This window comes from Variovorax terrae (assembly GCF_022809125.1).
Classification (GTDB): Bacteria; Pseudomonadota; Gammaproteobacteria; order Burkholderiales; family Burkholderiaceae_C; genus Variovorax_A; species Variovorax_A terrae.
In genome coordinates this window covers 3,193,153-3,250,823 of record NZ_JALGBI010000001.1, presented here as the reverse complement: position 1 = coordinate 3,250,823, position 57,671 = coordinate 3,193,153, and the positions used below count along the sequence as shown (strand labels likewise).

The window sequence follows — 57,671 nt, the reverse complement described above, 5'->3', positions numbered from 1 at the left end:
CTGCACTTCCTGGCCAAGGTCACCTGTGGTCGCCACCACGATCACCTTACGGTGGTCCTTGTACTCGGGCGGCACGTGGCTGGCGAGCCAGACATCGATGATCTCGTCCATGCTCTCCCGCACGGCGTTAGGATCCCCGGTCCAAGTGCGTCGGCCGATGTCGCCTTGCTTGATGACGAACAGCAGAAGCTCGTCGACGCCATCCGCCGGAGATCGGCCTGCCGCCGGGAAGTCGACGCCGAACTGGCGCACGCCGGCCTTGGGTTTGACCAATGGCACGTAGCCCATCTGCGTTAACAACTCGGGCAGCAGCCGGTCGAACTCGTCGCGCTCGCGCAGCGTGCGCAGGTAGTGCGAGAGCGCCAGGCGCATTGGATTACTGGCATTCATGTGAGATCCCGCTTGGTCGTGCGCAGTTGCAGTCTCCGGTAGGCATTGCCAACGGGATCAAGCACCTCGCGCCGGGGCATCTCGAACGACACTGAGTGAGATGCAAAGTGCATGGGCTCGGTCCACGATTCGCCATGGTGCTGAAAGCTGGTCTCGCCGGCCTTGATATGCACCTGCGTGACGAGTCGCGCAAAGACTGATTGCTTCTGCGCCTCACGAATCGAACTCTGCATCGCCTTGGCACGAGCTTTAGCGAGATCGCGGCGCAGGGCCATCGGCACTTGGAGTTCGCGCAGGCGCGGTAGCGCCTCCAGCGCCGACATGTCAGCCTCCAACTGCGCTGCGATGCTGCCCAGCAGTTCTCTCACGTCAGCGTCCATCTCCTGTGCGGCCCGTTTATTTAGTGCGTCGCGAGTGGTTCCTGGGTAGTCATAGCCGATTTCTTCATGCAGCATCCACCGCAGAAAGGGTAATACGCGCCCCTTCGCGTTGCGCAAATCCAGCAAGGACAGAGCTAGCGAGAGCATTTGCTTGGGCTCAAGCAGGAAGCCAAGCATCCGCTTGACCAAGTACAACAGATCGGCCTCCGTGGCAGAGTCGAGCACTCCTCGATCAAACCCGATCGCCATGTCGCCATCAGTGCGCATGTCCGCGATCATGCCCGCCGCAGCACTCGCAGTAGCTTGGCCATCAGCAAGCATCCAGCGGGTGAACACGCGGGACAGCAGCGGGGGATGGGACCGCAGCGCCTGCGTGCAGGCGTCGAAACGTTCCGCGAACTCGCGCTTGCCTGCCGTCGAGCCAAGGTGGGCACGGACCCAGGCTTCGAGGAACTTGAGCGCTGGTTCGACGTGCGCCGACTCGGGGCGCAATAGCTGAGAGAGACTGTAGTCCAGCCCGTCTAATGCCCGGTTGAACCCATCGTCTAGTCCGACACACAGCGGGAGCCACTCGAAGTAGATGCCCGCCTGCAGCAGATCCCCGTCGTTGTGTGACAAGGCCTGCGCAACGCTCCCGACCGCGTCTTGGTCGCCTGCGGCGAGGCGTGCACGCAAGGCCGCATCGAAGGTACGTCGCAGGTGGAGGATGGAGCTGGCGGCGCGTATTCCGGCCCGGCGCGGCACGACATCCTCGCCAGTGATCCGGAGCAGGATCGGTGCTTCCAAATCGGGCGCCAGCTCGGGCACAAGGCTAGGCTCTGCAAGCATGCGGCCGGCAATCCAGCAGGTGACCTCGTGAAGCTCGGTCAGTTCGGAGCGCTTGTCTACTTCCAGGAGACGTGAGACGGAGGCCTGCTGGTCCGACGCGAACCACGCCATCCAGGCCGCGCCCAGCAGGTCGCCTCGAGTCTTGAGCGGCTGTGTTAGCAACATCTCAACCATGTCACGTGCGGCCACTGGCCTACGAACAAACCAACGCGACAAAGCGTGATAAAAAGCTCCGCCGGCGAGGTCGTTTGCTGTGTGCGGCCGCTCGGCATCGCAAAGCGCAATCACGTCAGACAGCTCGACCGTCTCCAGATAGGGCAGGGAGGCCTGAACGAGGTGCAGGGCGGCGAAGACATCGGTCGGGCGAGTGATGCGAGTCGTCGCCAGGCGCAGGACGCTGGCCCATGGGTAGACGGCCGCCAGGAACCTTCCGCTAGCCATGTCGGCGCTGCCAATTTCGCGGCGCCACAGGTCATAGGCCGCATCCCACACCGCCTGCTCGTCGAAGGGAGGATCGCCCAACTCTGCCAGAACATCCGCCGCCGCCGCCGTGTTCCTATCTTCGAGGCGCGCGAAACGCAACTTGCCGGCATCGACCGACGCGCCGGGAACGATGGGATCGACCTGCGCTCCAGCGGGGATCTCTATCTCGAGCCTTCCGCGATCAGCGGCGTGCAATTGGCGGGCAAGGCGGCCGGCGGCCACGGGACGTTCCGTTGGGATCATTAGGTTGGATTGCGAGGTCATGGCGACGAGAATCGTAGCGCGCCGCGCGCTGCACTTCAAAGCTGATGCGTCACCCTGCCGGGATTGATTGTCCTTGAGCCGAATTGGCTATGGAATGGGATCGTCAGTGCTGTTGTCTCTACTTGTGGCGAGTTGCGGTGACTCCTGCTGATGACAAGATTGGTTTCGGCTCTTCGATAAGAAGGCGATGGGCATTTGCCCGCCCAGGTATTGACGTTAGGGATGTGCTTCGAACGGCCGCAGGCTTGAATTTCCGGTCATTTGAGGCTGTCGGTTCGGCGGACCACCACGACCGCACTTTCTCTCATGGGCATAGCCGCTCCAGACTGGTCGTCGACGTTCAGTGGAAAACTCAGACGGCGACTTTGCGCCCGAAGCGGCCACGTTTGAAGCCAGCGCAATCCAGGGGCCAGCCTCAATGTCTGGCTTCGGTGCCGTCAATGCCATATAAGCGGCTGCCCTCAACAACAGAACGCCAAGCGGCACGCTCGGGATACTGGAGAAATTCATCTTGAAGCCGCGCTGTCGCATGAGACTTGAAGTCAACGAGAGGGCAATACACCTCATGCAGAGATGCGTCCCGCGGCAGGCTGTATGAGTTCCCCTTCGTCGAGTCCCAGCTTCCTCCAAGGTAGTACAGGGCAAACTGGTCCAAGGTGGGGTCCGATGCTTTGAGAACACTGAAGAGCGCCGGACACTCTTGGGGGGCTACCCTCGCCATCGTCCACAAGATGAATCCTGCGTGATTCATCTTCAACAGGTTCTCAAGTCTTGCCGCTTCCATGACGTTCTCAGAAAAGGTCCGAAGGATTTTTCCTTTGTCTTTCGCTAGAAGCCCAATGCCATCGGAGTATCGATCTCGGTCAGGGACATAGCTCCGGGTCACGACTTCTGCAGCGCACGAAAGCGCTACAGAGTCGATGGCTATCAATTTCGAGATTGCCGGAATACGCTCCTTGTCCGTCGCCCTGGCCAGAAGACTCACTGCACGCAACGCCATGTCTTCAATCCGAAGTCGAAGTACACGCCTATTGGACATGGCGCGCGATACGAACAACGGCTTCTCCACCAATCGAGCAATTGACACACATAGTTCATCGAGATCAGCGATCCCTTCTCCCCTCAGCGATTCACCGACCTCTCCAAGTAGATCGATAAATTCATTACAGTTCTCGCTTGTGAGACCGGCCGCCACGGACTCCCGCTGATTGGTGTCTTGAAGATACTGACGGGCAGCTTTGATGCTGACATCTCCATCCGTCACGCTAAGCTGCAGCGCGATGGCCAACTTTGCGGGATGAGAAATGTTGCCCTCGACATAAGTGCCCTTCCCGAGCGAGAAGCTGCCATCGGCATTGGCTACTCGGGGGAAGAGAAAATGCACAACCCTTTTTGCGGCGCTCGCTGCCCTTGAGCTTTCAAAGGCCATTTGTCTCTCTTCCGCCCCCTCTTTGATCACCTCTTCTGGCTTCTTCAAGATAGTGACGTCATCAGGCAACGGGCCCACGAAAAGACGAGGCTTCTTCCGGAGCAGGTCGAACACGGCCGGGGTTTTCACAGATAGAGCCGCCAGTCCAAGAATGTCGGCAAAGACGATCTCGTCTCGCAGCAACGGCTCCATCATTCGAACTGCGTTGAAAACACGGGCAACGTCCCGTGGCTGCTCCAGGAGATCACGCAAGCCCGAGTGGTACAGGGATCCCAGGCGATCGTCTTGATTGCGAAAGCGCTGGCGCAGTGCTTCCGGATCGAGTCCGTCTAAAGCGTCCTCGATCAGCTTTCTTCGCGCGACCAATGAAAGACTCGGAAGCGGCATCCTCACTTGAACGATCTTGTCCAGATAGCTCGCGGCCTGAGGAACGCCCAGCTTCTCAAGGGCGCCGCTAACATACACCGAATCCCATGCCACAACATAGCCTAGACGAGGCAATCCGCCCACAGCCTTGATGATTCGAACCATCTCGAACACTTCCAGCGGGAACAGCCGGTCTATGTCATCAATGAAGACGATGATCGGGCGACCGAAATTCCGAAGCGCTTCCTCCACCCTCAGCTTGTAAGCCTCGATATCTGGGGTTTTGTACTCGGAGACAGCACCAGTTGCCTCGCCAGCAGCCTCGACGACAGACTTGATCATGGAAGCCCAAGGTTCCGCGCCCGGGATCAGTTTGACCAAGTCGAAAACTTTGGCGTAGGCCTTGATCTCCTTCGCGACCTTCTTGCCATCACGGCTGTGATCATTCAATTTGACGGCACTGGCGATTCTGGAGAGGAAATGGCGTAGCAACGCATCCTTGTCGCCGACAAGCCACGGATTGAAGTGGACGATCAGCGGTGAAGCTAATTCTTCGTCCTCTAGCAGCAGTGCCTCGATCATTGCCAGCGCGGATGTTTTTCCACTCCCCCATGCTCCTTCAATGGAGACAACCAGACCCGCAGACGAAGGCACCTTGCGCAAGGCCGCCGCGGCAATCTCTGCATATCCTTTGCGCGACAACTTGTCCCGCTGGAGGGCAGAGTCGACTTTCAGCGGAATGTCATAGTCGATATCTGAAGCGCGATGCGTGATTGCGTGCTCACTCTGTGAAGTCTTCTTACCCATCAATGCTCCTCGTCTGATAGTCGGGACATTGTTGCCGATTGATCTCAATGGCTCGAGTCCTCGATCATTGTGCAGAAAGGCTTTGCGCGAGTAGAGCCTTTAACAAATTGGCTGCGACCATGGCCGCCTCAGCAGGCAGGATTCGGACCGGCACCGAACCTATCACAAGCTTGAACGCCTCTTTCGGCCTGGACTCACTGAGGGCCGCAGTCGGGCAGGGAGAGCTTCAGGCAGCCTAAAGTGGTCATCTTCGGTTCTGAAATATGCGTCCGCTTCTGGCCCCGCAGTTGCTATTGAAGCCTCGTCCGCAATCGGCAGCAATCGCTGCGGAGCTGCCCTCGCCGATGCGAGGGCGGCTTCAGGCTGGTTGCGGTCGCTCAGGTTCGAACCGTCGAATGGCAGCGTTCGCCGAATGCCGTCACTCGAATGCAGTCTGCAGCACTTATGCGATCTGCTGGATGGGCGCGGTGGCAAGTAAGCGAACCTGTTGCGCGCAAAAAGGCATGGAGCACTCAGATCCAGCTGACTCGATGCCTTGTTGACGGACGGGGAAGCCTATACGGTCTCGAAGCCGCCGGAACAAAACCAATCAGAATCGGCCAACGCGTCAAACGTCGCCCGCTGCCAGGAATTCTCGTAGACTTCGGCGCAGCTCTCGGCCCGTTCGCGCAGGTGCTGCCTGATCCGCTCGGCAAAACCTGGTGTGGCGGCCATCTTCTTTAGGGCGTGCCTCATGTTGCTGATCTCAACCGCAGCATGCGTCGCATACAGCGTGCCGAGCCTGTAGATACGGAAATGGGTCTTTAGACGCTCGACCTGAACTGCATCCCAGTGATCGGGCGGGTTCACCGCGAACCTCACGGCGGCCGGCGTGCTTTCCACGACTTCGCCGAACAGCCATTGCTCGTCGTCGACCTTATCGAAGTAGGGATGGATGGTCTGCTCGCCTGCACTCGCAGGGACATGGATGAGCTTGTACTTGTTGCAGTCGCTGCAGGCCGGGACCAAATTAATGGCCGTTACGCCATAGACCGGAAAGATGGTGATTGGAAGATAGTGGTCAAGCTGGTGAACCGTTCCCTGACCGCATAGCGGGCATATGTCGTTGACGCAGGCCCTCTTGAGCTTCGCATATGTGCCGCGCGTCCTGCTGCTCTTCACGAACGTGCCGTTGTAGACTCGCTCCATTTCCTTGCGGGTGACGAAGCCCCCAACGGTTCTTGCTTCCCTGATGGCATGCAGTTCGCCGCCTTCCCCGTGTTCCCGGTATAGCTCTTCGGCGGCTTCAACGACGGCTTCGGCCTGCATCAGGCGTTCCTTCAGATCGGAATCTCTGATGCTGGCAGCACAGAGCCGCAGCACCTCCGCACCGGTCACGTCAGGCTTTGGCAGGCTACGCATCAGCATCCTCGTCACGTTCTGCGATGAGCCCCTGAACGATGGCCTTCGCTTCGTCGCCCAGCTCTCCGTCGAACTTGTTCAAGACCATTCGATAGGACGAGCCGTCAGCGACGGCATCTCGCAGGAGCTTATGAAACCCCGACTGCGTGACCTGCAGACCAAAGACATCGCGTGTCAGGACGCCGATGTTCTCCCCGAAAGTCTTCACAGTCGGACGTGCAACGATCGCGGCATGCCCGCTTCGTCGCAGCTTCCAGGCGCAGGATTGAGGCACCTCCTGAAGAACAACCGGCGAGTGCGTAGCCACAATGGCGACCCCGTTCCGTCGCACTAGCAGGTCGGACAGGCAGCGCACAAAGGAAGCGAGGAGCGGCGGATGAAGATGCCCTTCCGGTTCGTCGAGCAGTACTAGCGTTCGCTCATCGACCAGTTCGACGAGGCGAGTCACGGTCAGCAGAACGATGGCATGCCCCGAACTCAGCTTCTTGAAGAGGCGTCGCGCACGCGTCTTGAGACTCACGGCGCTCTTTTCGTCCAGCAGCGACGTGACATCTGCCTCTGCAAAGAGATCGTCTTCTTCAAGGCTCCGGACAGCCGTGCGCCAGCGTTCCGCTAGCACGCCCGACTGGCACCGTGTCAGGCTGTTTGCGAAATCACTCCCCAGATCGTCAAAGCTCTTCGCTGTTGAGCCGCGCTTGGATGACTCCGGATGCCTGAGACCGACCTGGTGGCAACGCATGGCGTCCGCCTCTGCGGGCTCCAGCTCAAACTCGTCGAAAGCGCTGAACGAGACGAGGACGAGGCCAGAGAAGGCAACGGCACCGCCTGTATCTTCGGCCTGCATTTCGATCGTGCCAGCGGAATGCCTGTCGTCGGTCTCGCGGCCAAGCAGGGCAAGGGCCAACAACCGCATGCACCGCGTTTTACCCACGCCGTTGCGGCCGATCAGAACATGCACGTTCGTCGGGGGTTGAGACTCCGGAATGACATCGAAGGTCATCGATACCGGGGGCTTTCGCCCCCGTGCCGGAAAGCTGTACGCGAACGAAAACCTTGTGAGCTTTGCATCGCCGCGGGACAGGCGATTCAGCCGTCCTGCGACGGTCGATTCGACAACGTCGCGAAGGAGCGACTCTCGCATCACCTCTTCAGCGCGGTAGGTCTCGAAAATGCCCAGGTCGGCAGCACAGTCGCGCAGGCCCTTTAGAACGCGCGCTCGAAGCGCGTCGCTAAGCTCGTTCAGCGACTCGTAGTAGCTCTCACTCTGGCCGAGCGAAAAGTAGCTTTCATCCAGAGCGTCGAACGTTTCATCCAACGCCGGTGCTCGATGACCTTTCGAGACTCTGCCTGAGGGCTGGAGGCCCTTTTGGCCGATCTTGACCGAGCCGATGTGATGAGCTTCTCCGGTTTCGTCGGCGACATGAAGCGAAAACTGCGTCCGATACTTGCCCCAATCGTCCCAGTTGTCGACGAACAGAAATGCCTGGTTCTTTGATCCGCCGGGCACACGGCCACGGCCATCAATTACGGTGAAGAAAATGGTTGCTCTCCTTCGTTCGCGAGCTACGCGCTCCGACCAACATCACTGCTACGGTCAGTAGCCGTACACCTCCTGCCGGCGCTTGAAGGCCTTCTGGCTGCCTTCAAGAATCGTGCAGACGATGTCTTTGGTATCGGTGGTGTCGATCGACCCACGGTCCCTGATCACGGATACCTCGCTGGCACCGCGCAGCGGGATGATCAGCTCGGCGTCTCCCAGGACGGCGATGTTGGGGTTGTGCGTGACGATAATGACCTGCCGGTGCTCCTTGATGCTGCGCAGCGAACGAACGACAGTCTTGTAGATGAACTCGCCATCGAGATTGTCTTCTGGTTGATCGATGATCAGCGGCACGCGGCTCTTCGAGAACAGCAGCACCGTCAAAAGGATGGCCTGCTGTTGGCCGAGCGAGAGCTTGGCGAAATCGCGGACGCGATAGCCTTTGGTGCCATCCGAATTCTCGACAACCTGCGTCACCTTGATCTCGGGCCTGTCTTCGAAAGCGATGCGTTCCAGCGCACACTTGGCCTGCCACTCCGAAAGCTTGGCGATGATGTCGGCGGCGTCGGCCTTGGAGAACACACGATTGCCGTCGGCATCGTTCAGCTGTTCGAGTGCCGACGCATCTTTCGCATTCACGGCAGCAAGGAGTTGAGCTGGTGAAAGTGTGGCGGCAATGAGCGCCGCCCGTGGAACCTGGGAGGTACGCCAGCTCATGGTGCTCTTGACCAGCTCTTCCATCTCGGGCGCCAGCAAGCCTTCGTAGAACTGAAACTTGACCCAATAGTCCACAACGGCAGCGGCAAGGTTGCCGTTCATCGTCGTCGCAAATGCGTGGCGGGCGTTGAAAATCTTCACGCGGAGACCAGCCCGTTCCTGAATCAGGCGCTTGCGCTCCTTGAATGCTTCCTGCTGTTTCGGCTGGCTCTTCTTCAGCTCGGTCAGCCGCGCCTGCAAATCGGCAGCGTCCTTCGTTACCTTGCGGATAAACGCCATGTCGAGCTTGATGTTCTGGTTTTCCAGTTCGCGCCGAATCTCCTCGATTTTGCCCTGCGTCTCCTTCTCGCGCGCGATCCAGACCTGAAGCTGCGCCGCGATCTTGTCGTTCGCGGCGATGAACTTCTGTTTGAGCTGACCGGATAGCATCTCGATCTCTGTCGCAAGACTATCTACGAGCCCCTTGACGACCTCAAACTCCGCCTTGCCGACCGCGAGGCCGTTGCCATCAACGTCGGCAGTCAACTTGCGCAGCTCGCCCCCCGTCAGGCTGCTGGTGATGGACGTGAGAAGCTCACCAAGGTTGCGCTTCAGACCATCACGAAAACGCCGCTCCTTGGCCAGCTTTTCCTCCAGCTCGACGACTTGGCTCGCGTTCTGCTTCTTCAGTACTGCGACCTGTGTGTCGGCGATTCCCTTGGCCTTCTCCGTTGGCCCGATCTGGTTGATGCTCTGCTGCAGCGTCTCGATATCTGTCTGATTTGCGAGAATCGCATCGCGCAAGGCTTCGTCCTGCTTGCGCAGTTCGCCAAAGTCGATGAAGCCGTCCAGGAACCGCAGCAGGATCGAGGGGTCGGTGTCGCAGTGCTGGATCGTGTCAGCCGTTTCGCCTTGCCCATAGCTTTCGATTGCAACAGCCGTCGGCCCTTCCGGATCGGCGTTCATTACATCGCAGAGCTTGCTGCGAGTCAGCGTGTGGCGTTCCCCCACTTCGTCTTCGTAGACAAGCGAGATGGCGTCCGGCCACACCTCCGAGTCGATGATCGTGCTTTCGGCGGCATTGCCCGAAGCCGCGCGGAGCGACTCCAGCAGCGTTGATTTTCCGGCACCGCGCCCGCCGATGATGCAGGTCAGGTTAGGACTGAAGTGGACGACTTGGTTTTTGAGGAATCCGCCTTCCAGCTTGATCCCTACGAACCTCGGGACCGACGCGGGGACAAGGTCCTCGAGGCGCACGCGCGCCGCGGCATCCTTCAGCGCGATCCGCAGCGACGCGAACGTCAAGGCCTCCATCTTGAGCCGGGTCAGCTTTCTGTTGCCGCTGGCGTTGCGGCCCAAGGCGTTGAGGGTGTGTGCGTCCGAGGACATCACCTTCGCAAGATCGACGCCGTTTTCAAGACCAAGCGTCGCACATCGGGTCACAATACAGTTGCGGCGATTGACATCAGTGTCGTCGTGAGCGAACCAAGCGCCGTTCGCGGCATTGGTGATCTCAAGGCCTAACAGGTTGGAGCAGTTGAAGACCTCCTGTTTGAACGCGTCAAATTTCGGGTGCGCCTTCTCCAGGCCACTGTCCAGCTCGATGTGTGCGCAGATGCCGAAGCCGTTGAACTCTTCGGCGAAGCGGAGGCATTGAGGGATGGTGTTGTGGCAGGCCTTCCGGTCATCCGAAATGGTCAGCTTGCCGAAAAAACGCTGCAGCTGGTCAGCCGTCTCGAAGTACACCAGCAGATGCCCCTGCGGCGTTGAAAGCTCCACACCAGGGACAACAAGCAGGCCTTTGCCGTCCGCATACTTCAGCGCCCGGCGGACGTTCGCGATGTTGTTGTGATCGGTGATCGCGATGAGGTCGAGCCGCTCAGTGATCGCCGTATCGACGATGCTCTCAGGGGTCATCGACGCGTCCGTCACGTCGTATGAGCCACCCTCGCCAAATGAGTGGATGTGCAGATCCGCACGCCGAAACAGCGCGCCGTTGGATTCGTTCTGAATTTCTTGTAGTAGGGACACGTTGTCCTCCCTGTCGTTAATGCCTCATAGTTCCTAGAGTAGCAAACGCGAAAGACGGCGCACTAGATCTGAGTCCGTGTCGGTCCGCGAGCGAGGTGTCGCTGGCAGCCAATCGCAGTTGAACTGAACGGACCGCGAACGTCGCGTTTGTGGCCCTCATCGATCATTCAATGCTCAAGGCCGAACGTCCGCTTGCGCTGCGAAGCCGTCATCAACCCCTGCTAGCCGCCCGATTGCTACGAGTCGATTCCTGCCCTCCATATCAAACAACAATCCGAGCCAAGACCCCTGCATGCTCTCTCAGCAGGTAAAGCAGCCCACCCCCATCAATCAACTCAATCGGCTTGTCCTTGGAGAAGCTATAAGCATCCGGTCCATACCCACTGGTACAGACCAGAATGCCTTTGTTCGCCCCTTCGTTGAGCATCGTCCCGTAGAGATCCCGCACCGCACTCACACCCACCGTATCACGGTAACGCTTGGCCTGGATCACCACCTTGCCACCAAGCACCGGCCGGGTATCGAACGCAACCGCGTCCACCCCACCATCCCGTGAACTGCGCGTGAGCTTGGTGTCCAGCCCCATCTGACCAAAAAGGTTGGAGACAAGCACCTCGAACTCGGCCGGCGTCAGATCGAGCAGATTGGGGCGGGCTTCGAGCCCTGCAAGCGCATCGCCCTGCTCGATGAAACGCTTGTCGACCATGTCGAACTCCACGATCGGCTTGACCGCCTGCAACTCATCAGGGCGATTGGAGACCTGCGCCCCCAGGTTGCGCAAGCAGGCGATCTTGTCCACCTTCTCCAGCCGCAACTCCAGGAACTCGGCCTTCGGGGCCCGTACGGACACGACCGCCACACGCACCTCACGACCGCTGGCTGGATCATGGGCATCCACCATCCCATTGAGCGTGACCAGCGCCAGCGAATCGACCTGATCGGCCTCAAACAGCTCATGCAAGGTACGCAGCGTGATAGACGCCACGACATCCTGGTAGAGCTGCTTGATCTCCGCCGGCTTTCTGGCCTTGGACTCGATCGAGTCCTTGGTCTTCACATACCGATACTCCAACTCCTGGGGCACGACCTGCACCTGCGGCAAGTCGTACTCCACGACCAGCTCGGCGGAGTCGGGGAGGTAGGCGACACGGAACTTCTGCGGAAACCCCTCGGTGGGATACTCCGAGCGGGCCAGGACCATCTCGTTGTAGGCCACGACGGCCCCCGGCTCCTTTGAACGGTAGGCCGTCTGGAACTCGTCGACCTCGGCATTGCGGCGCTGGATGTCCGCATCGAACAGCTGTTTGCGCTGATCGTAGTCCGCCTTCAGCTTGGCGAACTGCGCGCGTTTGGCTGTCTCGGCCTGGTTGAAGCGCGAGACGCAGGCTTGATGCTCCGTGGCGGCTTTCTCCACCGCGGCTTCATGTCTCTTGGCCGCGCCCGGAATCAGCTTGCCCAGACCGGAGGGGGGCGGAATGTGCGGAGGACGCGGCGCCTGCCCCGGGGCGAGCTCAGGAGGTGGCTGGAACGCCTCGAAGACCTCCGAGGGCCTCAAGGCAGCGAAGTCGATTCGGTCGTCCCGGGACAGGGTATGCGCCAGGATGCCCTGCAACTCCTCGATCCGCTCCTGCAGATCGGCATTCAAGTCATCCGTTTCTTCTTGCCGGCTTGCCAGGTACTCTGCCTTGGCTTGCTTTTCGGCGGCGCGTGTATCGCGTTGCAACTGAGCCAGCGTCATGCGCTGCTGCCGCTCGGCTTGCCGCATACGTGTTTGTTGCGTGCGGATCTCGCGTTGCCGCTCACGCTCTGCCGCGGCCATCGCGCGGGCCGTGGCACGTATGAATCCCTCAAAACCGCTTCGTCGTCCCACCTTTCCTCCTTTGTTTGCTGCGCGTGCACCCTTTTACGCGGAGAACACCGGTTCAGCCGGTCAACGTCGCCTGTACAGGTCTCCGGGAGATGAATCTCTGGGGACATCGGCCAGCTCAAACAAGCACTGCATATAGGGCTGAACATCAGCCCAGCCGGCACGGTCTTCGTACAACTGAACGAGGTTGCGAGTTGCTTCGACCGCATCCGGCCAGTGGCTGGCAATGCTCACCTGCGTCATGGCTTCACGGCTGTCCTGTGCGTCGTGCAGGGCACCGTCCTGGGCACCGTAGGTATGGAACTCCATGATCCGGCGCGGTTGTTCGTACACCGTGTTGGAGCAGATCCTGCCAGGAGGCTGCGCTTCGCGGGAGACATGAGCCGCGGCAAAGGAGTCCTGGACGGTGTGCAGCACGGAACCAAAGGCGATTTGGTGCAGGTAGCGCTCCAGGATGTCCTGGCGCCCCAGGATGTAGAGGTCGACCACCCGCCATTCCGTGCAGCCAAAGTGCTCCTGCACGCTCGCGATCGGGATGTCGCGCAGGAAGGTGCCGGGCTTGAACTCGCGGGAAGAGACCTTCCAGGCAAACTCCAGCCAATCCAGCACCTTGGCGCGGGTCGTGCCCGGCGGAACTCTCTCTTGGCTCGCCATGGCATGCAGGAACTGCAGGTCACCAAAGTGTGAACGGGTCATCACATTTCCGCGAATGGTTCCCTTGTCTTTGCTGCAACCGACGATGGATTGGGTCTGGGCTTTCTTCTCTGCGTCCTTGAACAGGCAGTACCAGCACAGAGGTTGTGTTGAGAAGCGAATGGTCTGGGCCACGTTGCACGACTTGCCCAGATAGGTGCAGTTGCCTTCCTCCGGGGATAGCCGGAAGGGAGGCAGATCGTTCCAGCGAACGCCATAGATCACATACGGCGTGGCAAACGGGCGATCCCGGTCGCTGCAGGTGGTGTCCTTGAACAAGCTGGACGGTTCGACCGGGCAGCCCATGCCCAACTGGGTGATTTCTTCGTGGACCCGGCCTTTGATCAGGATGCCAAGGCTTCCAGCGGTTCGAGCCAGGGAATCTTCGGTTTCGTTGGTCAGCTTGGACTCGAAGGCAGAGCCCATGGGGGCAATCTGGAACGCTGCAGCGGCGCTTGCCAGCAGTAGCGCGCCAACTGGCACGGCCAGCCACTGGATGTACCGGATACCGGGCAGGGCTTTGCCGTGCGTGTGGGCGTTCGTACTCAGACTTTGACTGGGCATCGCTCCTCCTCGCCTTGCTTTTGTTTTCTCTGTTGCAAGTCAACCGCTGGGGCTCTGTCTCGCGTCTCACTCCCTCCGGGCAAGACCGAGCATTTCAGGGATGGGAGAGCCGCCAGATCTGACGCCTCGTTGTGCCGTGCGCCGCTGGCGGAAGGGGGCCTCCGACCCTGTAAACATTCTGCAACAATTTGACGCTGGCGTGTTGGTCCATTCAGGGACTGTGCTGTGATGTATTCACAGATGGCCGACTGGGGAGGAAGCTGCGGCTTACGTTGCCGGGACGAGGAGCGGTTTTTTTATCCGGGTTCACCCTAGGGTTTGAGTTCTTTCGTATGTCTTCCGAGCTCGACTCTTGAACGGCCGTGCGGCGGTTTCTCCATCCCGTGAGAAACCTCACTGCAAAGCTGACACCGATTCCTTAGGATGAGACGGTCATCTTTCGGATGACTCAACGATACCGGGATCCGTGCCTTCATGCAGTACTCTGCCGCTCCTCGCCAGCCGACCAAGCCCGTGATGCCACAGGCCAAGCCGCCGCTCGTGCGTCGAAGTGCGAGTTGGCCTTTCTCCGTGGCGTGGGCGCGCCCCGAGGCGCTCGATGTCCGGGAGAATGCACACCGCGTGATCGCAAAAAGCGCGCGATTGTACGGGCTGGCGTAGCTGTCAACCAGCTGCCCTTTCCCTGTGTATTCGGGCGTTACCTCTATGCAGGCTTGTGCTGTTTGGCAGGATTGCGCCTCGTTATACCAGCCAGCCCTCATTCACTGCAACGACTGCCTTGGGCTGCCACGCGCCCAGCCAGCGCGGAAAAGACAGGATAGCTGTGAGTATCAGGAGGATCGTAAAGGCCTGCATGGCGCTGGGCACCCCCTCAACCGGTTGGACGCTCGAAGCCGGCATCCACGGAACATCCCAAGGCGGCAGCCCCCCAAACACGGCACCCACAGCAATGCCGATCAGGTTCGCTCCGGCTTGGAGCAAGGATGCCAGGCCGAGTGCGCACAACAGCAGGCTCACCAGCTGCCGAGCGGTCGAGCGGGGCGCATGCCTCAGCGCCCGCGGCGCAACCATCACGATGGCTGTCGCAAAAAAACAGTACATACCTGCCAGCAACAGACCCGTCAAGAATGACGTGTCCAACGCATTCGACATCGTCCACGGCTGCGATACATTCGCGAGGCGAGCCAGCTCCCCCCAAGCACTGATCTCCCCCAGAAAAGCCCCAATGAATACCACCAGCGTCGCTGAGAACAGGAAGGAGAGCCGGTACAGTAGGCCAGCCCCTAGGCGAGCCTGGGTCGCCGCCATGCGCAAGGTGTGCAGCGCAACGATGAACGCCATCACTACTTCGAACGAGATGCTGGCGGCCAGCGGCCACCCTCCGGCTTGAAGTAAGTCACCCAGCCTCGACAGCAACTCCGACAGGGTCAGAGCGGCCGAAGGCAGATCGCCCGAATTGCCGCTCGGTATCTCGCTTCCCAATCGGGCAACGATGAAACCCATACCCGCAAGAAAATAGACATCGAGCCGCCCCCAAGCCTGCTCCGATGACAATCGGTCGATGCGCCGCACCGATGCTGGGTGCATCGTGAGCAATGCCCGCCAGGGCGATAGCGACCGTATTGCCGACGGATTGCTGAACATCTCAACCAATGCCCCCCGAAACCCCGCTTGCGCCGCACGCTCATCGGCCCGGAATTCCCGCAATTGAAAGAAATACCGCTGCAGCAACCAGACACCGAGCACCGCGATCAGACCACTGAAGCCGGCGGAGAAGATATAACGGGCGTTCACCTCCAGCAGGCCGACAAGACCGCCGGCCTGGTCGTATGCGGGCAACACCGAGGGAACACGCAGCCAGAAGTAGCCCTGGCTTACCACGAGATTCACAACGGCCAACAGTGCGTAGGCGCACAGCAGGTACCAAGCGATCACCACATAGCCTACGTCGCCGCTGTCAAGATGCGCGCATTCATGTGCCAGGACCGCGCGGGCCCGTTCACGTTGCTTGCGAAACAGCACACGAAGTCCCGCGCCCAGGACGACCCAGCTCGTACGGCCTCCTGCAAAGCAAAAGGCGTTCATGTCGCTGAAGTTCGACGTGACCAAGAAGCTGCCTCGCCCTCGGGCGATGTGCCGGGCGAGGTAGGCGGCATCCTCTGCCAGCGCGGGATCCGCCTCCTCCAGCCGTTGTGCGCCAAGGCTGCGCAAGATGCTCCTACGTCGCCACACCACCAAGCCTACAGAAATCACGGCCAGCAGGATCAGCTGCAACACACCAGCCGTGCGCGCATTGGGCTCGAGCCCCAGCATCTCGGCCATTTGCCAACCCCCGAAGGTGAGCGACTGCGTGACGTCGAAGAGGAGGTAGACGATCACCAGTCCCAGTCCCAGCTTGGTTTCGTCTGGCAGCTTGAGCTGGTTCAGCCGTTCGGGAGACATTCAGTTTGCCTTGTCGATGGCCAGTTGGGCGATCACGGCATTGGCGATGATGTCGGCGGTACCGAGGGCCAGCCGGCGCTCCAGCACGGCGGTCCGGATCAACTCCCTGAGGCGGACGACTTCTTCGGCTTTCGGTGACGGTGCGGTCGCTGCAGGCTTCGTTGCCAGTCGCCGCTCGATCAGCTTCTTGACCGAATCCTTGCCGATGTCGATAACGGTCTCGAAGAGCTTGGGCGCTGCGAAGTTCATGCCGGCCAGCACGAGGGGAAACAAGGTCGTGGCCAGGGTCTGGGCCGTAGCCAAATCGAAGTCGAAAGCGCCCGGCATGCCCTGGATGCGTCCTGGGGAGCGCGTGGTGGATTCGGCGATTTCGGGGAGCAGTTCCAGCTCTGCTGGTTCAACTTGCTCCAGTACTCGAGCAGTTGCTGCCCAGGCAGCTAGGTAACCCTCGGTGATATCCATGGTGGCACTCCCTCTGGTTGATGGGCGGAGTTTCTGGGTGCGCTTCGCCGCTGTCAATTGGGAGCCGCACCGGGTCTGGAGTAGCTGAGGTACTGGGGAGAGATGCCCGCTCCCGATGATCAAGCTGTCAGCAGGACATCGGCTGAGGATCGTCATCTGCCAGTGTCCAATGAACCGAGGCAGGAGAGCCCGAACCGTACTTTTGACCCGCTACTATTCCACCCATGCTCAGCCGCGACCTCGTGATCCAAGCCCTCAAGGCCTACCGTGACCGCCTCAAGCAACGCGGAGAAGTAGCCAAGGCAGATGCCGTGGAGCGCTGCATCGCCATCGTGCGCAAGCTCTAGACCTCAGGCCTGTTGTTAGTTCGAGTCAATCTTGAAGGGCTGCCTGTAAAGCTTCTGTGCTGCAAATCCTTTGAAGGATAGATGTCCATCATTGCATGGATACAGGCGCTTTGCTCAACACTGTGCGTTTGCGCGTGTAGCTCCCATGTCTGATGGTCCTTCCCATCTTTGTGTGCTTGTTCCCCACATCGGCACATGCCCACGTTACGAAGAAACAACGACTGAAACCCAGCGAAGCTGTCGTAGTTGCTGATCTTCTCTTTGCACTGGAACGTCTGGAAGAGATAAGAAAAATCTTCTACAGATGTCCTGATGATGTGAGTTGAGTGGATCGTATATCAATGGTCGTTGAAGCGAAGACGAAGCAAATGGGGCGCATGAGGATGCGCACTTACCGTTTCTAGATGCTTCTCTGAAATCAACCGATCAAGAGCCACTCCTCAGGTCAGCCAGCGGTGATCACCGCTGGCCTTTTTTACTTGAAAGGATGACGACAATGGCAAGCTTTCATCACAGTGTCAAGAGTGGAAAAAGGGGCGCGGCGGCAGAACACGCCAGGTACATCACAAGACAAGGAAAACACAGCAGTCACGTGGATGAACTGGTTGACACCGGCCATGGAAATCTGCCCGAATGGGCATCTGATGATCCGTCGAAGTTCTGGCGAGCGGCCGACAAGTACGAGCGAAAGAACGGTACTGCATACCGTGAACACGAGATTGCACTGCCGAATGAACTCACACTTGAGCAGCAGCAGGAACTGGTACAGACGATCGTCGGGGAGTTCATAGGCAGGAAACCCTTCCAATTTGCAGTGCATTCAACCGCCTCTGCATTGGCGGGTGAGGCGAATACACACGTGCACCTCATGTTCAGCGATCGACTGGACGATGGAATCGATCGCGATCCTAAAAAAACATTCAAGCGCTTCAACGCGAAGCAACCTCATGGAGGAGGTCGTCGCAAAGACAGTGGAGGAAAGAATCGTCTCGAGCTTCGAGACAACTTGATGGCACTCAGAGAAAGGTGCGCAGAGATGCAGAATGGGGCACTCGCCAGAAGCGGCCACGCCGCACGAGTCGATCATCGAAGCTTGCAGGCGCAAGGCATAGAACGAAGTCCTGAGTGGCATCTTGGCCCCGCGCAGATTCGCAGCATGAGCGATGCAGAGAAAGAGCGCTACCTTTCGGCCCGGCAACCATCCGAATCTGCATCAGCGGATGCTTAACCGAGCGCGCTGGGCTGCGAAGGTCCGAAGCTCAGGAGACGTTCCTGCGATGTCGGCTCCCTCCGCCGGGGTGGTCGCTGCTATATCCCGCCTTGAGATGGGCAACGAGAGCGGGACCAGTTGGGGGTAAGTCGAATTCCGCGCGATTCTGCGATTAATCGCATGGAATCGCATTGTTTTTCAGCGCGGGTGTTGTCTGCTGGGCCGGGCGCTCCCGGGTCGACCCTGTCGCCGATTTGGTGTATCCATGAAAAAATCGGCCAGCCGAGAGGGCTGGCCGATGTTCCGGCTACATCACCGGCAGACTGTTGAAGAAGGCAGGCTCCAGGTTGAGGAACCGCTTCTTCGCCGGACCGAGGGTGGTCCAGATTTTCCGCTCGTACGCAAGTGCGTCGAGGGCGGTGTGCAAGCGCCCCTTGTCGCGCACGGGACCCGAGCGGAGGACCTCATTCCTCGGAACCCAGGTGACGCCTCGGAGCCAACACGTTCGATGCAAGTAGGTGATCAGAGTTTGACTATCGGCTTGAACCTGCGGCACCTCGTACTGCGGCGAGAATATTCTCTTGAACTCCTCGACATGAAAGCCGACGATGCTGAGCGCACGTTGCACCGTGTCGGTGCTGATTTTGCCTGACTGTTGCCCGAAGCAATGAAGCAGGGCTGCGACACGCCCCACGAGCTCGCCTGTTTTTGAGGCGAAGTCGTGGATGTCGCTCAGGTAGTGGTAGGGCCGAATATCGGCCTCCACTCGGTTCACGAACTCGATCCAGGTGGCTTTCGCATCGTCATCGAACTCGTAGACAAGGTTGTCGGAGGCCGAATCGACGTCGCGCTCGGAGGAAGCCAGCGTCTGCCGAAGCAGAGCGTGAAACGCTTCCAACTTCTCCCATGCGGGAGGCGCCGTGTTGTACAAGAAGCGAACGCCCTGCGTCGATTGCGGAGCAGACACGAGGAAACGAGCCCAGAAACCAGAGCCGCGTGCGATCCCGCCACGCTTGGACAGGTACGCCTGCAGCACAGCGTTCTGCACCATCAGCGATACCGTTACGCGAGTGTCGCGCGCGGTGAAGCTCACCCCGTTGGCTCGATCGAGAACGACAGGGCCACCGTCCCACATCTTGTTGAGAACACCGTTGGCTCGCAACAGCGGGCTGCGCAAAAGGATTTCTCCTTCGTCACCCATGATCGAGAAGGACTCGCCTTGGCCTTCGAGCGCGTCGAGGATTGCTCTCTCCGAAGCATCTTGCCGGATGAGGCGGCGCAAACGCGGTCTCACGGGTTCGGTTTCTCTGTGCGCTTCGAGTTTTCGCGTCGCATCGTCAGAGGGCGCCGCACCATCGCAGACCGCGCTCACGACGCGTCGCATCAACGCGCTCTGAACATTGTCCCAGAGTGCGCGTTGGTGCGCGTGTGCCGCGAGAGCTGTCTTGTGCTCGGTTTCCGCAGCCTCGTCGAGCTCGTACAGGGGCTTGCAGACCAGGTTGTCGACCGTAGTTTTTCGCTCACCCGACTCGGCGACGGCGAGGATAAACAGCGAAACCGGTTTGGGCTGGCTGCCCACAGGCAACTGCACCTTGATGCGGTGCTGCGCTGCCGACGACATGGCGGCGAGGAAGGACATCGCCACAAGAGGGACAGGTGCCTGGACGTTCAGGACAACTTGCTCGATGGCTTCCCGGACGGCTCGAGGAAAGGCGGTGGTCGGGTACGTGCTCATCGCGACGCCTCCTGAAGGTGCGACGTGAGCGGACGGGTCTCGGTCTCGGCTGCGCGGCGAGCGGGCGACTGGACCGCACTGAGGTCGATGCCGCGCCGTGCGGCCTCGTCGTCCAGCAGATTGTTGAGCTTGGTGGAGGTCAGCTTGACGCCGCCCTCCGCGAGCGTCTCGCGGATCGCCTTGCGGGTGACCTTACGCTGCAAAGCTCCGAAGATCGCGTCGAACCAGATCGCGAAGCGTTCCGAGAGGTCGTCTCGCGAGGAGGGATGGAGGGCCTTGATGCGCTCAACGATGTCGGCGTCATGCTTGGGCAATTGGGCGGCGATGCTCATCGGGAGCCCCCTTCCGTGCGGGTTGCTGCGCGTTCGTCCGGCCACGCTGCGAGTTCGCGAACGAGCCAGATACGCCGCCGCTGCGAGACCGCCAGCGGTTTCGGCAAGAAGGAGTCATACCAGCGGCTGCCGGGACGCAGTTTTTCGAAGATGATCGAGTGCCTGAGTTGAGTCAGGGCCTTGACTTCTGTAAGGGACAGCGCGCCCTCGCAAAAGCGAGTTTCAAATTTTGATGACACAAAAACCTCGTAAAAGTATGCTCAGGGCGCGAATTCATCGCAAGCGCTCACGATGAAGCTCGCCCCCTGAGGACGTTATAAAAGTACCTATGGCCTATTGACGCCGGCTGTAGGCGTTCGGGTGCTCACCCGGAAGGTTACTGATGCCGGCGCCCTTGATATCTAGGCGTGTCGATCAGCTTAATTTGATGCGAGCCAACTGCTTGTTTCGTGTTTGCAGCGGCTGCTTTTACAGATTTTGGATCGCAAAAATCGGCAAGCCGACTTTTGTGTTCGAGGAGAAAGGCTCGAGCAGGGGCGGGATAATAGCTGCTCGCCAACTCGCTGTCAACACCCTCGTGAGGATAGTGTTCACGGACAAATAGATAAAACAACACTCATGCCTGATGGCGCGTTGGGCCCGGTGCCGGTAGAGTGACGGACCAGAGAAGCAGAAGCGGTGAGCGGGCGGGTGAGTCGTTAGGCAGAGGATGGTTTTGATTCTCCGGCTGTTGCTGCTAGGTGTCTACGGCTCATGCTCGTCAGTGCTGATTACCTGTGGCGCGGCGACAGACACTAATAAGGAGTGCGCACCGAGTCAGAGATCACGACGACGGCGAAGAGGAGCGCGCCCCAGAAACTAGAGGCCTCCAAGAGTTCAAAGAACCGATCCGGCTGTAGGTTGAAAACCCCAGGAAATGCCGCAATCACGAAGGCGACCATCGAAACAAACAACGGTATGGCTTGATGACTGAGATGGCGACCGTGGGCTCACCGGCGAATCCCGAGCTTCGCAGGCAAAGTGGCTTGATCGAGCGTTCCCAGGAGCGAGAGTTCTTGAGCAATAACTAGGAACTCTGATTGCTTTCGGTTGCAGAGTATTTCGAGTAGCCTGATTCGTGCTGCCCCGATGTCCTTTCCATGGGCGGCTTCCAGAGCCTGTCGTTTGTGGTGCTGAGCGTATATGACGAAAGGGACAAGCATCACTGCGGTGAAAAAGTAGATGGCCCCGCGACTCATGTGCGTTTGCAACTCCCAGGCGATGGGAATCCAAAGTGCCGTTCCCCTCCCAAGGCCAGAAGCCACACCCAGGGGCGTGGCGAGAATTTGGTGCTTTCAAATGCCGTGTATTAGTCGTCTGCGATCTGCTGGTACTGGTTCAATGCGTTCTTCTTGGAGAGACAAGCGCTGTCCCGAATCTCGGGAACGAGGCCTGAGCGATGTTGAAATGTCCCTTCGGCCTTGTGATGCCGAAGGCTGGCGTTATTCCCGCTGCTGCAGCGGGACAGGCATGATGACATGCAACGGAGCAAGAAGTCCGCTTCGCGCTTTGAGTCGAAGTCGGGCTCGACTGGAAGGGGGCGCTAAATCTTCGCGTCGAATCGAAGCACTCAGCTTGGACGAACCGTCCGAGGACGCGTCGTACGCGTTTCACCACAAAATTCTACCCAAGCCTCCATCATCCCCCCGCCGCTTCTCCAGCGCATCACTGCGCCGGTAGGCCGTCTCCACAGCATTCGACAGCGTGTGTGCCAAGGCCGCCTCGGCCAGGTCCCGCGGGAAATTCGTCCGATCCCCTGCGCAGTCCCGGAACACATTGCGAAACCCATGCGGCACGGCTTGCGCCTCCAGCCGCCGCGTCACCGCCGTCAGACTCATATCCGACAGCGGCTGATTTTTCAGTCCGGGAAACACCAGATCCGTTTCTGCCACCCGGGGCAAGGCCTTGAGCAACTTCAAGGCGGCTTTGGACAATGGCACCCGGTGCTCCTTGCTCGCCTTCATCCGCTGCGCCGCAGCCTCCCCATGAACCCCGGTATCTCATCGAGCGGCAACGCTCGGTGATGCTCCACCGTCTGAACCCGAGACGGCGCTGGCAACACCTTGTCCAGATGTTCCTTCTAGCGCGCCGGATTCTCCCCAGAGCGAAAGCCCCGCATCGTTGCGTTGCCCAATCCAGCACATTTTCGATCCGGCTTCGCAGACGAGACGCCGTCTCGTTCTTGGACCCCCAGATCGGCTCCAGACAGGCCTACACATACGGCAATTCGATCGCCGCTTTCATCATTTTCTATAAAAAATCAATAACTTATGACGATTTTATCCAACATAAAACCCACAAAAAAACCGCTCCATTTGAGTCTTCTTCTTTATAGCTCCAGCCTCTCAGAGTGAAAGTTTTGCCAAAACCCATAGCAACATTTTTGTGATATTTATTACAAAAACTAAGTGAACTAATTACATTGACGATGAATATCGCACCGCTAAACTCGGCGCGAAGTCCATGTGATAAGAAATAAGTGGGCATTTACAAATAGACTGATCAAGCACTATTGCTTGGGGAAAATGATGAGGGAGCATCTACTCGTTGGGTTTTGTCGGGCGTGGAGCGGCCCGAATCTGACGGTTCTGGACACCTGCGAGCTTTGTGCTGGCATGCAGCTGTCCTCAACCGCGGCATCTCTTTGGCGCGCATTGCGCTTTCCTTAATTTATTCCACTATTTTGTGTGCCATTCGTCCGCTGTGAATGCGGGCATTTGGTGCCGTATCCGCATGTCTCCCGATCTCGCGCTCCGAATGATGTCTGATTTGTTCTGGACTGGATTTCTCGTCTCTTTGCCGGTATTGGCTTTGACGATGTTGGTCGGTTTGGCTGTCAGCATTCTTCAAGTTGTCACTCAGGTGCAGGAGATGTCGCTGACTTTTGTGCCCAAGCTCGTGACGGCGGCGATTGTTCTCGTGACGTTTGCGCCTTGGATGCTCAAGAAACTCAGTCAGTTCGCCACTCAGCTGTGGTCAGGCATACCTGGGATGTTCTGAGTGGCGAGTAGACGATGAATGCGTTGACTTCGACATTCGATGTGGCTACTCAAGCCGCGTGGCAAAACGTTATTGCGTCGAATACCAATCTGCTCTTGCTTTCGATTCGCGTGGCGACAACGCTCGCTCTTACCCCAGTTCTGTACGCGATCTCTATGCCTGCCACGGCACGTGTCGTATTGATCCTGACTTTGTCGGTCACTCTCGCTGCGGGTATGGGGCCTGCAGATCCTACTGCACAAGTTCGGCCAGAGCTTGGCAGCCTGACCGTAGCAGCACTGCGCGAACTGGCTCTGGGAGCTACTTTGGGACTGGGGATCCTGCTAGCGTTTGGAGCCTTTGCCATGGCAGGGCAGCTTCTGGATATTCAGATCGGATTTGGCGTCGCACAGGTGTTTGATCCCGTGTCGCGCAGGCAAGCGTCAGTTCTGACATCGGGATTTCAGCAATTGGGCGTGCTGGTTTTCTTTCTTCTCAATGGGCATCATGCCTTGCTCAGGGGGCTGGCCTACAGCGCGGAGCGTTTTGTGCCAGGGCGCTCGTGGGGGCTTGAGGCTGCCGTGGCCGTCACAGTGCCTCAGGTGGGGGCTTTGTTTGCCTTGGGTTTCGCTCTGGTCGCTCCCGTGGTCTTCTTTATTCTTTTGACGGAGTTGGCCTTGGGTGTGGTTGCTCGCAATCTACCCCAGATGAATATGTTTACCATGGGCATTCCCGTCAAAATCCTGGTGGGGTTGGTCGCGCTGTCGCTATGGTCCACGGGCCTCGGGGCCGTAATGGACCGCGTATACGCGGGCATCGCACGTAGTTGGCAGACGATATTTACGTCGCAGGCTGCTCACAAGGGAGGAGTGTTGTTCTGTTGTGGCACTCTCGTCCTTGATAGGCAGGAGGGCTAAGTGGCCGACCAAGATCTGGATCGTAATGAGAATGCCACGCCGTACAAGCTGCTTAAGGCGCGTGAGCGTGGTCAAGCAGCGAAAAGCACGGATGCCGTATCGGCTTTAGTCTTCGTCGTGGCGGTGATTTACCTCATTTGGCAAGGTGTTGATGCTGTTAGCGTGCAATTCCGAACGGATCAGGCGGCATTAATGCAGATGCATATGGTGGATGGGGCTGCCATGTGGCCCCTGACACAACGGCTGCTGCGTTCAGCGATGTACTTGCTGGTCCCGTTTTTCCTTGCTTTGATGTTGGCTGCGATTGTCGGTAATTTAGTACAGACAGGCCCAATTCTTTCGCTTGAGCCTCTCAAGGCAGACTTTGACAGGATCAATCCCAGTACGGGTTTCAAGCGCGTCTTCTCCATGAGAACGTTGTTCGATGGAGCGCGGGCCTGCGTCAAATTGCTGCTGTTGTTCCTCGTTGCGTACTTAGCGCTCAAGTCCATGCTTGGGCAGTTTTATGGTCTCGCGTCTCTGTCGCCCATCGGTTTTCTGCGCGCGCTGCTGGCAGACATGGGAAATCTTGGTCTGAAGATGGCCTTCGTGCTGGGATTGATTGCGCTGGTGGATCTGATCTATACCCGGTATGAGTTCGCCAAGAAGATGCGCATGAGTCGTCGCGAGTTGAAGGACGAGACCAAACACCGCGATGGGGATCCCCGCATTCGGGCTCGGATGCGCGAGCTGCGCCGCGAGCTGTTGGCGCGCAGTCTGGCGTTGCAGAAGACGCGCAATGCGGACGTCGTCATTACCAATCCGACTCATGTCGCCGTGGCTTTGCGTTACGTGCACGGTGAGATGGAGTCACCTCAGCTGTTGGCCAAAGGAGCTGGGCACTTGGCCGCTGCCATGCGGGAAATCGCCGCACGGCATCGAATTCCTGTGGTGCAAAGCCCCTCGCTGGCACGCCGTATCTATCACGATCTTCCGGTAGAAAATCATGTCCCACCAGAGTTGTACGCTCAAGTAGCGCGCATCATTGTTTGGGTGCTGGCCATGCGTGAGCAATACCATACCCGTGCCGCAGCGGGAGCGCGAACATGAACGCCATGCAGCGCCTTCTTGGACGACACAGCGATGTGGCGATGGTCTTGGTCGTGCTCGGGGTCCTGGTTGTTCTGTTTGCGCCTATACCAAGCGGCTTGCTGGACTTTCTCATTCTGACGAACTTCAGCTTCGCCTTTCTGATTTTATTGCTCACGTTCTACATGGCCAGACCTGTAGAGTTTTCCACGTTTCCTTCATTGCTATTGATCGCGACTCTATTCCGACTGTCACTCAATGTCGCTGCGACTCGGCTGATTCTGTCGGACGGCGACGCAGGTCGTGTGATTGCAGCCATTGGCTCATTTGTAGTGGGTGGAAACTATGTGATCGGTTTGATTGTTTTTCTGATTCTGATCGTTGTGCAGTATGTGGTGGTTACCAACGGGGCTCAGCGCGTTTCAGAGGTGGCTGCACGCTTTACTCTCGACAGCATGCCCGGGCAGCAGATGAGCATCGACGCGGATCTGAACATGGGATTCATCGACCAGGCTGAAGCGCAGCGCCGACGAAAGAATCTCGAAAAGGAAGCGGCGTTCTATGGGTCCATGGATGGAGCCAGCAAGTTCGTGAAGGGAGATGCCGTGGCTGGCATCATCATCTTGCTGATCAACATCATCGGGGGGCTGGTGATCGGTGTGATGCAGCATGGATTGCCCTGGGCGCAGGCGCTTCAGACCTACACTCTGCTCACCATCGGAGATGGCATTGTCACACAGGTGCCCGCTCTCGTCATCGCGGTGGGCACAGGCATCATTGTCACCCGATCCGCATCGGACGCCAATCTCAGCCACGAGGTACTACGCCAGATCACCTCATTTCCCAAGACTTTGCTTCTTGTTGCAGGAACACTTGGTGGATTGCTGTTGCTGCCTGGCATTCCCGTGGCACCGACCATGGTGTTGTTAGGCGGTCTGTTGCTGATATCTGCGATCCTCTATCGAACTGTTTCTAGCAACGGCGCAACTCCAAGCAAAGATCAAGGTAAGGTAGCAGCTAAGGAGGCGGAATCTGCTGTTGATGATCCTTACGCGTTGCTGCCCGTTGAGCCTCTGGAAGTTTTTGTAGGGAGTCACTGGGTGGCCGCAGTTCATCAGGCTGGAAGTCCATTTATGGAGCGTGTGGCGGCTTTTCGAAAACAGCACGCGCAGGAGCTGGGCTTGGTACTGCCACGCGTGAGATTCAAAGATGCCTCCCGCCTGGAGGCAGATCGCTACGAAATCTGGATTGATGGCGTGCAGGTGGCCAAGGGTCAGGCACGCACAACACAACTGCTAGCCATTCATCCGGCGGGAGATACCCGATCCATTCCTGGTGAGGTCACTCGTGATCCTACTTACGGGCTGCCCGCCGTGTGGATTGAGGAGTCATTGCGCGATGCGGCGACCCAGGCAAAGTACACGCTTGTGGATGGATCGGCTGTCTTCATGACGCATCTGACTGAGGTTTTACGACGTGAATCGGCGAGTTTGCTGACGCGCTCAGAAGTAGATCGGCTACTTGCACGAGTTCGCCAGAACCAAGCTGGACTTGTCGAGGAACTCATTCCGACAATACTGTCTACAAGCGAACTACAGAAGGTACTGCAGAACCTTCTTCGCGAAAAAGTTTCGATCCGGCATATTGAGGCAATTCTCGAAGTATTGTCCGATGCAGGTCGAGTGACCAAGGATGCAGCTCAACTGACTGAGGCCGTTCGTCAACGGCTTGGCCATGCTATTTGTCAGAGCTTGCTAGGGGATGCCACAGCATTGCACGTCATCACATTGGACCCGGCCATGGAGAGCCGTTTTCTGCAAAGTATTCATGCGGCGCGGGAACAGTCATCAGCGCAACCCTTTGTGCTGGAGCCCAAGATGGCGGAACAGTTTGTCACTAGGCTTGTTCAACAAGCGGAGCGCATGATGAAAAACAATCTGCTGCCCGTCCTGCTATGTGCGCCTGAATTACGTCGGCATGTGCGTTCTTTGTCCGAGCGTGTGATGCCCCACCTGCGGGTGCTGTCCATGGCTGAAATACCTCATAGTGTCGAACTCAAGTCGTTCGGTGTCGTTCAACTCTGAGTCAGCAATTTCACGCCATGAACGAAATTCTTGCCATAAGTCTTAACAGCATGCATCAAGACATGGCTCGCTTGGAGCGAGTCGGTGTCAATCTCGCCAATGCGCTCACGCCAGGCTACAAGCGAGATGTGGTGGTCACACTTCCTCAGGCATCGCCGCTGGGTGGAACTTTCGTCCAATCGATGGACAACGAGCGAATGAGTGGTTCGCGAAGCACATCGCAGAACGTAGGCGCACTAGCAACGGTGCTGGTGGATACCCGCGCCGGCACCCTCAAATCGACAGGGCAGAGTCTGGACTTGGCATTGACGGGGCCGGGTTATTTCGAGATTTCAACGGCAGATGGTCTCGCATACACCCGTCAAGGTGCGTTTCGTCTGGATGGTCGTGGCCGGCTTGTTACCGCAAGAGGAGATCTCGTGATGGGCAAGGGAGGCGAGATTTTCTTGAATCGACCAGATCCTTTCATCGACGGCTCAGGGCAAGTTTTCGAATCCAAGACCGCATCTGGATCCGTTGAAGCAATTCCTGTGGCGCAAATCAAAGTGGTTAACTTTGAATCTCCCAGTTCTCTTGTGCGGCTTGGTGATGGCCTTTGGGGGAGCGGGAGTAGTGCTGTGCAAGTGAATGACGTGGGAGGGCAGGTGCGTCAAGGTTCTCTGGAGAACTCCAACGTGAGCTCAATGCAGGAAATGATGTCGCTGATGCAAACCATGCGTCATTTTGAGTCCATGCAGAAAGTAGCGCTTGGCTATGACGAAATGCTGGGAACGGCGATACGAAAGCTAGGTGATTTGAGCTGACCTCTAATGATGGAGAGTAAACATGTTTGATGCTATGTATATCGGTGCCACGGGCATGCAGGCCCAGCAAATGAATGTCGATACCATTGCGAACAACATCGCTAATGCGAACACTTCGGGTTTTAAGAAGGGGAGGGTCAGTTTTTCTGATCTGATGGTTCGTGAAGCAGCTCGTTCGGCGCAGCCTGTGATGGACAACGACACTGGTATTTTGGGGGTGAGTTCTCGCTCTGGCGCGGGAGTCGGCATCGCGAGTCTGTCCAAGCAGTTCGACATGGGCGACATCAAGAAGACAGACGCCACTTTTGATATCGCAGTACAAGGTGATGGGTTTTTCGAGCTCACCATGCCTGACGGCTCTCGGGCCTTCACGCGTGGCGGTACCTTCAAGATCAATCGTGATGGGATGTTGGCAACTCCGGCAGGCTATGCACTGAAGCCGGGCATCGCGCTGCCTGAAAACATGAAAACCATGACCATCGGTTCTGATGGGCATGTTCAAGTGACAGTGGCGGGGCAATCTACCCCCATAGACATCGGGCAACTCGAGCTGGTGCGGTTCACGAGTCCATCGGGATTGCTGGCCCAAGGCGACAGCCTCTATCGCAGCAGCGAAGCGTCGGGCGAACCCATCGCCGGCAAGGCCGGGGACGAGAACATGGGGACTCTGATGCAGGGGTATCTTGAAGGATCCAATGTCAGGATGGTCGATGAGATGGTCAATCTCATGGTGGCCCAGAGAGCGTATGAGGCGAGTGTGAAGGTGGTACAGGCTTCTGATGAAATGCTCGGCATGATCAACGGCCTTCGTAAGTAGACCGACGAGTTGCGGCATGTCTTTCTGTCGTCGCATCAAGGCTATGGCTCGCGCACGTACTGCAAAGTGGGCCAAATGGGGCGCGCTGTGTGCATGCTGCTGCATGGCACTGAGCGTCCTGGATGCTGGGGCCGCTGCACCTGTGCGTGTGGTGATTGAGATGCCCGTGTTTGCCAGTGTCAGCAAGCCACACATCTGTTTGGGCGATATCGTGAGTCTGACAACGAAAGACTTGCCTCTGTTGCGCCGCTTGATGGCCGTACCGCTTGGCTCAGCACCGCGTGGCGGGGTTCCGGTCATATTGGGCCGTGAAGCCTTGACTCGTTGGTTGCGTTCTCAAACGGGCCTCTCAGTGCAAGAAATTGAGTGGCGCGGAGCTCACTCTCTCGAGATCCGGGCTGCGACGCAGGAGTTGGACGGGAAGCGTGCGGTGAGCCTGGCGGCAGACCACTTGAAGGAGTGGCTCTCGGGGCGTAGCGAGCATGCGACGGTAGAGCCGGTGGCGATTCCGGCGAACGTCCAGCTTGTCGCGACAGATGTCGTGCTTAAAGTCCGGCCGCAGACAGGCGTTCGGCCAGAGCGGCGCATGGTGGTTTGGGTGGACGCCTATACGAATGAAAAGTTGGTACGTAGCGTGCCCGTGACCTTTGAAGTCCATGCATGGAAAGTCATGCCGGTAGCCGCGCGAAATCTAGAGCCGGGTGCAGGGTTGACGCCTGATGCACTGACTTACCGGGACACGGACATGACGGCTGGGATGGTCTCAGGTGCTGCGCTGCTTCCCAGCGGATCGGGAGATGCGTCGCCTCCCACACGCTTGCGTCGCTGGATTCGGGCAGGTGAGGTGTTGACCGAGAGTTCTATCAATAGAGACTTAGCGGTATTGCGTGGCGATTGGGTCGGTCTGCGAGTTCGCAGCGGCGACATTGCGTTGCAGAGCCAAGTTGAAGCCTTGCAAGATGGGAGGGTCGGGCAATGGATCAGAGTGCGAATGCACGGGGCGAGCGCATCCGCGCTGGCTCGGGTGGCTGGGCCTTCGAGTGTGGAGATCCTGCAATGACCGGGAGCTTTCATGCGGCTTGCCGTCTTGCGTTGTTGCTATGGGGATGCACTATTGCCCTGAGCGGAATGACTGCGCATGCAGGAAGTCTCTATGATGAAAGTACCTACCGTGCGCTGATCTCGGACAACAAGGCGTTTCGCGTTGGAGACGTCCTGACGGTGCAGGTGTTCGAGAACTCCAGTGCCAGCACGAGCTCGGACACCGGTACGCGGCGCACCAATGACATAAGTGCATCGCTCAACCATGGTTCGGGAAAAACTGTGGGGCAAGTCGGTATCAGGGCGAATGGAGAATTTGACGGCGGTGGGAGAACCCAGCGCTCCAACAAGCTGTTGGCTACGCTGACTGTGACGGTACAACAGGTCTTCGCCAATGGTGACCTCAAGGTTGTGGGCGAGCAACTCCTGACGGTTAACGAAGAGCAGCAAAAAGTCCATCTCGAAGGCCGAGTTCGTCCGCAAGACATCTCTGATGGCAACGTGGTACTTTCCACACGCTTGGCCGATGCTCGGATTAACTATCTGGGTGAGGGTGACGTGTCAGAACGCTCACGGCGTGGTTGGTGGCGAAAATTACTTGATGCGGTAGGGTTTTGATTATGGCAGCTGCATCTTCTTTTTGCATCGGGTGCCAGTGGAGTGGTGGATGAACGCACGCAAAGCATTGCTGGCAATCGTGGTGACGTTTGGCGGCGCTGGCGTCCACGCTGATTCTGTCCGCATCAAGGACCTTGGAAAACTGCAAGGGTGGCGCGAGAATGCCCTCGTAGGGACTGGCATTGTTACGGGTTTGGCAGGCACCGGAGATTCTCCGTCAAATAGGGCTACCCGGCAGTCCCTGGCTAACGTGCTGTCCCAATTCAACCTGACATTGGCTCCGGAGCAGATACAAAGTCGCAATGTGGCTGTGGTGATGGTCAGTGCTGCGCTGCCCGCCTTTTCACGCGAAGGTGACACACTTGACGTGACAGTCGCTTCTGCAGGGGATGCTCGCAGCTTGTTGGGCGGTAGTCTGTTGCTGACCTCGCTCAAAGCGGCCAATGGGAAGATCTATGCATTGGCGCAAGGACCACTTTCGGTGGGCGGTTATCGCTATGACGCGAATGGCAATGTAGTCCAGAAAAACCATCCCACGGTGGGCTCGATCCCTGGCGGCGCCACCGTGGAGGTGGGAGTCAACGCAGAAGTTGCAGCCCAAGGAGAGCGTGGTCGGCAGAACATCACTTTCGTGCTGAGTGAGCCCGACTACACAACGGCCAATCGTATCGCTTCAGCCATCAACAGCCAAGTGGTCTCAGGCATCGCTCAAGCCCGGGATGCCTCGGGGATTGAGATCGCAGTGCCAGAATCGCAACGCGACCAACTGGTGATGTTTCTTGCCAGAGTGGAAGGCGTGACGGTGGAGCCTGACCGTCGCGCCAAGGTGGTGATCAACGAGCGCACCGGCACCGTGGTTTCCGGCGGTGATGTCCGGATATCGCCTGTAGCCATTTCCCATGGTGACATCAAGATTTCGATTGCGAATCAGAATACAGCATCGCAACCCATGAACATTTGGCATGGCGGCTCGGGCGTCCGCACTGCGATTGTCACCAATACCCGTATCGATGTGAACGAGCAAAACAGCGCTGGCAGTGGCTCTGGATTCGTGACGGGAAACAGCACGGTGTCTGACCTTGTTCAATCATTGTCCCGGCTGCGGACAAACACGCGCGACATCATTTCCATTCTGCGTGCGGTGAAAGCCGCCGGCGCGCTGCATGCCGAACTGGTGGTTCAGTAAAGAGGCATTGTGCGCATATCGCCTATTTTTCTAAGCGGAGTGCAGGTATGACCGAAGGCATGGAAGCTATTACCGTCAGTTCGCTGGCATTGGCTCTCGACGCCGCAAGCCTGCGTCATCAGGCTATTGCAGTCAACATTGCCAATGCGAATACACCAGGGCATGTTCCATTGCGCGTGAACTTTGAGGCCCAGCTTGAAGAGGCGCGCAGAAGCCTTGGAGCGTCTGGTCGACTTGACGCCAATTCGCTGGCGCAGGTTCGACCAACAATCGAACCGGCATTCGGCGCTATTGGGCAATTGCAAGGCGTTCAGCTGGATGTCGAGATCACTGCCATGGCGCAGAACGCAATGCAGTATCAAGCACTCGCGAAGGGTCTCTCGCGCCACTACGCGATTTTATCGATGGCCGTGAGTGACGGTAAGAAGTAGGGCGGCAGTACTGGCGACCTCTTGACTCATCACCTTGGAAGAATTAATCCATGAATTATCTACATGCATTCGCCATCAGTGCCGCCGGCATGAGTGTCGAACGTACTCGTGTCGACGTCTCTGCTCTTAATCTGGCCAATGCCAATACGGTACAAAGCGCTGACGGCAATGGTTACAGACCTCTCCGCGCCACAGTGTTGGCAGGCGCGACGCCTGGGTTCAGTGCTTTGGTCGGTGACCGGTTGGATGCCGACAAGATAGGCATGCTGCCATCGGTTGCCGTACTGCCGGCCGATGTGAACCCGCGCTTGGCATATGAGCCCGGCCACCCCATGGCCAACGAGCGTGGCTTTGTCGCTTATCCCGGCGTGGACACGGCGACGGAAATGGTCACCTTGATGAGTGCGATGAGATCTTATGAAGCCAATGTGGCGGCGATGAATACTGCGCGCAACCTCGCACTCAAGACACTGGACATTGGAGGTGGGAACACATGAGTTCAATGACTCCGATCGAGCTTGTGCTACCGGCAGTGTCGGCGCAGTTACAGGCCGGCAATGCTGCCGAGTATCTGGCGCCCACGCAAGCCTTGCGCTGGGCGGGTGATGTCACCGGCGTGAATGCATCTTCTGCGTCATTCGGAGCGCTTGTTTCGCAAGGATTGACCCAGATCAATCAGCAACTTACCGACAGTCAAGTTGATCTTCAGCGATTGGCGGTGGGTGATGCGCAGAACCTGCATCAAATCATGATCGGATTGGAGGAAAGTCGTTTGTCCTTCCAGCTGATGCTGCAGGTGCGCAACCGCTTGCTTGAAGCCTACCAAGATGTGATGAAGATGCAGATATGACGCGCCACACAAATCTTCCGAAATCGATCAACGCCAGCTGTACGGGTCGGCTGGTCATCCGGAGAAAATCATGACAGCTTTCTGGTTCACGCTGTCGCAACGCGCTCGCACAAGTCTTGTTGCCGGTGTCATCGTCATCATTGCATCGCTTGTGCTGGGAGTCTGGTGGTTTACAAAGGCCGACTATCAGGTGCTGTTTTCGGATCTGAAGCCGCAGGATGCTCAGGCCATGGTTGCCGAATTAGAGCGCTTGAAGATCCCCTATCAATTGAGTGAGGGAGGGGCCGCAATTCTGGTAGATAGGCCCGTTGTTCACGCCACACGGCTGAAGTTGATGGGCCGGGACCTGCCATTGCACGGCGCGGTCGGCTTCGAACTATTCAACAACACAGACTTCGGAATGACCGAGTTTGCTCAGAAAATTAACTACCAGCGAGCTCTACAAGGCGAAATCACGCGCACTATCCAATCTTTGGCGGAGGTGCGCGACGTGCGTGTATTGCTGGCATTGCCAGAGCAGGGGTTGTTCAAGTTGGCCGCAGCACGGCCGAAGGCTTCAATCACTCTCACCTTGCGTCAAGGGCAGGCATTGCGAGTCGAACAGGTGGGCGGTATCCAGCGCTTGGTGGCAGCCGCCGTTCCGGGGATGTCCATGCAGGATGTGACCATCGTGGATAGTCAGGGTGTGGCGCTCACACGCGGTGTGGGTGCCGAGGATGAAGTCGGCGCGGGTAGCACTCGCCTAGACCTCAAGCGCGACACCGAAAACTACTTGTCTCGCAAGGCCGCTATGGTCCTCGAGCGAGCCTTTGGACCCGGTCAAGCGTTGGCGAGCGTAGACGTAACCCTGAACATGGATCATGTACGTACCACCACTGAAGATGTCATAGCAGCACCTACCCGTCAAGAAGGAGTACCGGCGGGTGTGATGGTGCGTGAGCGGGAGGTGGTGCGTGATACGGGTGCTCCACTGGACACTCGTCCGGGAGATGGGATGGCTCGAACCGGAAGCTCTCAGAGAGAAATTGAATATGCGGTGGGTCGAAGGGTAGAGCAAATGGTCAGTCAGCCTGGGTCCATTCGCCGCTTGCAAGTGATCGCTGTGGTGCGGCATCCCCTGGAGACGCAGCAAGAAGAGCAGGTTCGCAGGATGGTGGCTGCGGCCGTGGGGGCAAGCTCAGATCGAGGCGATGTGGTGGTGGTGCAGACGATTGGAGCGGTTGGCGGCACTATTGCCAGCGTATCGCCGCCTTCGGATGCCGTGCCTGCTCGCCTGACTGCGCCTGGCGCGTCGGAAGGCTCCGGGAGTACTGGGGGCTTGGCTACGCAGAATACTGTGATCATGGCATTGGGGGCCGTCGTGGTGGCGGTGTTGGTGATGGCCCTGGTCATTGGCCGGGCCAGGGCTCGTTCCGCGAATTCTTCTTTGGAACAGACATTGTCTGAAGCTGAACGTGACGCTGCCTTGCGGGCTGTACAGGAGTGGTTGTCAAAATCGCCTATTGGCTCAGCAACTCCCGCAGGCGCCTCGGGTGGTGCCGGTTTCGGTGATCCACAAGAGTGGCGAGCATGAGCGCAGGGACCACATTCTTCGATTCCTTGTCACAGCCTGGGCGGGCTGAGCGCTTCGAGGCCCGTCGGGCCGCTTTGCTGGTTCATGCCATGTCGGTGCAGGATCAGAAGTGGCTATTGAGTCAGCTATCTGTAGCACAGCAAGTCCAGCTTGGTTCTTTGCTGTCTGAATTGCAGGTCATGGGTATTGCGCGCGATCCGGTGTTGTTGAGGGAGGCGCTCAAGACAACTGAAACGGCACCACACTTCGATCCGACAACACCGCGGCAGCCCGAGGACATTGGTGTACAGGAACGTTTGATGGAGGCCCAACCATGGATTGTTGCAAAGCTTCTCAAATCGGAGCCAAGCGCCTTGGTCATGATGGTTCTTGCGATTGCTTCCTGGCCTTGGCGCGAGGAGGTGTTGGCTGCCCTTGAGCCAAGCAAGCGTCGCCAAGTTCTGGAATTGCTTTCTTCTGCAGATCAAAATCTTCCCATTGCACTGCGTAAAGTGCTGCTGCATAGCTTGGAAGAACGCATCTCCGGCGTGACGAAGGCGATTCCGAAGGGTAGCGATCCGAACGCACACGAGCGGAGCCTCGCTCGGATACGCGCATTCTTCACGCGGACAATTGGAGGCCATGCGTGAGCCGTTCTTCGTCTTCACTCTCTGACCGAGAACTGCAGCGGCCGATCGTGTTGCGCGGGGTGGGGTTGGGGGCGCACCCTGTCACCCTCAGGCGGCCGCAGCCTCTGGTTGAGGCCGCTGTAAGTACGCGAGACTCTGTCGTTGCATTGGTTCCTTCTGTTGAAGTGCGGGACGATGCTGTGGATGTAGGCTATCGAGAAGGCTATGAAAAGGGCCTTGCTACGGCGCAGCAGGAGGTGCTTGCTGCTGCTCAAAGAGACGCGCAACACCGTGCACGCGTTCTGGACGAGGAAGTCCTGAAGGCGCGGCAGGCAGCACGGGAAGAAGTTCATGCCGGTCTGGCTGAGCGTTTGCTCAGCCTGGACGCATTGTTGCGCACGCTGCCAGCGCAGATCCGCGAGAGGATAGAGGCCTGCGAAGAGGATCTTGTCGCTTTGTGTGCCGAGGTGTCGTTCGAATTGTTGGGGAAGGCCGCAACACAGCCTGAGGGTCTGCGCTGGCTGGTCCGCCGCGCGAGGGAGCAGATGTGCTCACACGTCACCACGGCGGTGCATTTGCATCCTGACGATCTTGTTGCTTTACGCGAGTCCGCACAGGTCGCCGGGGTGACGGATGAGCTTCTGACCTCGCCGGGTGTGAGCTGGATCGCAGATCCCGAGGTGGTTCTGGGAGGGTGTATCGTCAAATCACCCGAAGGCGGATTGGATGCGCGTTTGGAAACCCGGGTCCGGGCCTTGGCCGAACTGCTGGTACGTGAACGAACACAACGAAAGGCGTTGCGACACGAACCGCCGCAACATATTTATGAGTCCCCGCTGGGACAAAGAGAAAGTTCGCTGTGAACGCGTTGGCATCTTACTCTAGCGCGTTGGCCCGTTCGGAGTTGTCGGATCGAATCGGATGGGTGCGGCAAATGCAGGGCTTGGCCATTGATTCAGCAGGGCCAGATGTTGCGATCGGCGAACTTTGCAAAATCAGAGTACGGCAAATTGGATCAGGGCCCGCCGCAGGTGCAATGACTGACATTCTCGCTGAGGTTGTGGGTCTCAAGCCGGGGCGTGTGACCTTGATGCCATATGGCGCAACTGATGGGGTGGCAGCGGGATGTGAGGTCCGTGCCGTGGGCCTTCGTGCGGATGTCCGCGTGGGGCCGGCTCTGCTTGGACGAGTCCTCAACGGTTTTGGTGATCCAATCGACGGCGCTGCGCCTCCTGCCACTGTGACGGCGTATCCATTGAAAGGGGCGGCCATCAATCCGATGATGCGCCCGCGCATTACCCGCGTACTGGAAACTGGAGTTCGCAGCATCGACGGACTGCTCACTATCGGGCGCGGTCAAAGAGTAGGGATTTTTGCAGGAAGCGGTGTTGGCAAGAGTACGTTGCTGGGCATGATGGCTCGGCATGCCCAGTCCGCGACTAAAGAGGCCGGTGACCGAATCAACGTGATTGCCTTGATTGGCGAGCGCGGCCGCGAAGTGCGCGAATTTATCGACAAGCAACTGGGGGCGAAAGGGCTCAAGCGATCTGTGGTCGTTGTAGCTACCGCTGATCAGCCTGCTCTGGCACGGGTTCGGGCCGCGCATGCTGCAGTGGCCATTGCTGAATACTTCCGCGATGAGGGGCGCGATGTGCTGCTGACCATGGACTCCATTACCCGTCTGGCGATGGCGCGCCGGGAAATAGGTCTGTCGGCTGGTGAGCCGCCAACAGCGCGTGGGTATACGCCGTCGGTTTTTGCAGAGTTACCCGAGCTGTGCGAGCGTTTCGGAACAGCGCCCGGCGGGGGCTCCGTCACCGCTTTGCTGACCGTTCTGGTCGAAGGTGATGACCTCAATGAACCGGTATCCGACAGCTTGCGTGCCATCCTGGATGGTCATATCGTTCTGTCGCGCCAGATCGCTCACCGCGGGCTGTATCCGGCCGTCGATGTCCTCAAAAGTGCAAGTCGATTGATGCCTGATCTTGCAACGGATGCTGATCGCGCGCTGGCCATGGAAGCGGTAAATCAACTTGCACTACTGGAGCGCAATCGGCAGATGGTTGAAATTGGTGCCTATGAAAGGGGATCGAATCGACAGCTGGACTCGGCGCTTTCGTTGGAGCCCGCCCTGCACGAATGGTTGAAGCAGGGGACGGAAGGGGTGTCCAGGGACGAGGCACTGCAGAAGCTGAAGGCAATACTGAGCCAGATGACGCTGCGAGAGGATGCATCTTGAGTGTGCCGGCCGATGTCGATCTCAGAGGTTTCGTTTTTTCTCTGGAGCCGATTCACCAACGCCAGCAATGGCGTTTGAATCGGCTGCAGAGAGATCTGGCCGTGATCCAGGCCGACATACGAACTCGCGAGGCTGAGCTGGCTAGATTGATCAGCCATTGGGATGAACAAGCTCGTACTTTGAATTATTCCGGCGTTCTGCGTCTGGCCCCCAACCTGTACCAGCAGATGCTGATGTACCTCTCGCAGTCACAAAGCCGCATCGATGAACAGCGTCAGGCGCTGGTCGACCGGCAGCGGGAGCATGTCCAAGTGCAGAAACTCTGTCTGGCTGCGCAGCTACGTCTAGACGGCGTGCTGCAGCACCGCACAGATGAGCTGAAATCGTACGCCAATACCATTCGGCATCGACAAGCGGGCGAACAGGATCGTGATTGGGCGGCACGGCGTTCTATTCGAGCGGTCGCATTGCCAGAGGCCATATCCAACGACGGAGGCGTTCTGTGAATATTCAAGCTTGGCTACCCTTTTGCCGTGACAACCCTGCATCGTCGCTTCGGCGTGAAATACCTTCAGAGCCTCATTCGGTGGGAGGATCAGGTGATCTTTGGCTACGCGAGATGGAGCGAGTCCAATTGGATGCATGGTTTAAACCATCGCAGCTGGCGGCTCATCCTGCGCCGACAGTCTGGAGTATGAATGGAGGCGGTCTGCGTTTCCAGGTGGCTCCGGATGTCGCCATTCTGCGCTGTGATGAAACGGCACCAAGTTCGCCTATCGCGGGGACCGTTGCTGGAGATAAAGCTCAAGCAACCACCACGGCGGCGGTCTCTGTTGACAGCGTCTCGACGTCGCCGGAGTCTGGAGTGAACATCACGGCGTCTCGCGCCGGCGGATGGAAGGAATCTAGACCAGAGCCTTTGTCCATTGATAGCGCACCGAATATGCCATACGCGACCACCGTTGCGGAGAGGGGCCGGAGCAAGCAAGCCGGATGGAAGGATACCGTGTCTATGGCTAGCAATCCATTGCTTGTTGAAAGAGAGACCGCTGTATCGAGTGGCGCTCGAATACTGACTTCCAACTGCACGGATGCGGGCGCGGACTTGGAGGGCATTGTTATGAAGGCTTCGCAGGAACAGTGGTGGCCACATGTGACGCTGACAGCGCTTGCAGGGACCCCGTCGACGCTTACAAATACGGCGCCGGCGAAACCTGGATTTCCACCGTTGACTCCCGCAGGTGACGTGTCCCTGACTCAGGGATCGGCCGCAGTGAAAGCGCGAGATGGCGTGCAGCGCGCCTTGATGCCCGTCACTATTGGGCGAAGCCTGAGCGTTCACGTGGAGAACACTCCTTCGGGGGTGGTCGTCTGGCTCGGTATGCATGCCAACGACGTTGTGTCGCATCAACAGTTACCCGTGCTTATCGCGCAACTTCGGCAGGCTCTTGCGGGCGAGGGTTTGCGTTTATCAAAGGTTATTTGCAATGGCAACGATATATCGACTGAATACGCCGTCGGATCATCAGAGAGCGAAGAAGCATTGATCGCCACGGCGTTTCCGGTGCGCAGCGTGCAAATTTCATTTAACTTACGGAAAACAGAGGAGGCCCCATGACAATATCGGCCATCGGAGGCTCAGCCTCCCCCAACTTGCAGTCCAATAGCTTGGGAATGCAGGATTTCCTCAAAATCCTGTTGACCCAGTTGACCTATCAGGACCCGCTCAAGCCCATGGATAACCAGCAGTTCATGGCCCAAATGGCGCAGTTCACGAGTCTGGAGCAGACACAACAACTCAACAACAAGATTGATACGCTGATCATCAATCAGGCGACTTTGCAGTCAGTCGGGCTTATCGGCCGCACGGTGGACATCACAACTGATAGCGTCTCGGTGACGGGCACAGTCAAAGCACTATCGCTATCAGGAGATATACCGATGATCACGGTATTGACTACGGCGGGTGAAACGCTGGCTAATGTTTCGCTGAGCCAGATTTCAGCGGTACGTTGAACGGCGCGAAATCGGCTGATCTATTTCGAAAGAATCGATTTTCACAGGAGGTTTTCATGCTGGAATCAATTTACGTAGGGATGACGGGACTGCTCGGCTATTCAAAAGGCCTGCGAGTGATTGCCAACAATACGGCAAACATCAACACACCGGGTTTCAAAGGGTCGAGTTTGCAGTTTTCTGACTTGTTTTACTCCAATTCAGGGCAAGGAGGCGGAGCGGGTCAGGTTGGCTATGGGCTCAATGCGAACGGCACGACACTTTCATTCAGACAGGGTGAACTGCGGCAAACCGGCAATGACTTGGATATGGCTGTCGATGGCACGGGACTGTTCATACTGGAGAACGAGAAGGGGGATGTGACCTACACTCGTGCTGGGCAGTTCCAGTTCAATACAGAGGGTATGCTGATCAACAAGATCGATCACAGCTTCGTGATGGGACGCGATGCTTCAGGAAACTTGGTACGCATCAGCTTGGCAGGACTGCAGACCAACGCAGGTAGTGCCACCACGACAGTCAAGTTCAGCGGTAACTTGTCCAGCACCATGGCCGAACAGACGGTGGGAGGCGTCAAGGTCGTCGATGCATTGGGCGGGGAGCATATGCTGAGTGTGAAGCTCACCGACACCAGTGCAACCACGGCCGGCAGCTGGCAGGTGGATCTGATGGACGGGACGAACGTGGTAGGGACTGGGGAGATCATTTTTCAAGATGGCCGGCCGCAAAGCACTGCGGCAAAAGTCCAAGTCATCTATACGCCCGCGGGTCTTTCAGCCGTGCCGCTCACGCTAGACTTCTCGACCGAAGTGACTTCCTACCCATCGGCCAATCTGTCTACGCTCGCCATGGCGTCGCAAAATGGCTTTGGTCCTGGGGGATTGACCAAGGCGACGTTTGATGCAGCTGGAGCGTTGTCGCTGACTTATTCGAACGGGCAGGTCATCAAGAGCACACGGCTGGCACTGGCACGCTTTGATTCACTGGAAGCGGTGGAGTCCGTTGGTGACAATCAGTTTGGCTCCAAGGATGTGCGAGCTTGGCACATTGGCGCAGCAGGCATGGGGGGGTTTGGCAATGTGCGATCGGGGATGGTGGAGATCTCCAATGTCGATCTGTCCCAGGAATTCAGTGATCTGGTGGTAATGCAGCGCGGATATCAAGCCAGTTCGCAGGTGATCTCAACCGCCAATGACATGCTTCAGGAACTGTTCGCTATGAAGAGCAAATGAGCACGAGTGATCAGCCGGAGGTCGTGCTGGAACAGCCTGCGCGCGCGTTGCGTGCTTGGTCGCTGGCGCAATGCGAGGCGCTCGAACAGGCGTTTACCAGTTTGGCGGCGGACTGGGCGCGTGATTGGGGCATTGGTCCGGCAGCGGGCGAAGGCGCGGCACAGGTTGAAGGTGCGCGCCATGAGCGTGGTGCCGGCTTGGCGTGGGCTTATTCAAAGCCGGCACGCCACTCGAGCGATATGCTGATAGAGGCGCATGAATGCGCAAGTCTGGCCGGTATACGTCATGGTGTGCATGCATCGATGTTTGGTTTGTCGCCTTCGCTGCTCGGAGCTGGAGCGGCATCGGAGTCGATTGCGATGGACGTGGTCGAGGCGGCACTATCCGACTGGTTCACCCGCTTGCGTCAGATTCCAGGCTTGCACGGTCTGGAGCAGCACCCTGCCGCTAGCGATGCAAACCGTAGCGCATCTGCTTGGAGTGGCGACGTCATGGTTCGTTGGCCATGGTGCAGGGGGAGCTTTTTTCTGTGGCTTGACGGAGGCACTGTCGAGACGGTACTGTCTTCACTGAGCAATGTTGGTGTCAGGAGCACCACAACACGCAAGCCACCGTTGGTCGAAATCACCCAAGCACTATCGGGGCAGCCCATCAAGCTCAGAGTGGAACTGGACAGCATCAACCTCAGTCTCGGGCAGCTGGAGACATTGCAGGTGGGCGACATCATTCCGCTGTCTCATCAACTAGACCGGCCGCTGCATGTCATGGATACAGTGGGTCGCCCTGTGTGTGCAGCGTGGCTGGGGCAACAGCAGGACTGTCTCGCATTGGAATTGTGCACTCTTGACAGCCCGTCAGTGCAAAACCATTGATCTATTTCCTATACATAGCAGAGAGAAAGTCGTGAACCAAGTCGTGAAGAGTCTTTTAGCGGGTGCACACCCCGAGATTGCATCAATGCGCGAAAGCGCGCCCGCAGTGGCGCAAGTCATTGTCATGCCCGAACTGCATGGAGGCGACACGGCCAAGGAGTCTGGCGCTCCATTGATATCTCCCAGCACAAACCCGCTTTACCAGGTGAAAGCGAAACTGCAAGTACGAGTCGGTGAAATCACGTTGAGTGTGGCCGAGTTGTTGGCCCTGCGAGAGAATCAAGTGCTGTCATTGAATTCTGGTCTTGATGAGCCAGTAGACTTGCTGCTTGAAAACAGTGTGGTCGCTCGTGGCCAACTGGTTGCGCTGGATGGCCACTTCGCATTGCAGATCGTTGAGTTGCCGGTTGCGATGCGTTTGGCAACCCAAAGTTGAAATGATACCAAGCAAGATGGGAGTGCGGCCGTTGGGCGAATCCCTGCTCTTCCCGGCGGAAAAATCGCGTGTTTGGGCGCGACTGTGTGTGGTACTTGCTTTAGGATGGACTGGCGGCAGGTCCACATCGGCATGGGCGGCAACAGGGCACGCACTCGCTGCCCAGGCGACAGTCGCCGAGATACTGCCGGCAGACATTCCCTTGCGACGGGATTCTGCAACTAACGCCGCCTCAAATTCTGATGTCTACATGATTGTTGTCGGCGTACTGTTGTTGCTGTGCGCGGTCGTCTGGATTGGTCGGCGCATCCGACAGCCTCCGCGAGGTAGCCGGGCCCCCGGTTGGCCAACGTGGTTGAAGGTTCCGGACCAGAAGTGTCTACGCGTGGTGTCGTCGGTACGCCTGACACCGCAGCACAGTGCTCACGTCGTGGAATGGCAGGGGCGCCAATGGCTGATTGGCTGCGCTGGTGAGGCCATTACCTTGATTGCCGGGCAGCCAAACGATGGCAGCCCTTCCTCGCATCATGCAGACACAGCAGCATCTGCTGGGAGGGTGCCGTGATTCGCTGGAGTTATCTGGGTATCGGGCGAAGCTGTTTGGCCGGCTTGCTAGTAGCGATCGGTTGCCTTGCGTCGGCATGGTCCCAGGAGTCTGATGCGCCGCATGAGACGTTGGAGGTTGTACCCGTTGCCGCAGCCATTTCCACTGCGAAGGCGGCCGCTCCTGTGCCTGAATTGACGTTCGCTGAGCAAGAGACGTCCAAGGTGCAGGCTCCCATCGAAGCATCGCGAAAAACACCTGTCGCAACCGCCGGCAATGGGGCAACTGCCGGCCAGGCAAGCAACCGTTCCGAGGCGGGGGCCACTGCCACTCTACCAACGGTTGTCTCAGGTCAGACGGCGCAGGCCTTACGTGTAGTGCTTGGTTTGACGGTGTTGGCGATTCTGCCGGCGATACTGATGTGCCTGACAAGCTTCTTGCGCACCATCATTGTGTTGTCCATGTTGCGCCACGCAATTGGCATGAACGAAACACCTCCCAACACGGCGCTGATTGGTTTGGCTCTGTTTCTCACAATGTTCACTATGTCGCCAGTCATACAGAAGGTCAATGAAGAGGCGTTTCAGCCCTTTATGGCTGGCAAACTGGGGATTGATGCCGGGTATGAAAAGGGCATTGCACCGCTGCGTGAGTTCATGGTTCGCCAGACCCGTGAACAGGATCTCGCACTGATCGTAGAGCTTTCGCACGCGCCTGCCCCGAAGACCATGGCTGACATTAGCAATGTGCAGTTGATTCCAGCATTCATGCTCTCCGAGTTGCGTGCGGCCTTCCAGATCGGCTTTGTGATCTTCTTACCCTTTTTGCTGATTGACTTGATTGTGTCTAGCCTGTTGATGGCCTTGGGCATGATGATGATGCCGCCAACAACCATTGCGCTGCCGGTGAAGATTCTGATGTTCGTGCTGATTGACGGTTGGAGCCTTGTGCTCAAGGCGCTCGTGGGAAGTTTCCATTGAGATGACACGGCCTGATGAAATGCTCACAGAAGCGTCCGGTGATGCCCTCACCGTCAGGAAGGCTATCGCCGGCAAGCAAGAAGGCTGCGTTGAGGAGGAGCTGTGGCTGAAGTGGATCAAGGAGACGGACTACCAAGCGCGTGAGCAACTGGTTCGTCTCTACCTTCCGTATGTGCGTATCGTCGCAGCGACTTACTACGCCAAACGCCTGCATGATGAAATCGAGTTTGCTGAATACTATCAGTTGGCATCGATGGGGATGCTCGAAGCGCTGGATCGGTTCGATCCGTCAGTGGGCGTTCAGTTCAAGACCTTTGCGGCGAGGCGAATGCACGGCGCCATCCTGAATGGCTTGGAGAAACTCACAGAAAAGCAACAGCAGATTGCCGCGCGCAAACGTCTGCAGACGGAGCGTCGCGAGTCGGTCAAACTGCCTCAAGCGATAGAAGGTGAAAGTGAAGGGATTGGCGGGCGTGGAAAACCAGGAGGACGCGCGCCGGAGCAATTATTGCGCTACGTGGCCGACGTTGGATTGGGGCTCGCGCTGTCTTGGATGCTTGAAGGCACAAGCATGATCGAAGCACCGGAGACTTCGGAAGCCATTCCGTTTTATCGAAGCGCCGAAGTCAAGCAATTGCGGCAGCGCATCGCTTCTCTTATAGAAGGTTTGCCACAGCAGCAGCGCACCGTCATTCGCTACCATTACCAGCAGGAGATTCCATTCGAGGAAATTGCTTCCATGCTGGGCCTGACTCGAGGGCGCATTGCCCAGATTCACAAGCAGGCGCTGATGCAGTTGCGTGAGGCATTGCAGGAGAAGCCGATTGCCGATGTGGTGCTTTGACGGTCAAAACTATAGACGTGATTGACAGATGCCCATGAACGATATTCCTTTGACACCGCCCAAGACTCCTGCTATTTCCGTTGCGCATGAACGATTGGCAAAGCTGGAGGGTTACTTGCAGAGCGACCCTGCCAATCCCCATTTGCTAGCCGATACCTTTGAGCAAGCGCTGATTACCGGAGAGTTCTCTCGAGCGCAGGTCCATTTGAATACAGCTCAGTCTCTTTCAATGGATCGCCAGGCATGGGGCTTTCGCGAAGCGAGCCTGCTGATGGCGAATCGACGCTTTGAGGAGGCCGGAACGATCTTGATGGCGTTGGCGAGGGAGCTAGGCGCGCACCCTGTGCTGGAGTACAACCTTGCGCAGATCGATTTCATTGGGGCAGACTACGCCGCCTGTCGCAAACGCCTGCTGCCGTGGATGAGCGGAGCGGTCGAAACTCCCATCGCAGATGGCGACGCCACCGCGTTGTCACTGGATAACATGCGGATGTTGTGGCTTCGCTCGCTTCATCATCTCAGGGCTTTGAAGGAGGCATGGGCCTGGATCGAGGAGAACAAGGCCGTTGCACTGACGCCAGAAGCCAACGGCGTCGCCAGCATGATTGCGTTGGATGTCAATCAGCCCGAGGCGGCATTGAGACTGTCCGGCCAGGCTCTGCTAGCTATGCCGACCCAAGTGGAAGCAATGGTGACACAGGCATCCTTGGCTTTGGCGCAGCGCGATGCTCCGAAAGCGCGCGAGCTTCTCGGACAAGTGCTGGAACGCAGCCCGAACGAAGGTCGTGCCTGGTCGGCTTTGGGCTTTGCCGGTATGCTGGAACTCCGGTTCGACGAGGCATGTAAAGATTTTGAGAAAGCGGTTAGCTTGATGCCAGGCCACATTGGAACCTGGCATGGATTAGGGTGGGCCTTTGTGATGCAGCGTGACTTGTCGTCGGCAAGAAGGGCGTTTGAAGTCGCCTTGGAACTGGATCGAAATTTTGCCGAAAGCCACGGCGGTTTAGCCGTAGTGCTGGTGATGCAGCGCCAAACTGCAGCCGCACAAGAACATATTGAACGAGCGATTCGCTTGGATCGTAGAGCCGTATCCGCAGGCTATGCGCAAGCTCTGCTGAGCGGCGAGGCCGCTGATGCTGCCGCAGTACAGCGTTTGGCTCATCGATTGCTGGGCCAACGGGACGCCCCACTTGGTGGCAAGATGAGCCAATGGTTGCCGCCAATTCTTCGCCGATAACCCGTACTTGGCGACAACACGTTACTCTGGTGCTGCGTCCGGGCTTTTCGATAGTAGTATGGCGGCTGCATCATCCATGGCCTTTGCCAAATCCGAGTCCGCTTCCATCTGGCGGTGCACAGTATCGACCATGGTGAGAAACGCCGGGTCATTGGCAAGCTTGATGCCGAGTTCGGCCAAAAGAACTGTTTCCAGAAAAATCCGGAGTGCTTTTCGCTTGCGCTGTGGGTCTTGAGGATCAAGCGACTGGACGCGTTGAGCAACCAAGCGTGCAAGATCCAGAGGCTCCTGTGATGAGCCTGATTCTGTGCGATTGGGGGCGTGAGGTGCGCTCTTGCTCGGCGCAGAGCGCACTGACTGGCGTAGCGCTGCAACCTGAGCACGCATGACAGCGGTGAGCTGACTGACATTGTCAATGCCAGACACGATGGAATTCCTTGCATATCACTGCATTCATCAAGCTGGGCTCGCAAAAATACATCAATGGGCCGCGCCTCGCTGCCGGTAGCTCGAAAGCAAAAAATGAGTCTCTGCTTGCGGTGGCGGAGTGACTGAGGTGGTCGGATCCTGGGGTGGCGCCACGGTCGATTGGCGTACCGCAGAAATCAGTAAACCAATATTGCTATTGAGCGCGGCATTCTGGGTGTTGGCACGCATTCCTTGCTCAAACAGAAGAATCGCTGCATCAAGGCGATCGGCCGCCAATTCAATGTAGCCGTTCACGAACATCTTGAGCGCATCCATATCGGATCTTTCGAGGAGTGGCTGCCACGTCACCATTGCGAGGGCCGACTTGCCCGAAACGAACTGCAGCGTGCCCAACTCATAGCGTGCCATGTCGAACTCCGGGGCCAGCAGCACGGCGCGCGCATAGGCCGCTTCTGCTTCGTCGAAACGACCAAGCTGGGCCAACTCGGCTCCAGCCAGGAAATATGGGAGTCCCGATGACGGCATCTTTTCCATCGCTTCCTGCAGCAAGTCAAGCGTCTGTTCTGCGTCATTCCGGGCACTGGACGCCAGTGCCATCTGGATCAGAGGATCCAGCGCGGCAGGCGATGAGGGGAGCGGTTTTGTCATGGCGAATCTCCCTGCAGGATTGAAGAAAACCTCAAAGATCTGGTGATTTATCGAGGCGAGTGAGGTGACGGCGTGTGACCAGACCATGCAGCCTCAAGTGAAGGGGCGATGGCACCGATGTCGGCATCGGTGCGCACCCCTGGAAGCAGATATCGCAATATATCCAAGGCTGATTGGATATGTTTAGCGGGTTTGTATTTTTTCGATTTTTTCGGGCTCACGCAGTGCACCAAATGCTCCTGCAGTCGTACAGCTCCGCCTGGCCTCGTGCCGACGCGCCTTCAAGTGGGCTGCCTCTTGCTAAACAAAAAGCAACAGGCCCGGATGTATTGGCGAGACCGGTGGCCGATGTCCAAAGGGGATGTCTGGCTTGAAGGGCTTGGAGCCTATCCGGACGACAGAATGGATCAGTCATGGTAGCAATTGTCAGCGGCAACAGCCTGGGGCTCAGTCTCACATCCTTGCAGGTTCTGGGGCAGCGTGGGGTTTTGGGCGACGCGTCTTCGGGGCGTGCCGCTGAAAAAAGCTACGTTAACGTTGCCAATGGCAACCTGGTTCTTCAGGATGTGGATGATAAATTGGTCAGCCACGGCTTGGACGTGGTTGCGCTGCGTACCTACAACAGCCTTGGCGTCTTCAACGACGACAACGCTGATAACTGGTCTTCGGGCTTCTTCAGCCAGCCGTTGGTTCTGAGCGGAACTCGAAACACGGCGGGGAGCTCACTGACGCGCATTGACCGTGATGGCGCCAAGTCCGTGTACACGTGGGACGCTTCCCAGGGGCTCTATCAGAGCACTGACGGAGCCGGAGCATATCGCACGATCCGGTATGTGGATGCGACTTCGACCTATACCTGGACGGACGGATCGACCGGGCTCACGGAAAGCTATTCATCAGCGAACGGGCGCTTGTTGTCGAGTTCGGACCCTAGGGGAAACTCCCTGACATATGCCTACAACGCCAATGGCACGGTCAGCAGTATCGCTAGTGCAAGTGGGGAGACTGTCTACTTTGACTATTCGGCGGGAAACCTGAGTCAGATCCGAACGGTGACGGGAACCGGGGCGGCGGCTGCAACGACGACACGTGTGCACTATGCCTATGACGCCAGCAACCGTCTGACCTCCGTCGTGGTGGATCTGACGCCAGGAGACAATTCCGTCACAGACGGCAAGATCTACACCACCACCTACACCTACGACGGAACCAGCAAACGAATCGCCAGCGTCACGCAAAGCGACGGAACGGTACTCAGCTTCACCTATACCCAGATCGGTGCGGACTATCGGATCGCCACGGTCCGTGATGCCCTCAACCAAGTCACGAGCTACAACTACGACACGGTCAATCGGCGAACGACGATAGTTGATCCACTTGGGCTGCAAAGTGTCTATGAATATGACGCAAGTGGGCAGCTGACAAAAATCACGTCTCCCGCGGTGGAGGGTGTGTCTCAGGTTCGGACTTTTGTTTACAACGCGAACGGAGACCTGATTCAGACCAATGACGGTGCTGGCCTCGTTGTTGACATGCAGTACGACGCGAGAGGCAATCAAATTCTCCAGAGGGATGCGGCCGGCAATACCATTTCCCGCACCTTCGATGTACGCAACCAGCTGCAGACAGAGACGGTCTACCTTGTTGCCGACCCAGACGGCTCTGGCCCGTTGCTGCCGTCAATCCCGGCGACGACGCGATATGTTTACGATGCGACGGGGAAGAACGAGCTGCGGTTTGTGATCAGCCCGGAGGGCCGTGTCACCGAGTATCGTTACAACAGCTATGGAGAGAGAACAAGCACGATCGTTTATGGCGGAGGTGCTTACCCTGTTTCCGGTCTGTCGGTCACTGCTGTTCCGCTGGAGGCCGATCTTGTCACTTGGGCAAACGGGCAGAGCAAGGCGTACATGTCTCGCACGGACGCGGCATACGACGCTCGCGGCCAACTCAGCAGCGTCACAGCATATAGCTCGGTTGATCCGACCACTGGCAATGGAGTGGCTGGCGCTACCGCGTCGACGACTCAGTACATCTACGACCAGTTCGGCAAACTGCTGCAGACCATCAACCCGAAATCTGGTATTTCGACGTTTACCTACGATGGAATGGGCCGGGTGCTGTCGGTCTCCGATGCCCTGAATCAGCTGACCCTGACTTCGTACGACGATGCGGGTGGCAAGATCACAGTGACGTCGGCGAACGGACTGATCACTACACGTTCCTACGACAAAGCCGGACGCCTTACCAGTGTGCAATCTGGCAGTTCGGTAACCTCCAATCTGGGAACGACCAGGTACTTCTATGACGCAGACAATCGTCTGGTCATGACCAAGGACCCCACGGACGTCCTGAGCTGGACTCTCTACGACAATGCCGGTCGGAAAGTCGCCGATGTAGACGGAATGGGGCGGCTCACTGAGTATTCGTTCAATGCAGCCGGACAAGTCACGCGAGCCAAAACATACAGCAATGCAGTCAATGCCACTCTTCTGGTTGACGCCAATGGCAACCCGCGGACTCCGTCATTGTCGTCGGTTCGGCCAAATGCCACAGCGTTAGACAGCCAGACATGGTGGATCTACGATGCCGCGGGCCGGGTGTCTCGATCGGTGGATGGCCAAGGCGCCGTCACTGAGTTCAAGTACGACGGTGCTTCCCGAGTGGTTGCGGTGTTGCGTTACGCGAAGACCGTGGATATCAGTGGCCTTGGCGCTACGCCATCTGGCCAGAGCGTCACACCTGTCGTGGACCCTGCCGGCAAGGACCGCCTCGTTCGAAATTTCTATGACAACGATGGCCTCTTGACGGGAACACTGGACGCGGAAGGGTTCCTGACGGAATTTCGCTACGACAACGCTGGACGGCAGAACGAGCGAATTGCCTATATTTCTCAAACAAATGCCACAAAAAGAGCTTCGGGAACGCTGACGGAGCTTATTCCGAGCTCCAGCCCGGATGATGCCCGCACGGTTAGCTTCTACAACGGAAAAGGACAAGCCGTTGCCGAAGTCGATCCTGAAGGCTACCTGACGGAAAGATCCTACGACGCCAATGGCAACTTGGCAACAACCGTCCGGTATGCGGCCAAAGTCACCGTGGCTGTCAATGTCACCTCCACGGTGGCGAGCCTGCGGCCAACAAGCAGCAGCCTGGATCAGGTCGTTGTGCGTTCCTATGATGTACTGAATCGCCTGTCCCAGCAGACGAATACCGAGGGTACCGTCACCAACTTTGACTACGACGCTGCCGGCAATCTGACCTCCAAGACGGTAGCGCCAAATACTGCAGACACCCGTGCTTTCCTGACGCGCTTCGATGTTCTCGGCCGTTTGACCGGCGAACTGACGCCGGAGGGTGCTGCGTTGTTGACGGGAAATCAGACGCAAAATCAGATCGACGCCATCTGGACGCAGTACGGAGTCACATACGCCTATGACGCGGCGGGGCGGCGAACCAGTGCCACGGACCAACTCGGGAACAAGACGCTGTTCTTCTACAACGCCGCCGGAAAACTGACGCACACTGTCAATGCGTTGGGAGAGGTTCAAGAGTGCGAGTACAACGCACTCGGGCTTCTCACGGCGACGGTCCGCTATGGAAGCCCGATCAACCTCACCGGTCTTACCGGCAGCATGGCTGGCGGGTTGGTCAATTTGACGCTGACCTCCGCCATCAATGCAGTAAAAAACAGCTCCCTGGACAGCCGAGTCACCTTCAATTATTCCTCCACTGGCACCACTGCGAGTGTCATTGATGCGCGTGGCAATACAACCTCTTTTCAGTACAACGCTTTTGGCGAAGAGGAGAAAAGAACTCAAGTCATCGATGCCACCAGGACGCGCGTCACGACTTCCAGCTATGACCGACGAGGGTTGAAGACGAGTGTGGTGGCGGACGCGGTGTCCGGTGGTCTGGGCGCCACAACGGTAGCGGTCTACGATGGCTTCGGTCGGTTGATTCAGAGTGTGGATGCCAATACCAACATCCTCACCTACACATACGACCGACTTGGGCGTGTCGTCACCACCGTCGACCCCACGGGGGCGACTCGGACCGTTGCCTATGACGCGTTTGACCGGATCCTCCGCCAGACCGATGCGTTGCAGAAAACGACGACCTACGTTTATGACAGCGCAGCGCGGACCGTCGCCATAACGACCCCGGAAAACATCACGATCACCACGGCCTACAACCGCCACGGGCAAGTTCAAAGTGTCGTTGATGGTAGGAGAAATACCACCACGTACACCTACGATCGAAATGGCAATCTGCAGACGACGACCACGGCGCTGACGACGACGTCCAACAGCTATGACCGAGCCAATCGACTGATTCAGACCAAGGATGCCAACAATAATCTCGTTGCCATTACCTACGATGCGGCAAACCGAATTCTTACGCGAACCGTAGACCCATCGGGTTTGAATCTGGTCACGACCTACCAGTACGACGCGAAGGGCCGGCAGATCCAAGTGACGAGCCCCGGCGGAACCGTCACGGTACTGACGTACGACCTGAATGGTCAACTGGCGAGCCGGACGGTGGACCCCACCGGACTGAATCTGATCACCCGCTACAGTTTTGACGCGGAAGGCAACATGCTCACCGTCACCGACGCGAACAACGTCGTGACGCAGTACAGCTACGACGGTCTGGGGCGGCGAGTCAGCGAGCGTGTAGATCCAGCAGGCTTGAACATCAGCCGGACTTACACCTATGACAAGGCAGGCAACGTCACCAGTTCCCGAGATGCGAACAACAATGTCACGCGTTATGTCTATGACGCCAGCGGTCGCCTGACGCATGTAGTGAGTGCTTCCGGTGCGGTGGAAAAGACTTCCTATGACGCGGAAGGCCGGATCATCCGGAAGGAGCGGTTCGCAGCGCCCATCAGCCTGACCGGGCTGGATCTCGCCTGGAGTGCCTCGGACATCAACTCCCGGCTGTCGACGGATACGTCGAAGAATATGGTTATCAACAACGTCTATGACAGAGATGGACGGTTGGTCGCCACAATCAATAACCTAGGTGAAGTCGTCAAGTACACCTATGATGATTCGGGTAATGTCATCAAGCGAGTCGCTTATGCCAAGCCTGTCAGCTACACGGCATGGACCGCGGGATCAGTGCCCAACCCCGTCGCGGATCCGGCACACGACCAAGAAACCCGCACGGTCTACGACCAACTGAACCGCGCGATCTACTCAATTGATGGTCGGGGCGCCGTTGTTGCCCGCACGTATGACGGCAACGGAAACATCACGGAGGAAATGGCGTATGCCAAGTCGGTTCCGGTGGGTACCGTGGCGACCAAAGATGCCCTGAGCACCGCGGTGGCCGCCGTCGCCGACTCTGCCCGCGACCATCGAACACGCAGCATCTATGACAAAGCCAACCGGCTGACCTGGACCGCGGATGGAATCGGGGCTGTCGTCGAGCGCCGTTACGACGGCAATGGCAATCTGATCAAGCGCGTCGAGTACAGCAACCCTGTCGCAGGGAGTGCTCTCCCGTCGAGTGTCACTGGCAGCACCAGCGACGACCGGGTTTATCTCTTCAATTTCGATGCAGCCAACCGCCTGGTTTTCGAGGTGAATGCTCTGGGCGGTGTCGCCCAGAACGTCTATGACAAAGTCGGCAATGTGACTCAAAGAGTTCTGTTTGCTCAGGCAATCACTGCTCCTGTCGCTACGACAACCTCAAGCACCGCCACGACCCTGTCGGCCTTGCAGACGACTTCTTCCAGCGGGGTTGTCGCGTACACCGACCCCGCCAACAGAACTGCCAGGTTTGCCTACGATGTGGCCAATCGGCAGGTTCTCTCCATCGACGCCACTGGTGCGGTTACCGAGGTTCAGTACGACTTGGCGGGCAACCGGATCAAGGTTACCAGCTACTTCAAGCAATTGGGGGAAACCAAGCTGGCGGCTCTCAGTTCGACGGCATCGACTGAGGCGATCCGCCAAGCAATGGTGAGCGAAGGCGTTTTGGGTGTTCCGGCGAATACCAATCAGGATCGGGTGCGCAAGAGCGTGTTTGACGCTCTGAATCGGGAAATTCTGAGTGTCGACGCCACTGGCGCGGTGACAGGCCGGGTCTATAACGCGCTGGGTCAAATCGAATCCACGACCCAATACGCGAAGACGATTCTGGGCAACGTGGGAGGGACGGAGAGCGAAATCAAGGCAGCGCTTGGGGCCGATCCGACCGGAAACCATGTCACAACGTTTGTCTACGACGTCGCTGGCCGCAAGGCGGAGCAGACGGAAGGCACCGGAACGCTGAGCGCGGCGAAAACCCGTTATGGCTATGACGCGATCGGCCAGCTCCTGGTGACAACCGATGCACGAGGAAGCAAAGTTGTCAGAGACTACGACGCGGCTGGAAACGAGATCTCTGTCACGGACGCCATGCTGGGCGTGACGCGTTCTTCCTACAACGCATTGGGCAATCGGACCAAGCTCACGGATGCGAGGAATAACAGTGCCTACTTCTACTATGACCAGTTAGGACGGGTCAAGCTTCAGGTCGACCCTGAAGGCGGCGTGACGCAGTCATCGTACACAGTCTTCGGGCAGATCCAGAAAGTGGTTCACTTTGCCACTGCGCTGACAGGCGCGATCAGCGAAGCGACCACCCCAGCGCTGCCAGGCGCCAACGCGGGCGACGCGACCACGTCGTTCATCTACGACAAGCTGGATCGCCTGCTCAGCAGCACCGACGCCGAGGGCTACAAGGAGAGTTACGGGTACAACGCTTTTGGGGACAGAAGCTCCTTGACCAACAAGCTCAATGGAGTGACGGTCTACACGTTCGACAAAGCCGGCCGCGTGCGCACAGAGAAGCTCCCCATCACGAGCCTCAATGGAGTGGGGCAAGCCATCAGTGTGGTGAATGCCTCCGACTACGACACCTTTGGCAACCTCATCCGGCGCACAGAAGCTCAGGGATTGCCTGAGCAGAGGATCACGACCTTTGTCTACGATGCGTTGGATCGCCAGATCTCCAAGATCTCAGAAAGCCTGTCGGTCTATAAGCCGAGCACCGGCTGGATCACCGTCACGCCAACCGAATCCCGCGCTTATGACGCCGTCGGAAACTGCATTTCAGTAGTCGACGCCAATGGCTCGCGGGTGCGCTCCTGGTTCGACGTCAACAACCGGAAGATCGCAGAAGTCAATGCCGTAGGAACATTGACTCAATGGAAATATGACGCCGTCGGCAATGTCATCAACCTGAAGGTCTATGGAGATGCGCTTGGACTGCCGGTCAGCGACGCGCTGCCGAATCCGATCAGCGCCAACAATTGCCGGGAAACACAGCAGGAGTACGACGCCAACAACCGGCTGATCAAGTCAACGGTGACCAATGTCACCTACGGCAGCTACAACGCGACGTCTAGCCAGTATGGCGTAAGCCCGATAGGCGGTGGCGCCCTGGTGACTCAATATGTCTACAACGAAAACGGGCAAGTCATCAAGACAGTCAGCCCGGAAGGCAACGCCACCTTTACCTGGTATGACAAGCTAGGGCAAAAGACGCTGCAGATCGATCCGAAGGGCTATGCCATCCAATGGAGCCGTGACAGCAATGGCAACGTCCTGACCGAAAGACAATATGCACAGGCGTTGTCCCCCGCAAACCTGGCCGGTTTGCAGGCAGTCGACCTTGTCGCCAACGTTACCGCCAAGCTATCCGTCTCCTCCGAGGATCGGGTCACCAGCTATGGCTATGACCGAAATGGCCGTGTCCTGAGCCAGTCCCGCCTGTCGGTGGCCTACGCCAGCGTCAACTCGGCGAATGGGGCCGTGACATCGTCGACCGGCGCATCCACCATCACGAAGACCTACAACGGTCTGGGGAATCTGCTCTCCCAGACGGATGCCAATGGCGTGAGGTCAGACGTCAGCTACGACGCGCTGGGGCGCAAGCTGCGGGAGATGGGGGGAAGCTTCACCGACTATACCGGCGCCTCCGTGCGCCACACGATCGACTACGAGTACGACGGCCTCAACAACGTGACGAGGCAAATCGAACGCGGCACAGACAACGGCTCGGAAACAGACGATTTGATCACGCGCAACGTCTATGGAGCGGGCGGGCGGCGACTCAAGACCTTCAATGCGAAGGGGGAGGTGACCAGCTTTGGCTATGACGCTGTCGGAAATCTGACCGCGCGCATGTACGACCGAACCGATGCCGATGGCGTCATGAGCCGCGAAATGATCAGCATCCGCTACGACGCGGCCAACCGCGAAGTGGCTCGGTTCACGGGGGGGCGCGACGCTGCGAATATGCCGGTCTGGAGCCAGGCCCAAGAGAACTCTGTCATCTACAACGCGTACGGCGAGATCACCGGAAAACGCACTGGGGCAGGAGGGCCCAGCGGAGAAGCACAGGAATTCAGCGACTACGACAACGCGGGCAGGGTCTGGCGGTCCAACAGCAAAGACGGCATCACCAAAGTCTGGGTTTATGACCGGGATGGGAATGCCACACTCGAAATCGAGTCGCAGACACTCAACTTGAGAACCATGACGCTGGGCAGCATCGTGACTGTCAACAGCAATATCCTGCAGACTTTCACGGTGTATGACCAGCGTGGCCAGATCGTCGACGTCATCCAGCCCAAGATGGACGGGGCCCACCAATCCGTGACACTCCAGACGGTCACGGTCGATGTGCAGTCGGGTGTTTTCGGGCAGATCAACCTTCAGCGCGGCAGCTCGATGTCCAGCGCCACCGGCTCCTACCTTGCTGACGCCACGCAAGCCACGACCATTCCGAAGTTCATTTCTATGCCTGTCAGCGTGTCGATGTGGGGAAGCGGGACGGTCACTACCAGTTGGGACACTTCGGGCGAGCGCGCAACGGGATTACTGGCTGCAACCGGCATTGGCTTCGAGTTTCCAAGTGGTATCGAGCAGTTGTACGGCGCTTGCACCTGGTCCATTGATTTTCGGGGGCAGACGGTCTACCTCACCCGGTCGGGGAACACCCTGGTCGCGGCAATTGCCGGTGATGCCATGCCTCTTGAGTCCTGGGGGATGGAGGCCGTTGGAGACTATCCCATCATTCTGAAGGCCTCCCCGCTCAATGGCCTTCCGACGGTCGTCTTTTCTGCCATAGCGATGTCATCGCTGGGCAAGACCGTCAGCGGAATCATGACATATAACTTCTCTGGCAGGGCCACATCCGCCCTGGCCTCAGGGAACTTCCTCATGTTGGGCGACCGAAGCACGGCGCTCAAGCCCGGCACCCGCCCGGAACTCTACTACCGCCCGCTGGGTTCCACGGGAGGGTTTGTTCAGTTCGACCCGGCCAAGATCACCACTTACGGCTCTTTGGAAAGCCGGCTTTCGACGTTTGGCTACGCGGCTGTGGATGGAGCCTTTGTGGCCGACATCAGCAGCCTGGGGGGGGGTAACTATGAATTCCGGTATGTCGGGGTGCAGCCTGCCGGAGAGGTTGTCCGGCGCGACACCTATTTCTTGAATGGCGGCACCGTCTCGGCCGCAAGCTCGTCGTCGGATCCGATCTATACGACAGATGGCATGGTGCATTTTCGCGGACTGCGCACCACGGCGGGCGTTGCTCCCCGCAAGATCCATGTGATGACCCGGTACTACATGGGGACCAACGCGTTCACGGAAGTCGGCGTGTATACGAGCACCTCCGCGGGGTGTTTTGACGTTCCCCTGGGCAGCGATCCGCGCGACATCCGCATCGAGATGCTGGATCTGGCCGGCAACAAGCTGGATACGTTGCTGGGCAGCATTGCACCGGCCAACGGCGTGTACACCAACATGCGCTTTGTCCAGTTTGCGCCCACCTCGCTGGTGTTCAGCAATCTGCCGGCCTCTGCGCGGATGGAGATCCAATACAGCAGCACGGACGGCAAAGGTATTTCGGGCTCGGTCAGCACGCAAGGAGCCGCGGCGAGCCAGTTCACCTGGATCAACGGCAGCCTTGCCTGGCAAGCCGACTTGGCCGGCCTGATTCCCGCCGCCGACCAGACCTACGCGTATTCGTTGAGCTTCATCGCCTACGACGGCGACGGCTTCATCGTCGCCAAAGGCAGTGGCAACACCACACTGGGCGCGAATGCGAGCGGAAACACCGTGCTCTCAGGGGTCACGAAGCCGAATGTGCTGACCTTCACACCCCCCAGTTCTGTGGACGCCACCACACTGAAGCTGCGCTACCGTCCCAAGGACTCGGCCAACACCAAGATGCCCGTGTATGGCGCGCCGGTCGTTCTGGGGCGAAATGCGGACGGCACCTACATTTTTGGCGATGGCTACAGCGCTCCTCTGCTGGGAAGGAACGCGCTGGGCGAAGCCGTGTATGGCGCTGTCACGGCGACGCCCTACCAGAAGCTGACGGGCACTTACACGGATGTGACCCGCGAAATCACCGAGCAGATCCCCGTGGGGCAAGACCCGGTCATCGTGGGATACATCCCGATCATGGGCACCCTGTACCGGGATATCCAAGTGTCCTATCAGGTCGTTATCGGCTACAACTGGTATGTCTATGACTATCAAAACGTCATCGTCGACTATGTCCATTGGACATATTGGGACGAAAGCGTAGGGTACTACACGGTCTACGACTACACCCAGCCCATTTGGGCAAAAGACTACAGCAAGCCGCTGTGGGCGCCAAACTACAACTCTCCCATCTACGAGACCCGTTGGAGAACTGACAAAGAGCCTTATACCGGTCAAATCGGCCAAGACCCCATCTACCAGCGAGATGCGGCGGGCAACATCGTCTACACCACGCGGTATGAAACACAAACGCGCACGGTGATAGACAAGGTGCCTGACACCGTCACCGTCACGCCCGAAGATCCGTCCAAATACATCATTGCCTATGCCACGTTCGACTTCCTGGAGGTGACGGCA

At 58.0% G+C, this 57,671-nt stretch carries 44 protein-coding genes (2 of these 44 only partly in view); 29 read left to right on the top strand and 15 right to left on the bottom strand.

Annotated features, from left to right (window positions below; all coding sequences use genetic code 11):
• The 10 genes from MMF98_RS15225 to MMF98_RS15180 form a co-directional block, all read right to left on the bottom strand.
• Positions 1-390 carry the start of a hypothetical protein gene (locus tag MMF98_RS15225; RefSeq protein WP_243307231.1) on the bottom strand. It extends 1,365 nt beyond the left edge of the window, so 390 of the gene's 1,755 nt are visible here — the first part of the coding sequence; its start codon is at positions 388-390; its stop codon lies beyond the left edge, outside the window.
• The gene (locus tag MMF98_RS15220) at positions 387-2,345 is read right to left on the bottom strand and encodes a hypothetical protein (protein ID WP_243307230.1); all 1,959 of its coding nucleotides are present in this window, start codon (positions 2,343-2,345) and stop codon (positions 387-389) included. Before MMF98_RS15220 ends, MMF98_RS15225 begins: the two co-directional genes overlap by 4 nt.
• Positions 2,346-2,760: 415 nt before the next feature.
• A complete protein-coding gene (locus MMF98_RS15215) occupies positions 2,761-4,947 on the bottom strand; it encodes a KAP family P-loop NTPase fold protein (RefSeq protein WP_243307229.1) in 2,187 nt (728 codons plus the stop codon).
• Positions 4,948-5,502: 555 nt separating this feature from the next.
• Entirely contained in the window at positions 5,503-6,354 is an 852-nt protein-coding gene (locus MMF98_RS15210; RefSeq protein ID WP_243307228.1) for a hypothetical protein, read from the bottom strand.
• On the bottom strand, positions 6,341-7,855 hold the full coding sequence (locus MMF98_RS23735) for an AAA family ATPase (protein ID WP_243307227.1): 1,515 nt from the start codon (positions 7,853-7,855) through the stop codon (positions 6,341-6,343). The genes MMF98_RS15210 and MMF98_RS23735 overlap by 14 nt, the downstream gene beginning before the upstream one ends.
• A gap of 87 nt (positions 7,856-7,942) precedes the next feature.
• Entirely contained in the window at positions 7,943-10,615 is a 2,673-nt protein-coding gene (locus tag MMF98_RS15200) for a TrlF family AAA-like ATPase (RefSeq protein ID WP_243307226.1), read from the bottom strand.
• Between the two features lie 262 nt (positions 10,616-10,877).
• Complete coding sequence (locus MMF98_RS15195) at positions 10,878-12,485, bottom strand: restriction endonuclease (RefSeq protein ID WP_243307225.1); 1,608 nt, start codon at positions 12,483-12,485, stop codon at positions 10,878-10,880.
• Positions 12,486-12,545: 60 nt separating this feature from the next.
• Positions 12,546-13,739, bottom strand: a complete 1,194-nt coding sequence (locus tag MMF98_RS15190; protein ID WP_243307224.1) for a hypothetical protein — start codon at positions 13,737-13,739, stop codon at positions 12,546-12,548.
• Between the two features lie 741 nt (positions 13,740-14,480).
• Positions 14,481-16,181, bottom strand: coding sequence for a M48 family metalloprotease (locus MMF98_RS15185; RefSeq protein ID WP_243307223.1), 1,701 nt, complete (start codon positions 16,179-16,181; stop codon positions 14,481-14,483).
• Positions 16,182-16,643 (bottom strand): hypothetical protein, encoded by a 462-nt coding sequence (locus tag MMF98_RS15180; protein ID WP_243307222.1) that lies wholly within the window; start codon positions 16,641-16,643, stop codon positions 16,182-16,184. It lies immediately after the preceding gene.
• A gap of 224 nt (positions 16,644-16,867) precedes the next feature.
• Between MMF98_RS15180 and MMF98_RS23655 the strand changes: the two genes are divergently transcribed.
• Both MMF98_RS23655 and MMF98_RS15175 read left to right on the top strand, forming a co-directional pair.
• Positions 16,868-16,990 carry a hypothetical protein gene (locus MMF98_RS23655; protein WP_279343574.1) on the top strand — a complete coding sequence of 41 codons (123 nt, stop codon included), beginning with the start codon at positions 16,868-16,870 and terminating at the stop codon, positions 16,988-16,990.
• Between the two features lie 487 nt (positions 16,991-17,477).
• Entirely contained in the window at positions 17,478-18,218 is a 741-nt protein-coding gene (locus MMF98_RS15175) for a MobA/MobL family protein (RefSeq protein ID WP_243307221.1), read from the top strand.
• 289 nt (positions 18,219-18,507) lie between these two features.
• On the opposite strand, the gene MMF98_RS15170 is transcribed toward MMF98_RS15175, so the two are convergent.
• The 3 genes from MMF98_RS15170 to MMF98_RS15160 all read right to left on the bottom strand — a co-directional run bounded on the left by MMF98_RS15170 (position 18,508) and on the right by MMF98_RS15160 (position 22,225).
• Complete coding sequence (locus tag MMF98_RS15170) at positions 18,508-19,935, bottom strand: YfjI family protein (protein ID WP_243307220.1); 1,428 nt, start codon at positions 19,933-19,935, stop codon at positions 18,508-18,510.
• Positions 19,932-20,267 (bottom strand): hypothetical protein, encoded by a 336-nt coding sequence (locus tag MMF98_RS15165; RefSeq protein WP_243307219.1) that lies wholly within the window; start codon positions 20,265-20,267, stop codon positions 19,932-19,934. Before MMF98_RS15165 ends, MMF98_RS15170 begins: the two co-directional genes overlap by 4 nt.
• A 1,649-nt stretch (positions 20,268-21,916) precedes the next feature.
• Positions 21,917-22,225, bottom strand: a complete 309-nt coding sequence (locus tag MMF98_RS15160; RefSeq protein ID WP_243307218.1) for a site-specific integrase — start codon at positions 22,223-22,225, stop codon at positions 21,917-21,919.
• An 814-nt stretch (positions 22,226-23,039) separates the two neighbouring features.
• Between MMF98_RS15160 and MMF98_RS15155 the strand changes: the two genes are divergently transcribed.
• The 26 genes from MMF98_RS15155 (at position 23,040) to MMF98_RS15035 (ending at position 45,681) form a co-directional block, all read left to right on the top strand.
• On the top strand, positions 23,040-23,306 hold the full coding sequence (locus MMF98_RS15155; RefSeq protein WP_243307217.1) for a flagellar biosynthetic protein FliQ: 267 nt from the start codon (positions 23,040-23,042) through the stop codon (positions 23,304-23,306).
• Between the two features lie 14 nt (positions 23,307-23,320).
• A complete protein-coding gene (locus tag MMF98_RS15150) occupies positions 23,321-24,202 on the top strand; it encodes a flagellar biosynthetic protein FliR (RefSeq protein WP_243307215.1) in 882 nt (293 codons plus the stop codon).
• Positions 24,203-25,291, top strand: a complete 1,089-nt coding sequence (locus tag MMF98_RS15145) for an EscU/YscU/HrcU family type III secretion system export apparatus switch protein (RefSeq protein WP_243307213.1) — start codon at positions 24,203-24,205, stop codon at positions 25,289-25,291.
• The gene (gene flhA, locus MMF98_RS15140) at positions 25,288-27,354 is read left to right on the top strand and encodes a flagellar biosynthesis protein FlhA (RefSeq protein ID WP_243307211.1); all 2,067 of its coding nucleotides are present in this window, start codon (positions 25,288-25,290) and stop codon (positions 27,352-27,354) included. The genes MMF98_RS15145 and flhA overlap by 4 nt, the downstream gene beginning before the upstream one ends.
• Positions 27,355-27,371: 17 nt before the next feature.
• Complete coding sequence (locus tag MMF98_RS15135) at positions 27,372-28,157, top strand: flagellar hook-basal body protein (RefSeq protein WP_243307209.1); 786 nt, start codon at positions 27,372-27,374, stop codon at positions 28,155-28,157.
• 22 nt (positions 28,158-28,179) lie between these two features.
• Positions 28,180-28,974, top strand: a complete 795-nt coding sequence (gene flgG, locus MMF98_RS15130; RefSeq protein ID WP_243307207.1) for a flagellar basal-body rod protein FlgG — start codon at positions 28,180-28,182, stop codon at positions 28,972-28,974.
• Positions 28,975-29,077: 103 nt separating this feature from the next.
• Positions 29,078-30,034: a flagellar basal body P-ring formation chaperone FlgA gene (gene flgA, locus MMF98_RS15125; RefSeq protein ID WP_243307205.1), complete on the top strand. Its 957-nt coding sequence runs from the start codon at positions 29,078-29,080 to the stop codon at positions 30,032-30,034.
• Complete coding sequence (locus tag MMF98_RS15120; RefSeq protein ID WP_243307204.1) at positions 30,031-30,633, top strand: flagellar basal body L-ring protein FlgH; 603 nt, start codon at positions 30,031-30,033, stop codon at positions 30,631-30,633. Before flgA ends, MMF98_RS15120 begins: the two co-directional genes overlap by 4 nt.
• A gap of 49 nt (positions 30,634-30,682) precedes the next feature.
• Positions 30,683-31,819: a flagellar basal body P-ring protein FlgI gene (locus tag MMF98_RS15115; RefSeq protein ID WP_243307203.1), complete on the top strand. Its 1,137-nt coding sequence runs from the start codon at positions 30,683-30,685 to the stop codon at positions 31,817-31,819.
• A gap of 47 nt (positions 31,820-31,866) precedes the next feature.
• On the top strand, positions 31,867-32,250 hold the full coding sequence (locus MMF98_RS15110; protein ID WP_243307202.1) for a flagellar basal body rod protein FlgB: 384 nt from the start codon (positions 31,867-31,869) through the stop codon (positions 32,248-32,250).
• A gap of 50 nt (positions 32,251-32,300) precedes the next feature.
• Positions 32,301-32,747 (top strand): flagellar basal body rod protein FlgC, encoded by a 447-nt coding sequence (gene flgC / locus MMF98_RS15105; RefSeq protein ID WP_243307201.1) that lies wholly within the window; start codon positions 32,301-32,303, stop codon positions 32,745-32,747.
• Positions 32,744-33,100 carry a flagellar hook-basal body complex protein FliE gene (fliE, locus tag MMF98_RS15100; protein WP_243307200.1) on the top strand — a complete coding sequence of 119 codons (357 nt, stop codon included), beginning with the start codon at positions 32,744-32,746 and terminating at the stop codon, positions 33,098-33,100. The genes flgC and fliE overlap by 4 nt, the downstream gene beginning before the upstream one ends.
• A 70-nt stretch (positions 33,101-33,170) precedes the next feature.
• Positions 33,171-34,673 (top strand): flagellar basal-body MS-ring/collar protein FliF, encoded by a 1,503-nt coding sequence (gene fliF, locus MMF98_RS15095; RefSeq protein WP_243307198.1) that lies wholly within the window; start codon positions 33,171-33,173, stop codon positions 34,671-34,673.
• A complete protein-coding gene (locus MMF98_RS15090) occupies positions 34,670-35,302 on the top strand; it encodes a hypothetical protein (RefSeq protein WP_243307196.1) in 633 nt (210 codons plus the stop codon). Before fliF ends, MMF98_RS15090 begins: the two co-directional genes overlap by 4 nt.
• Positions 35,303-35,448: 146 nt before the next feature.
• Complete coding sequence (locus MMF98_RS15085) at positions 35,449-36,144, top strand: FliH/SctL family protein (RefSeq protein ID WP_243307194.1); 696 nt, start codon at positions 35,449-35,451, stop codon at positions 36,142-36,144.
• The gene (locus MMF98_RS15080) at positions 36,141-37,520 is read left to right on the top strand and encodes a FliI/YscN family ATPase (protein ID WP_243307193.1); all 1,380 of its coding nucleotides are present in this window, start codon (positions 36,141-36,143) and stop codon (positions 37,518-37,520) included. Before MMF98_RS15085 ends, MMF98_RS15080 begins: the two co-directional genes overlap by 4 nt.
• Positions 37,517-38,026, top strand: a complete 510-nt coding sequence (locus MMF98_RS15075; RefSeq protein WP_243307192.1) for a hypothetical protein — start codon at positions 37,517-37,519, stop codon at positions 38,024-38,026. The genes MMF98_RS15080 and MMF98_RS15075 overlap by 4 nt, the downstream gene beginning before the upstream one ends.
• Before the next feature lie 128 nt (positions 38,027-38,154).
• Complete coding sequence (locus MMF98_RS15070; protein ID WP_243307190.1) at positions 38,155-39,138, top strand: hypothetical protein; 984 nt, start codon at positions 38,155-38,157, stop codon at positions 39,136-39,138.
• Positions 39,135-39,536 carry a flagellar hook assembly protein FlgD gene (locus MMF98_RS15065; protein ID WP_243307189.1) on the top strand — a complete coding sequence of 134 codons (402 nt, stop codon included), beginning with the start codon at positions 39,135-39,137 and terminating at the stop codon, positions 39,534-39,536. Before MMF98_RS15070 ends, MMF98_RS15065 begins: the two co-directional genes overlap by 4 nt.
• A 56-nt stretch (positions 39,537-39,592) precedes the next feature.
• Complete coding sequence (locus MMF98_RS15060) at positions 39,593-40,768, top strand: flagellar hook protein FlgE (protein WP_243307188.1); 1,176 nt, start codon at positions 39,593-39,595, stop codon at positions 40,766-40,768.
• Positions 40,765-41,640, top strand: a complete 876-nt coding sequence (locus MMF98_RS15055; RefSeq protein WP_243307187.1) for a FliM/FliN family flagellar motor switch protein — start codon at positions 40,765-40,767, stop codon at positions 41,638-41,640. Before MMF98_RS15060 ends, MMF98_RS15055 begins: the two co-directional genes overlap by 4 nt.
• A 31-nt stretch (positions 41,641-41,671) precedes the next feature.
• Positions 41,672-42,076 carry a FliM/FliN family flagellar motor C-terminal domain-containing protein gene (locus MMF98_RS15050; RefSeq protein ID WP_243307185.1) on the top strand — a complete coding sequence of 135 codons (405 nt, stop codon included), beginning with the start codon at positions 41,672-41,674 and terminating at the stop codon, positions 42,074-42,076.
• Positions 42,012-42,641: a flagellar biosynthetic protein FliO gene (locus MMF98_RS23805; protein WP_423837604.1), complete on the top strand. Its 630-nt coding sequence runs from the start codon at positions 42,012-42,014 to the stop codon at positions 42,639-42,641. The genes MMF98_RS15050 and MMF98_RS23805 overlap by 65 nt, the downstream gene beginning before the upstream one ends.
• The gene (fliP, locus tag MMF98_RS15045; RefSeq protein ID WP_243307184.1) at positions 42,638-43,600 is read left to right on the top strand and encodes a flagellar type III secretion system pore protein FliP; all 963 of its coding nucleotides are present in this window, start codon (positions 42,638-42,640) and stop codon (positions 43,598-43,600) included. The genes MMF98_RS23805 and fliP overlap by 4 nt, the downstream gene beginning before the upstream one ends.
• Before the next feature lies 1 nt (position 43,601).
• On the top strand, positions 43,602-44,444 hold the full coding sequence (locus tag MMF98_RS15040; RefSeq protein ID WP_243307183.1) for a sigma-70 family RNA polymerase sigma factor: 843 nt from the start codon (positions 43,602-43,604) through the stop codon (positions 44,442-44,444).
• A gap of 34 nt (positions 44,445-44,478) precedes the next feature.
• Complete coding sequence (locus MMF98_RS15035) at positions 44,479-45,681, top strand: tetratricopeptide repeat protein (protein ID WP_243307182.1); 1,203 nt, start codon at positions 44,479-44,481, stop codon at positions 45,679-45,681.
• Between the two features lie 21 nt (positions 45,682-45,702).
• Here the strand turns inward: MMF98_RS15035 and MMF98_RS15030 are convergent, their stop codons facing one another.
• Both MMF98_RS15030 and MMF98_RS15025 read right to left on the bottom strand, forming a co-directional pair.
• Positions 45,703-46,107 carry a hypothetical protein gene (locus MMF98_RS15030; RefSeq protein ID WP_243307181.1) on the bottom strand — a complete coding sequence of 135 codons (405 nt, stop codon included), beginning with the start codon at positions 46,105-46,107 and terminating at the stop codon, positions 45,703-45,705.
• A 54-nt stretch (positions 46,108-46,161) separates the two neighbouring features.
• Complete coding sequence (locus MMF98_RS15025) at positions 46,162-46,758, bottom strand: tetratricopeptide repeat protein (protein ID WP_243307180.1); 597 nt, start codon at positions 46,756-46,758, stop codon at positions 46,162-46,164.
• Between the two features lie 413 nt (positions 46,759-47,171).
• Here MMF98_RS15025 and MMF98_RS15020 point away from each other — a divergent pair, with 413 nt between their 5' ends.
• On the top strand, positions 47,172-57,671 hold the 5' portion of the coding sequence (locus MMF98_RS15020) for an RHS repeat domain-containing protein (protein WP_243307179.1). 4,242 nt of this gene lie beyond the right edge of the window; only the first 10,500 of its 14,742 coding nucleotides appear in the window; it begins with the start codon at positions 47,172-47,174; its stop codon lies off the right edge, out of view.

What these genes read in the sequence shown, in the direction of transcription:
- MMF98_RS15220 (WP_243307230.1), bottom strand. Translation starts at nt 2,345, where the DNA reads ATGACCTCGCAATCCAACCTAATGATCCCAACGGAACGTCCCGTGGCC.
- MMF98_RS15215 (WP_243307229.1), bottom strand. Translation starts at nt 4,947, where the DNA reads ATGGGTAAGAAGACTTCACAGAGTGAGCACGCAATCACGCATCGCGCT.
- MMF98_RS15210 (WP_243307228.1), bottom strand. Translation starts at nt 6,354, where the DNA reads ATGCTGATGCGTAGCCTGCCAAAGCCTGACGTGACCGGTGCGGAGGTG.
- MMF98_RS15190 (WP_243307224.1), bottom strand. Translation starts at nt 13,739, where the DNA reads ATGCCCAGTCAAAGTCTGAGTACGAACGCCCACACGCACGGCAAAGCC.
- MMF98_RS15185 (WP_243307223.1), bottom strand. Translation starts at nt 16,181, where the DNA reads ATGTCTCCCGAACGGCTGAACCAGCTCAAGCTGCCAGACGAAACCAAG.
- MMF98_RS15180 (WP_243307222.1), bottom strand. Translation starts at nt 16,643, where the DNA reads ATGGATATCACCGAGGGTTACCTAGCTGCCTGGGCAGCAACTGCTCGA.
- MMF98_RS23655 (WP_279343574.1), top strand. Translation starts at nt 16,868, where the DNA reads ATGCTCAGCCGCGACCTCGTGATCCAAGCCCTCAAGGCCTACCGTGAC.
- MMF98_RS15175 (WP_243307221.1), top strand. Translation starts at nt 17,478, where the DNA reads ATGACGACAATGGCAAGCTTTCATCACAGTGTCAAGAGTGGAAAAAGG.
- MMF98_RS15170 (WP_243307220.1), bottom strand. Translation starts at nt 19,935, where the DNA reads ATGAGCACGTACCCGACCACCGCCTTTCCTCGAGCCGTCCGGGAAGCC.
- MMF98_RS15165 (WP_243307219.1), bottom strand. Translation starts at nt 20,267, where the DNA reads ATGAGCATCGCCGCCCAATTGCCCAAGCATGACGCCGACATCGTTGAG.
- MMF98_RS15155 (WP_243307217.1), top strand. Translation starts at nt 23,040, where the DNA reads ATGTCTCCCGATCTCGCGCTCCGAATGATGTCTGATTTGTTCTGGACT.
- MMF98_RS15150 (WP_243307215.1), top strand. Translation starts at nt 23,321, where the DNA reads ATGAATGCGTTGACTTCGACATTCGATGTGGCTACTCAAGCCGCGTGG.
- flhA (WP_243307211.1), top strand. Translation starts at nt 25,288, where the DNA reads ATGAACGCCATGCAGCGCCTTCTTGGACGACACAGCGATGTGGCGATG.
- MMF98_RS15135 (WP_243307209.1), top strand. Translation starts at nt 27,372, where the DNA reads ATGAACGAAATTCTTGCCATAAGTCTTAACAGCATGCATCAAGACATG.
- flgG (WP_243307207.1), top strand. Translation starts at nt 28,180, where the DNA reads ATGTTTGATGCTATGTATATCGGTGCCACGGGCATGCAGGCCCAGCAA.
- flgA (WP_243307205.1), top strand. Translation starts at nt 29,078, where the DNA reads ATGGCACTGAGCGTCCTGGATGCTGGGGCCGCTGCACCTGTGCGTGTG.
- MMF98_RS15120 (WP_243307204.1), top strand. Translation starts at nt 30,031, where the DNA reads ATGACCGGGAGCTTTCATGCGGCTTGCCGTCTTGCGTTGTTGCTATGG.
- MMF98_RS15115 (WP_243307203.1), top strand. Translation starts at nt 30,683, where the DNA reads ATGAACGCACGCAAAGCATTGCTGGCAATCGTGGTGACGTTTGGCGGC.
- MMF98_RS15110 (WP_243307202.1), top strand. Translation starts at nt 31,867, where the DNA reads ATGACCGAAGGCATGGAAGCTATTACCGTCAGTTCGCTGGCATTGGCT.
- flgC (WP_243307201.1), top strand. Translation starts at nt 32,301, where the DNA reads ATGAATTATCTACATGCATTCGCCATCAGTGCCGCCGGCATGAGTGTC.
- fliE (WP_243307200.1), top strand. Translation starts at nt 32,744, where the DNA reads ATGAGTTCAATGACTCCGATCGAGCTTGTGCTACCGGCAGTGTCGGCG.
- fliF (WP_243307198.1), top strand. Translation starts at nt 33,171, where the DNA reads ATGACAGCTTTCTGGTTCACGCTGTCGCAACGCGCTCGCACAAGTCTT.
- MMF98_RS15090 (WP_243307196.1), top strand. Translation starts at nt 34,670, where the DNA reads ATGAGCGCAGGGACCACATTCTTCGATTCCTTGTCACAGCCTGGGCGG.
- MMF98_RS15065 (WP_243307189.1), top strand. Translation starts at nt 39,135, where the DNA reads ATGACAATATCGGCCATCGGAGGCTCAGCCTCCCCCAACTTGCAGTCC.
- MMF98_RS15060 (WP_243307188.1), top strand. Translation starts at nt 39,593, where the DNA reads ATGCTGGAATCAATTTACGTAGGGATGACGGGACTGCTCGGCTATTCA.
- MMF98_RS15055 (WP_243307187.1), top strand. Translation starts at nt 40,765, where the DNA reads ATGAGCACGAGTGATCAGCCGGAGGTCGTGCTGGAACAGCCTGCGCGC.
- MMF98_RS23805 (WP_423837604.1), top strand. Translation starts at nt 42,012, where the DNA reads ATGGCCACTTCGCATTGCAGATCGTTGAGTTGCCGGTTGCGATGCGTT.
- MMF98_RS15040 (WP_243307183.1), top strand. Translation starts at nt 43,602, where the DNA reads ATGACACGGCCTGATGAAATGCTCACAGAAGCGTCCGGTGATGCCCTC.
- MMF98_RS15035 (WP_243307182.1), top strand. Translation starts at nt 44,479, where the DNA reads ATGAACGATATTCCTTTGACACCGCCCAAGACTCCTGCTATTTCCGTT.
- MMF98_RS15025 (WP_243307180.1), bottom strand. Translation starts at nt 46,758, where the DNA reads ATGACAAAACCGCTCCCCTCATCGCCTGCCGCGCTGGATCCTCTGATC.